The 57,671-nt window shown below is 46.2% G+C and carries 49 protein-coding genes (1 of these 49 running past the window's edge); 21 read left to right on the plus strand and 28 right to left on the minus strand.

What is annotated here, in order from left to right:
• Positions 1-2,807, minus strand: a 2,807-nt coding sequence (locus tag N2K84_RS04065) for a hypothetical protein (RefSeq protein ID WP_282590501.1), incomplete at its 3' end; no start/stop codon positions are given.
• A 92-nt stretch (positions 2,808-2,899) separates the two neighbouring features.
• Here N2K84_RS04065 and nhaC point away from each other — a divergent pair.
• The 3 genes from nhaC (at position 2,900) to N2K84_RS04080 (ending at position 7,225) form a co-directional block, all read left to right on the plus strand.
• Positions 2,900-4,336, plus strand: coding sequence for a Na+/H+ antiporter NhaC (nhaC, locus tag N2K84_RS04070; protein ID WP_282590502.1), 1,437 nt, complete (start codon positions 2,900-2,902; stop codon positions 4,334-4,336).
• 51 nt (positions 4,337-4,387) lie between these two features.
• The gene (locus N2K84_RS04075; RefSeq protein WP_282590503.1) at positions 4,388-5,659 is read left to right on the plus strand and encodes a DUF819 family protein; all 1,272 of its coding nucleotides are present in this window, start codon (positions 4,388-4,390) and stop codon (positions 5,657-5,659) included.
• 348 nt (positions 5,660-6,007) lie between these two features.
• Positions 6,008-7,225 carry an aminotransferase class I/II-fold pyridoxal phosphate-dependent enzyme gene (locus tag N2K84_RS04080; protein ID WP_282590504.1) on the plus strand — a complete coding sequence of 406 codons (1,218 nt, stop codon included), beginning with the start codon at positions 6,008-6,010 and terminating at the stop codon, positions 7,223-7,225.
• Here N2K84_RS04080 and omp85 read toward each other — a convergent pair.
• The 8 genes from omp85 to N2K84_RS04120 form a co-directional block, all read right to left on the minus strand.
• The gene (gene omp85 / locus N2K84_RS04085) at positions 7,213-8,556 is read right to left on the minus strand and encodes an Omp85 family outer membrane protein (RefSeq protein ID WP_282590505.1); all 1,344 of its coding nucleotides are present in this window, start codon (positions 8,554-8,556) and stop codon (positions 7,213-7,215) included. The genes N2K84_RS04080 and omp85 overlap by 13 nt on opposite strands.
• A 133-nt stretch (positions 8,557-8,689) precedes the next feature.
• Positions 8,690-9,058 (minus strand): heavy-metal-associated domain-containing protein, encoded by a 369-nt coding sequence (locus N2K84_RS04090; protein WP_282590506.1) that lies wholly within the window; start codon positions 9,056-9,058, stop codon positions 8,690-8,692.
• A 39-nt stretch (positions 9,059-9,097) separates the two neighbouring features.
• Positions 9,098-10,984, minus strand: a complete 1,887-nt coding sequence (locus N2K84_RS04095) for an efflux RND transporter periplasmic adaptor subunit (protein WP_282590507.1) — start codon at positions 10,982-10,984, stop codon at positions 9,098-9,100.
• A 13-nt stretch (positions 10,985-10,997) separates the two neighbouring features.
• Positions 10,998-12,233 carry a TolC family protein gene (locus N2K84_RS04100; protein WP_282590508.1) on the minus strand — a complete coding sequence of 412 codons (1,236 nt, stop codon included), beginning with the start codon at positions 12,231-12,233 and terminating at the stop codon, positions 10,998-11,000.
• Between the two features lie 12 nt (positions 12,234-12,245).
• Positions 12,246-16,073 (minus strand): efflux RND transporter permease subunit, encoded by a 3,828-nt coding sequence (locus N2K84_RS04105; protein ID WP_282590509.1) that lies wholly within the window; start codon positions 16,071-16,073, stop codon positions 12,246-12,248.
• Between the two features lie 122 nt (positions 16,074-16,195).
• Positions 16,196-16,588, minus strand: coding sequence for an HYC_CC_PP family protein (locus N2K84_RS04110; protein ID WP_282590510.1), 393 nt, complete (start codon positions 16,586-16,588; stop codon positions 16,196-16,198).
• A gap of 150 nt (positions 16,589-16,738) precedes the next feature.
• Positions 16,739-17,314, minus strand: a complete 576-nt coding sequence (locus N2K84_RS04115; RefSeq protein WP_282590511.1) for a helix-turn-helix domain-containing protein — start codon at positions 17,312-17,314, stop codon at positions 16,739-16,741.
• Positions 17,301-17,513, minus strand: a complete 213-nt coding sequence (locus N2K84_RS04120; RefSeq protein ID WP_282590512.1) for a hypothetical protein — start codon at positions 17,511-17,513, stop codon at positions 17,301-17,303. The genes N2K84_RS04115 and N2K84_RS04120 overlap by 14 nt, the downstream gene beginning before the upstream one ends.
• Before the next feature lie 71 nt (positions 17,514-17,584).
• Between N2K84_RS04120 and N2K84_RS04125 the strand changes: the two genes are divergently transcribed.
• The gene (locus N2K84_RS04125) at positions 17,585-18,718 is read left to right on the plus strand and encodes an aldose epimerase family protein (protein WP_282590513.1); all 1,134 of its coding nucleotides are present in this window, start codon (positions 17,585-17,587) and stop codon (positions 18,716-18,718) included.
• 69 nt (positions 18,719-18,787) lie between these two features.
• Here the strand turns inward: N2K84_RS04125 and N2K84_RS04130 are convergent, their stop codons facing one another.
• The 3 genes from N2K84_RS04130 to N2K84_RS04140 form a co-directional block, all read right to left on the minus strand.
• A complete protein-coding gene (locus N2K84_RS04130) occupies positions 18,788-19,072 on the minus strand; it encodes a cytoplasmic protein (protein WP_282590514.1) in 285 nt (94 codons plus the stop codon).
• A gap of 3 nt (positions 19,073-19,075) precedes the next feature.
• The gene (locus N2K84_RS04135; RefSeq protein WP_282590515.1) at positions 19,076-19,870 is read right to left on the minus strand and encodes a Mut7-C RNAse domain-containing protein; all 795 of its coding nucleotides are present in this window, start codon (positions 19,868-19,870) and stop codon (positions 19,076-19,078) included.
• A gap of 126 nt (positions 19,871-19,996) precedes the next feature.
• Positions 19,997-20,554, minus strand: coding sequence for a hypothetical protein (locus tag N2K84_RS04140; RefSeq protein WP_282590516.1), 558 nt, complete (start codon positions 20,552-20,554; stop codon positions 19,997-19,999).
• A 142-nt stretch (positions 20,555-20,696) separates the two neighbouring features.
• On the opposite strand from N2K84_RS04140, the gene N2K84_RS04145 reads away from it, so the two are divergent.
• Complete coding sequence (locus tag N2K84_RS04145) at positions 20,697-21,515, plus strand: hypothetical protein (protein ID WP_282590517.1); 819 nt, start codon at positions 20,697-20,699, stop codon at positions 21,513-21,515.
• Positions 21,516-21,595: 80 nt separating this feature from the next.
• Here N2K84_RS04145 and N2K84_RS04150 read toward each other — a convergent pair whose 3' ends face one another.
• Complete coding sequence (locus tag N2K84_RS04150) at positions 21,596-23,749, minus strand: AsmA family protein (RefSeq protein ID WP_282590518.1); 2,154 nt, start codon at positions 23,747-23,749, stop codon at positions 21,596-21,598.
• A 188-nt stretch (positions 23,750-23,937) separates the two neighbouring features.
• On the opposite strand from N2K84_RS04150, the gene rlmD reads away from it, so the two are divergent.
• From rlmD to N2K84_RS04175, 5 genes are all read left to right on the plus strand, one after another.
• Positions 23,938-25,353 (plus strand): 23S rRNA (uracil(1939)-C(5))-methyltransferase RlmD, encoded by a 1,416-nt coding sequence (rlmD, locus tag N2K84_RS04155; RefSeq protein ID WP_282590519.1) that lies wholly within the window; start codon positions 23,938-23,940, stop codon positions 25,351-25,353.
• A 43-nt stretch (positions 25,354-25,396) separates the two neighbouring features.
• Positions 25,397-26,164, plus strand: a complete 768-nt coding sequence (yaaA, locus tag N2K84_RS04160) for a peroxide stress protein YaaA (protein ID WP_282590520.1) — start codon at positions 25,397-25,399, stop codon at positions 26,162-26,164.
• Positions 26,165-26,415: 251 nt separating this feature from the next.
• Positions 26,416-27,033, plus strand: coding sequence for a GTP cyclohydrolase I FolE (gene folE, locus N2K84_RS04165; protein WP_282590521.1), 618 nt, complete (start codon positions 26,416-26,418; stop codon positions 27,031-27,033).
• A gap of 269 nt (positions 27,034-27,302) precedes the next feature.
• Complete coding sequence (locus N2K84_RS04170) at positions 27,303-28,127, plus strand: hypothetical protein (protein WP_282590522.1); 825 nt, start codon at positions 27,303-27,305, stop codon at positions 28,125-28,127.
• A 119-nt stretch (positions 28,128-28,246) separates the two neighbouring features.
• Positions 28,247-31,429 (plus strand): ATP-binding cassette domain-containing protein, encoded by a 3,183-nt coding sequence (locus N2K84_RS04175; RefSeq protein ID WP_282590523.1) that lies wholly within the window; start codon positions 28,247-28,249, stop codon positions 31,427-31,429.
• A gap of 87 nt (positions 31,430-31,516) precedes the next feature.
• Here N2K84_RS04175 and N2K84_RS04180 read toward each other — a convergent pair whose 3' ends face one another.
• Together N2K84_RS04180 and N2K84_RS04185 are read right to left on the minus strand one after the other, a co-directional pair.
• A complete protein-coding gene (locus tag N2K84_RS04180) occupies positions 31,517-32,929 on the minus strand; it encodes a PQQ-dependent sugar dehydrogenase (protein WP_282590524.1) in 1,413 nt (470 codons plus the stop codon).
• A gap of 89 nt (positions 32,930-33,018) precedes the next feature.
• Complete coding sequence (locus N2K84_RS04185) at positions 33,019-34,173, minus strand: lactonase family protein (RefSeq protein WP_282590525.1); 1,155 nt, start codon at positions 34,171-34,173, stop codon at positions 33,019-33,021.
• Between the two features lie 78 nt (positions 34,174-34,251).
• Here N2K84_RS04185 and N2K84_RS04190 point away from each other — a divergent pair, with 78 nt between their 5' ends.
• From N2K84_RS04190 to rlmB, 5 genes are all read left to right on the plus strand, one after another.
• Positions 34,252-35,082: an SMP-30/gluconolactonase/LRE family protein gene (locus N2K84_RS04190; RefSeq protein WP_282590526.1), complete on the plus strand. Its 831-nt coding sequence runs from the start codon at positions 34,252-34,254 to the stop codon at positions 35,080-35,082.
• Positions 35,083-35,180: 98 nt separating this feature from the next.
• Complete coding sequence (locus tag N2K84_RS04195; protein ID WP_282590527.1) at positions 35,181-35,417, plus strand: CDGSH iron-sulfur domain-containing protein; 237 nt, start codon at positions 35,181-35,183, stop codon at positions 35,415-35,417.
• A gap of 218 nt (positions 35,418-35,635) precedes the next feature.
• Positions 35,636-36,220 carry a hypothetical protein gene (locus N2K84_RS04200; protein WP_282590528.1) on the plus strand — a complete coding sequence of 195 codons (585 nt, stop codon included), beginning with the start codon at positions 35,636-35,638 and terminating at the stop codon, positions 36,218-36,220.
• Positions 36,221-36,298: 78 nt separating this feature from the next.
• Entirely contained in the window at positions 36,299-38,251 is a 1,953-nt protein-coding gene (locus N2K84_RS04205) for an ABC-F family ATP-binding cassette domain-containing protein (protein WP_282590529.1), read from the plus strand.
• Position 38,252: 1 nt separating this feature from the next.
• Positions 38,253-39,014 carry a 23S rRNA (guanosine(2251)-2'-O)-methyltransferase RlmB gene (gene rlmB, locus N2K84_RS04210; RefSeq protein ID WP_282590530.1) on the plus strand — a complete coding sequence of 254 codons (762 nt, stop codon included), beginning with the start codon at positions 38,253-38,255 and terminating at the stop codon, positions 39,012-39,014.
• Here the strand turns inward: rlmB and N2K84_RS04215 are convergent.
• The gene (locus tag N2K84_RS04215) at positions 39,004-39,471 is read right to left on the minus strand and encodes an Lrp/AsnC family transcriptional regulator (protein WP_282590531.1); all 468 of its coding nucleotides are present in this window, start codon (positions 39,469-39,471) and stop codon (positions 39,004-39,006) included. The two genes, rlmB and N2K84_RS04215, sit on opposite strands and share 11 nt — an antisense overlap.
• Positions 39,472-39,803: 332 nt before the next feature.
• Here N2K84_RS04215 and N2K84_RS04220 point away from each other — a divergent pair, with 332 nt between their 5' ends.
• Positions 39,804-41,138, plus strand: coding sequence for an ammonium transporter (locus N2K84_RS04220; protein WP_282590532.1), 1,335 nt, complete (start codon positions 39,804-39,806; stop codon positions 41,136-41,138).
• A 409-nt stretch (positions 41,139-41,547) separates the two neighbouring features.
• Here the strand turns inward: N2K84_RS04220 and mnmA are convergent, their stop codons facing one another.
• Complete coding sequence (gene mnmA / locus N2K84_RS04225; RefSeq protein ID WP_282590533.1) at positions 41,548-42,726, minus strand: tRNA 2-thiouridine(34) synthase MnmA; 1,179 nt, start codon at positions 42,724-42,726, stop codon at positions 41,548-41,550.
• Positions 42,727-42,891: 165 nt separating this feature from the next.
• Positions 42,892-43,227 (minus strand): DUF6249 domain-containing protein, encoded by a 336-nt coding sequence (locus tag N2K84_RS04230; protein ID WP_282590534.1) that lies wholly within the window; start codon positions 43,225-43,227, stop codon positions 42,892-42,894.
• A gap of 131 nt (positions 43,228-43,358) precedes the next feature.
• On the opposite strand from N2K84_RS04230, the gene N2K84_RS04235 reads away from it, so the two are divergent.
• Entirely contained in the window at positions 43,359-43,943 is a 585-nt protein-coding gene (locus N2K84_RS04235) for an RNA polymerase sigma factor (RefSeq protein WP_282590535.1), read from the plus strand.
• 45 nt (positions 43,944-43,988) lie between these two features.
• A complete protein-coding gene (locus N2K84_RS04240; protein WP_282590536.1) occupies positions 43,989-44,405 on the plus strand; it encodes a hypothetical protein in 417 nt (138 codons plus the stop codon).
• A 78-nt stretch (positions 44,406-44,483) separates the two neighbouring features.
• Here the strand turns inward: N2K84_RS04240 and N2K84_RS04245 are convergent, their stop codons facing one another.
• The 4 genes from N2K84_RS04245 to mnmC2 all read right to left on the minus strand — a co-directional run bounded on the left by N2K84_RS04245 (position 44,484) and on the right by mnmC2 (position 46,996).
• On the minus strand, positions 44,484-44,846 hold the full coding sequence (locus tag N2K84_RS04245) for a DUF3127 domain-containing protein (protein ID WP_282590537.1): 363 nt from the start codon (positions 44,844-44,846) through the stop codon (positions 44,484-44,486).
• 101 nt (positions 44,847-44,947) lie between these two features.
• On the minus strand, positions 44,948-45,646 hold the full coding sequence (bamJ, locus tag N2K84_RS04250; protein WP_282590538.1) for a BamJ family beta-barrel-assembly machinery protein: 699 nt from the start codon (positions 45,644-45,646) through the stop codon (positions 44,948-44,950).
• A 21-nt stretch (positions 45,647-45,667) separates the two neighbouring features.
• Positions 45,668-46,279 (minus strand): BamJ family beta-barrel-assembly machinery protein, encoded by a 612-nt coding sequence (bamJ, locus tag N2K84_RS04255; RefSeq protein WP_345894126.1) that lies wholly within the window; start codon positions 46,277-46,279, stop codon positions 45,668-45,670.
• An 18-nt stretch (positions 46,280-46,297) separates the two neighbouring features.
• Positions 46,298-46,996 carry a tRNA (5-methylaminomethyl-2-thiouridine)(34)-methyltransferase MnmC2 gene (mnmC2, locus tag N2K84_RS04260; protein WP_282590539.1) on the minus strand — a complete coding sequence of 233 codons (699 nt, stop codon included), beginning with the start codon at positions 46,994-46,996 and terminating at the stop codon, positions 46,298-46,300.
• A gap of 87 nt (positions 46,997-47,083) precedes the next feature.
• Between mnmC2 and N2K84_RS04265 the strand changes: the two genes are divergently transcribed.
• A complete protein-coding gene (locus tag N2K84_RS04265) occupies positions 47,084-47,698 on the plus strand; it encodes an L-threonylcarbamoyladenylate synthase (RefSeq protein ID WP_282590540.1) in 615 nt (204 codons plus the stop codon).
• 168 nt (positions 47,699-47,866) lie between these two features.
• On the opposite strand, the gene N2K84_RS04270 is transcribed toward N2K84_RS04265, so the two are convergent.
• The 5 genes from N2K84_RS04270 to ruvX form a co-directional block, all read right to left on the minus strand.
• Complete coding sequence (locus tag N2K84_RS04270; protein WP_282590541.1) at positions 47,867-49,315, minus strand: TrkH family potassium uptake protein; 1,449 nt, start codon at positions 49,313-49,315, stop codon at positions 47,867-47,869.
• An 11-nt stretch (positions 49,316-49,326) separates the two neighbouring features.
• Positions 49,327-50,661, minus strand: coding sequence for a Trk system potassium transporter TrkA (gene trkA, locus N2K84_RS04275; protein WP_282590542.1), 1,335 nt, complete (start codon positions 50,659-50,661; stop codon positions 49,327-49,329).
• A gap of 138 nt (positions 50,662-50,799) precedes the next feature.
• A complete protein-coding gene (locus tag N2K84_RS04280; RefSeq protein WP_282590543.1) occupies positions 50,800-52,782 on the minus strand; it encodes a ComEC/Rec2 family competence protein in 1,983 nt (660 codons plus the stop codon).
• 117 nt (positions 52,783-52,899) lie between these two features.
• Entirely contained in the window at positions 52,900-53,460 is a 561-nt protein-coding gene (def, locus tag N2K84_RS04285) for a peptide deformylase (RefSeq protein ID WP_282590544.1), read from the minus strand.
• Entirely contained in the window at positions 53,457-53,879 is a 423-nt protein-coding gene (ruvX, locus tag N2K84_RS04290; RefSeq protein ID WP_282590545.1) for a Holliday junction resolvase RuvX, read from the minus strand. The genes def and ruvX overlap by 4 nt, the downstream gene beginning before the upstream one ends.
• A 204-nt stretch (positions 53,880-54,083) precedes the next feature.
• Between ruvX and N2K84_RS04295 the strand changes: the two genes are divergently transcribed.
• Positions 54,084-54,641, plus strand: a complete 558-nt coding sequence (locus tag N2K84_RS04295) for a hypothetical protein (RefSeq protein WP_282590546.1) — start codon at positions 54,084-54,086, stop codon at positions 54,639-54,641.
• Positions 54,642-54,793: 152 nt separating this feature from the next.
• On the opposite strand, the gene N2K84_RS04300 is transcribed toward N2K84_RS04295, so the two are convergent.
• A complete protein-coding gene (locus N2K84_RS04300; RefSeq protein ID WP_282590547.1) occupies positions 54,794-57,280 on the minus strand; it encodes a hypothetical protein in 2,487 nt (828 codons plus the stop codon).
• Between the two features lie 320 nt (positions 57,281-57,600).
• Between N2K84_RS04300 and N2K84_RS04305 the strand changes: the two genes are divergently transcribed.
• On the plus strand, positions 57,601-57,671 hold the 5' portion of the coding sequence (locus N2K84_RS04305) for a hypothetical protein (RefSeq protein ID WP_282590548.1). Its footprint extends 133 nt past the window's final position; the window shows 71 of its 204 coding nt (coding positions 1-71); its start codon is at positions 57,601-57,603; the stop codon falls past the right edge of the window.

Below are 57,671 nucleotides of genomic sequence, written 5' to 3' on the forward strand. Positions count from 1 at the left end.
CGTCGTTGCAGTTCAGCCTGTGCCAGCAGGTCCAGCTGACGGTCGATTTCTTCGACGCGCTGTTTTGGGTAGGCTTCGTTCGGTTTCAGCCCGAGCGCAGTTTGGTAGGATGCTTTGGCGGGTTGCCATTCCTGCTGATTGAACTGCCTATCAGCCTGGTCGATAGCCTGCCGGTAGCTGGCTTCGAGCTGTGCCTGCGCCAGCGAATCGGCTTGTGCCTGCTGTTTTCGCTCCCGCTCGGCTTGTGCCAATAGGGCCAGTCGGCGGTCAATTTCTTCGATGCGCTGTTTTGGGTAAGCTTCATTTGATTTCAGCCCGAGCGCAGTTTGGTAGGATGTTTTGGCTGGTTGCCATTCCTGCTGATTGAACTGCCGATCAGCCTGGGCAATGGCCTGCCGGTAGCTGGCTTCGAGCTGTGCCCGTGCCAGGGAGTCGGCCTGCGCTTGTTGACGTCGTTGCAGTTCAACCTGTGCCAGCAGGGCCAGTTGGCGGTCAATTTCTTCGATGCGTTGTTTTGGGTAAGCTTCGTCTGGTTTAAAACCGATAGCTGATTGGTAGGATGCTTTGGCGGGTTGCCATTCCTGCTGGCCAAACTGCTGATCAGCCTGGGCGATAGCTTGCCGGTAGCTGGCTTCCAGTTTTGCTTGTGCGGCCTCTTCATTCGCCATTTGCTGTAGCTTCTCATCAATCTCCCGGATTTTATCTTTGGGATATTGCTCGGCCGGTTTTAATCCCGACGCAGTGGTATAGGCTGTTTTTGCCTGCCGGAAATTTGCTTGAGCAAAAAATTCATCAGCTTCCTTGATTTTAGCTTGATAGGCTTCGTTGAGCTTCTGGGCTGCTACTTGTTGGGCAAGTATCTCGTTGATGCGCAGAATTTGCATTTTCGGATACCTCTCATCGGGAAAATACAGCAGCGCTTCTTCGTATTTGGTCGCAGCTTCGGCGTAACCCTGTTGCTGAAAGAACTGGTCGGCAGCAGCAATAGCCGCGTTGTATGCCCCGGTTTGCCGGGTTATCTGAGCTAGTTTGCTGTCGATAGCCTGGATTTGTGCCGGAGGATAAGTTTCGGCGGGCTTTAATGAGTTGGCCGTTTGATAGGCTGTTTTTGCCTGTTGCCAGGATTCTGCTTGAAACAGCCGGTCGCCTTCGGCAATGGCGGCCAGGTATTTTTCATTCAATTCTTTTTGCTGTTGTTCACGGGCCAAGGCTTCGACCGCTGCCAGTTCTTTGGCCCGCTGAAGTGAATCAACCCGGGCAATCATCTCGTCGGGCAGCTGCTCTTCGGGTTTTATATCTTTTGCCTGAACGAAGGCTTGCCTGGCTGCATCGAAGGCTTCCCTCTCAAGTTCTGTTGTTCCCTGTTGCATGGCTTCCAGGTAGGCTTTCTCGATGGATTCGGCCTGTTCGCGGAGACGGTTCTGCTCGGCATCGATACGGGCCAGTTGGTTTTTGGGGTAGTTTTCTTCCGGTTTCAGTTCCAGCGCTTGCTGGTAGCCGGTTTTGGCTTGTCCGAACTGTTTTTGCGCATACGCCTGGTCGGCCAGGGTAATGGCCGAAGCATATTGCTGGTCGGTGGCTTGTTGCTTCAGGATTTGATCGATTTCGGCCAATCGGTTTTTTGCCCTGACGTGGTCAGCCCGAATTTGCAATACATCCTGATAGCGCAATTTCGCCTGCATGTATTGTTGGTTTTCGAACGCATTGTTGGCTTCGGTGAGCAGCCGCTCCAGTTCCTGGTTTTGCTTTAATTGCCGGTCGATCCTGTTGATCTGTTGGGTGGGATAGGCTTCGTCGGGAAGTACGGTTTTTGCCTGGATGTACAAGTCGCGGGCCGGTTGCAGGGCGTTTGCGTTAAATTGCTGGTCGGCCTGCGCAATCAGTTCATTATATCGAAGTTGGGTCTGCTGCTGGACCAGGAGTCGGTTGGATTCGTTCAGACGGTCGCGGGCGTATTTGTCGTTGGCTTTTATGTCTAAGGCGCGCTGATACGCAGCAACAGCTCCATCATAACGGGTTTCGGTAAAAAGGCGGTTGCCTTCGGCGATGGCTTCCCGGTAACTCTTTTCCACGTCCTCGGTCAATTCCAGGGCAGCCAGCACATCCTGGAGTTCAGCAATCCGGTCTCTTGGGTAAGGGCGGTCGGGAAACAGGTTCAATGCCTCGCGGAATTTGTCGATGGCCAGCTGAAATTCATTTTTGTGATAAAAGGCATCGGCATCGGCAATGGCTTCATCGTAAGCTTTTTCCAGAGCGGCATGTTCCAGTTCGTCAGCCTTGCTGATGGTTTTTCGTTCGGCTGCCAGCGCCAGGTTTTGCTGGATGGCTTCCTGGATTTGTTCGCGCAGTTGGGTGTCCGAAAAGTAAATTTCGGCATCAAAATTATCGATTCGGGCATTGTAAAATATACGGGCAACGGGCTTGATCGTGAATGTTTTATCAATTTCGTCCACTTCCTTGAACAGGTTCAGCACAAAAGGCAGGGGAGGGAACCGGTCGTTATTTTTAAGTACTTCATCGGGGACAAAAGTGGAAATGATAACAATTTTCTGGAAAAAACCTTCCCGGTTGAAGGTAATCCGGTATTCGTGGTTATAATCAAATTCGAAATCAAATTTGCCGCTTTTGGCCGGGACTACCGTTTTTTCTGTACCGCCGTCTTTCGATACCGAAATAGTGGCTCCGTCGGTTTTTCCATCGTCGGAGGTAAGCCGTCCGTTTACAATGAATTTATTCTTGTCCTGGGCAACCAGCAGCAGAACCACTGCAACAGCAAACAACGCTAAAAGTATTTTTCTTCCGGGCATGTCATTACGTGATTGAAAAACTAAAAGTAAAACTATCTTCGCTAAATCGCTATATCCGGCGAAATATTATAACGATTTTGTAAATTGATTTCATGAACAGAGAGCCTTATTTTGTTGAAGCCTTGTTGCCCATTTTGATTTTGGTATTGTTGCTGTCGCTGAATGTGTTGTTTTTTGATGATACGCTCGCCGGATCAAACCAAATGGCCCTGTTGCTGGCAGCAACGGTGGCTGGTATTATCGTTCGGAGAAACGGACAAAAGTGGGAACACACGATCAAAAAAGTGGTGGCCACCATTGGGTCGGCCATGCCATCGATGCTTATCCTGTTGTTGATTGGCTCGCTGGCCGGAACCTGGCTGATCAGTGGGGTGGTGCCAGCCCTTATTTACTATGGATTAGACATGATTAACCCGCGTTTGTTTTTGGTGACTGCGGTGATAGTAAGCGCTGTTGTTTCGATGGCTACCGGCAGTTCATGGTCAACCATTGCCACCATTGGGGTAGCTCTGCTTGGAATCGGTAAGGCAATTGGTATGAATGAAGCGGTTGTGGCCGGTGCCATCATTTCGGGGTCCTACTTTGGCGACAAAATATCGCCGCTGAGCGATACCACCAACCTGGCGCCAGCCATGGCAGGCACGGATCTGTTTACCCATATCCGTTACATGGTTTATACCACCACACCCAGCTTGATCCTGACCCTGGTGATTTTTGCGGTGATTGGCTTTCGATACGATTTTGGTCATGCCGTTATTGATGTGGATAATGTGAAATCGGCCGTTGACGGCGCTTTCAATACATCCCCCTGGTTATTTTTAGTGCCGGTTGTACTGTTGGGCATCATTATTTTGAAAGTGCCGGCCATCCCCTCGTTGATGATTGGGACTTTAATGGGCGGAGTTTTTGCTGTCGTTTTTCAACCTCATATCATACAGGAGCTTGCCGGGAATCTGCCCAATTATGCGAAGGCCTCCTACATCGGTTTTATGCAGGCCATGTTTGGCGATGTGGCCATTGTTACGCCCGATGAGGATGTGAATGAACTACTTTCGACCAGCGGTATGCGGGGGATGCTCGACACGGTTTGGCTGATTTTGTCGGCCATGGTTTTTGGCGGAATCATGGAAGCAGGGGGCTTGCTGGCGCGTCTGACAAGTCCCATTATCAAGTGGGCGAACTCAACTGGTTCATTGGTTAGTTCGACCGTGGTAACTTGTGTGTTTTTCAACGCCACAGCTTCCGACCAGTATATTTCGATTGTGGTGCCCGGGCGCATGTTCCGCAAAAGTTACGAGGACAAAGGCCTGAAACCCGAGTTGCTGAGCCGGACACTGGAGGATGCGGGGACCATGACTTCTGTGCTGATTCCGTGGAATACCTGCGGGGCCACCCAGTCACGCGTGCTGGGAGTGGCTACCTTCGATTATCTGCCCTATTGCTTTTTCAACCTGATCAGTCCGCTGATGTCCATATTTTTTGCGTATATGAATATTAAGATCCGGCGGATTTTGCCAAACGGGAATTGAGTTTCGTTTAAAGGCTGATATGTATTGTGTTAGGTGAGTAAAACGAATTGTATGCTGATTATTGTTCTGTTGGTGTTATTATATTTTCTTATTCCGGTAGTCATTATCTGGTTGACCCATCTGTCTAAAACAATTCAAAAGATTGGAGCTGTGGTGATAGCTTATGTAACCGGCCTGGTGTTTGGAAATGTGGGAATTCTGCCTAATGCTTCCGCTGCTTTTCGAGAAATTCTGGCCGGGAACACCTGCCTTCCTTCAGACGAATTGATGACGTATGCGGAGCAGGGTCTAATTCCTGGCTCCGATCTGCTTGTCAATCAGATTGCCGGCCTTCAGCATACTTTGTTGAATGTGGTCATCCCGCTGGCCATTCCGCTGCTGCTGTTTTCGCTCAACCTGAAACGCTGGCTGCGCTTGGCCAAAGGGGCCATGTTCTCGTTGCTGTTGGGATTGTCATCCTTATTGGTTGTGGTTGTGGCCGGCTATTTTTTGTTTGGGAAGCAGATTATGGAAGGCTGGAAGGTGGCCGGGATGCTGATCGGCATTTATACCGGCGGCGCGCCCAACCTCGCTGCCATCAGCACCGCGTTGAATGTGGAGCCCAACCAGTATATTCTGACCAATACGTACGATATGGTATTGGGCGCTTTTTGCCTGATTTTTCTGCTCACCTCGGCGCAGCGGCTGTTTAATTTGTTCCTGCCCCGCTTTTCCGATTCGCATCGCGAATTGGTCCATGAACAAATCCGTTTGGAGCAAGAAGATATTGACAATTACCGGGGTATGCTGACAGAAAAAGGAATCCCAAAATTAGTAATAGCCTTTGGTTTGTCGGTTTTGATTGCTGCTGCTGGTGGTGGTCTGGGGCTGCTGTTTCCTGAATCGGCGCAAACAACAGTTGCCATACTTTCCATCACTACATTCAGCCTGGCGGCAAGTATGGTGCGGGCAGTTAACCGGTTGGAAAAAACGTTTCAGTTCGGTATGTATTTTATCATTGTGTTTTCGCTGATCGTTGCCAGTATGGGCGATTTGCGGAGCATGTTCAGCATCGAATTCCTAAACTTGTTTTTTTATGTCATGCTGTCTGTGTTCGGCTCCATGCTGGTGCATGTGTTTTTGTCGTGGCTGTTCCGGGTAGATTCGGATACAACGATCATCACCATCACGGCGCTAACCTATTCGCCGCCTTTTGTGCCGGTAGTGGCCGGCGCCCTGAAAAATAAAGATGTTATCATTTCGGGGCTGACAGTGGGCATTTTAGGCTATGCTTTTGGCAACTACCTGGGCATAGCTTTGGCTTTTTTACTGAAGGGGTTTTGATGGGGGCACCTAGTGCCTAAATGAAAGTGAGGTAGAAGTGATTTGAAAGTTTAAACTCTTATTTAAAGTAAGGATGAATGAGATTGAAAACAGCTGGAAACAGAGACTAATTGACTTCCACCGTTTTCGATTGTCTTCTATCGTGGTTGTTTCCGCTAAGCGGTTTCAAACCGCTTAGCGGATCGGCAGATACTGCGTACTTATGCACTTATATACTCATGTACTATTTTCTTTCCAAAGAATGCTCTCAGGTTGAAGAACATAGTCAACTCATCTGGTTGCTGGGTGAAAATCATCATTTTTTCTTGGCGAAGCGTTTAACTTGAAGTCAAATTAAACCAAGACGTTATGAACCCTTTTGATCCGGCTTCCCGCATCCAGTTGTTGCGCCAGCAAGACGAATTTGGCGGTGTCAACCCATCCATCACCGATTCGTCAACATACACGTTTCAGCATGGAGAAGATATGGAAGAAACGTTTTTAGGGCACCTGGAAGGTTGCTTTTTGTACTCACGCCACTGGAATCCCAGCAATAAGTTTCTCTCTAATGCGTTGGCTGCCATGGAAGATACTGAGGCAGCCTGGGTGACCGCTTCGGGCATGGCTGCCATCACCTGTGCGCTGTTACAGCTTTGCAGCACCGGCGACCATATTGTGACCAGCGTGACTACTTACGGTGGCACCTTCGCCTTTTTGAAAAACTATCTGAAGAAGTTTCAGATTGAGGTCACCTTTGTCAATATTACTGATTTGAAAAGCGTTGAGGCGGCCATCCGCCCAACCACCAAGGTGATTTATACCGAAAGCGTGACCAATCCCTTGCTGCAGGTTTCTGATATTCCGGAGTTGGCCCGGATTGCCCGTAAGTTCGGCGTGAAGTTGATGGTGGACAATACGTTTACCCCGATGATTATGGCCCCGGCACGGCTGGGCGCCGACATTGTGGTGTACAGCATGACCAAATTTATCAACGGGAAAAACGATTGTGTGGCCGGGGCCATTTGCGGAAGCAATCAGTTTATCAACGAGCTGTCGAATGTGAACGATGGTACGGCCATGTTGCTTGGGCCTGTGCTTGATCCCCTGCGCTCATCGTCTGTCCTGAAAAACCTGCACACGCTGCATTTACGCATGAAGCAGCATAGCAAAAATGCCTTGTTTCTGGCCGAAAATCTGGACGAGCTGGGCGTCCCGGTCATTTATCCCGGACTGCCCAAACATCCGCAGCACGAGTTGCACAAGCGGCTGATGCACCCTGACTTTGGGTTTGGAGGCATGTTGGCCATCGATCTGGGGACGGTTTCTAAAGCTTATGCAGTGATGAATAAAATGCAGTCACAGCGGGTTGGTTACCTGGCGGTCAGCCTTGGGTACTTCAAAACCCTGTTTAGTTGTTCGGGGCATAGCACATCTTCGGAAGTACCTAAAGACGTGCAGCACAGAATGGGCCTTTCGGAAGGATTGGTGCGTTTTTCAGTTGGCCTGGATAGCGATATGGAAAGCACTTTTGAAAAGATCCGGTCAATTTTGGAGGAGGAGGGATTGATTTCGCATCAGAATAAATAATTCAGACCCATGTAAAAGCCAGAATTCCCGTCCCGTTTGTCAGCAGCCAAGCCGTAGTCAAAAGCGACGATGAAATTTTCGTTCATCACGACCCGTAAGCCGGCCCCGTAGGTGAGGTGCAATTTTTCGGCCCCGGCATCAAAATAGTTGGCCGGATTGTTGGCCAAACTGAATTCGGTGAAAAGATCGCTGTTGGGCTCCACCTTCACCTTTTTTGTTACCCGGCCAAAGTCGGCAAAACCATTCAGCCCCATGTAAAAGTTGTTGTTGCGGTATTGAAAGCGCTTGAATTTCCAGCGCAGTTCGGTGTTCCCCAGAAGCACACCGTCGCCTACTACCCGGTTGCGAAGTATCCCGCGCAGAGTTTTTGAGCCGCCCAGCCCTTCGGAAGTAGAGCCTTTCATGATGGAGGTGATGATCTGCGACCGGTAATAGAACGGCACATCACCGCCCAGCGTGGTTTGCCAGGCCAGTCGGCAGGCAAACGACAGGTCGTTGGGAATGAGCGTGAAATATTGCCGGTGGGTGAGGCTAAGCTGCGAAAAGGAGCTTCCGGCACCCAAAATTTCCGGCGAAGCCTCCATTACGGCCTCTGTCCAAACGCCTTGCATCGGGTTGGGCCGGAAGTCGCGCGTGTCGTAAACCAAACCGGCCTTGAAGGTGGGTACAAAACCGCCGTTGGCCTCTTCCGTCGAAATGATTCCCCAATCCACATACTTATCGTACAGGTTGTCAACTTCAGGCAAAAGGTCTTTTTCGTCTTTCCCTTTATTAAGCTTTTTCAGGTTGAGGTGGCCGGTTTGAAAATTCAGCAGGTTGATACCGGCAATCCAGCGGAAGTTTTCGTTGGTGAGCTTGCCTTGCAGATTCACTTTCCAGCGAAAAAGTTTACGGTCGTATTTGTAAAACAGGCGGGTAACGTAATCCGGGGCGTCCTCGTCGGTCCAGCTTTCGTTGTAAACCGCGTCGTAGCCGTTAAATCCGTAAAAGTCGTAGGCCATGTCGGTCAGGTAACTCAAGTCGAAGGAGGTTTGCAACCCACGGATCAGCCGGTCTGAGTCGTAATTGAAGCGGTACACGCTGCTGCCCTTAGTGTAGCGCGAAACCTCGAAGTATAACGAATGGTTGTAGGCCGGGTAGCGGCTGCCATCGCCGTAATGGAACAGGTTGACAAAGCCTCCGTACTGGATGCCCAGGTCTGTGTCGAACGTCACCGCGGGCAGGGCGCCGAAATTCCAGCCGGTTTTTACTACCGGATGTGGCGTTTCTGTTTGGGCGAAGGCCGGGAGGGTACCAGTCAGGAGAAGCAAAATGAGGACAACGGGTTTCATTACAGATGAATTTGGTTAGGTGCGAAGATACAGTTTTTGCCATGATTTGCATTTTGATCCCATCAGAGAAGGAGACTCCCACCTTCCGTAAAATGAAAGAGGGAAGCCTCTGTTTTAGTTTCTTATTTACAAATCAGTGTTTGTGCTCTTCTGCTGCTTTCGGGGCAGCCTTTGCCCGGTCGTACTTGCAGCATCCGGGAAGTTTATTGTAAACTTCGTCTTTTGCTTGGTGCAGGTCAGTGTCGTGTCCAGCGTTGGAAATGGCCATGTGCACTTTGTGCATGTCGGTTTTGCTGTCGTCCAGCGTTACCTCAATTAGCTTGGTTTCCTTGTTCCAGTCGGCTTTTGAAACGCCTTCAACCGACGATGCAGCCTTTTCGATGCGTTTTTCACACATACTGCAGTTTCCGTACACCTTGAATTTTTCGGTCTTTTCTTTTGCTGAAAGAACTCCTGTGCCCATCATGATCAGGGCTGCCAGTAGCATTACTTTTGTTTTCATCTTTTTGAATTTTAAGTGGTTAATAAACAATTGTTGTGATTAATGCCGGTGATCTTCACTTGTGTCCGGACCAGTTGTTTCGTCCACATCCGATACCGGTTTCCCGTCGCGGATCGTTTCGCGAACTTCCCCGCAGGTAAGCATATCCTCCCCAAAATAGGGGTTGCGTATTTCTTCAGAGTCGCTGAACCAATAGGCACCCTTGTCGCGGTTGGCCATCGGGCAGTATTGGTAATATGCGGTAGCATCATTTAACCCAAAAGCTTTTAAACTTTTGTAGAATGCCAAATTGAAGTTGGCGAATTCGGTCCGTTGTTTTTCAATATCGGAAAGTTTGCCAATGGAACTGATTGTGTTCTCCAAAGTCGTTAGTTGCTCCATCCAGACCATATGGGCATCGCCTTTTAACAATCCCATATCAACGATAGCTAAAGCACCTTCTAAATCCGCAGCGGCTTTCATAACTTTATGAGCATCGGAAGACACAAACGCATCTTTCATGATCAGGTATTTTTCGTACACCTTTGTTAGCTGCTTTTTAAAATCCTCTTTTACATTGAAGTGTTGCGGTTCTTTTTCCATTTTTTCGATCTCTTTTTGCGACATGGGTCGACCGCCATGATTATGCCCTGTTGAAACAACTCCGCCATCCGGATTCATCATACTTGGCAGGCCTTGCAACTGGGCTGCCGCATCAATTTTAAATACGCCGTTCACCGCTATTTCTTCTCCAGCCTGAAGGCCATCAGCCACGACATAAAAAGCTCCTGCTTCCGGTCCTAAATCAATCTCCCGATAAAGGAAAGTCGGGGTTTCCCGCTGGGTTACTTTCACGTAAACAACTGCCCGTTTTCCGGTCCAAAGAATGGAAGATTTAGGGATCAGGATTTCATTGCTTTTTTCAGCTGTATTGGGTTCAACAATACCGTTTGCAAACATCTCCGGTTTTAGTTGCTCTTTCTTATTTGAAAGTTCCACCCGCACCTTGGCAACCCGGCTGGCAGCATCGATGAAGGGATCGATATAGCTCACCTTTGCTTCGAAGTGTTGGCCTGGCAAGGCTGGCACCGAGATTTCCATCTTATCGCCCAATTTGACCCAAGGGAGATCGCTTTCATAGGCGTCAAACATCACCCATACTTTTGAAAGGTCAATGACTTTAAACAAGGGTATCCCTTCCTTGATATAATCACCTAAAGCGACGTGCCGCATCATTACCGTTCCCGAAATTGGCGATAGCACATCGAAATAAAGCTGTGGTTCCCCATGCTCTTCTATCGTTGCAATTTGTTCATCTGTCAGGTCCCAAAGTTTTAATTTACCACGGGCTGCGGCGTAAAGCGAGGGTCGAGTGTCCTTAAATGAAATGGCTTCCAGCAATTCACGCTGTGCAGTAACCAGGCCCGGAGAATAGATTGTTGCCAGCTTTTCACCTTTTTTTACCTGCTGTCCGGTAAAGTTGATAAACAACTTTTCGATTCGCCCGCCAAACCTGGCTGTCAGTTCTGCAATATTCCGCTCATCAGCATGGACTTTGCCCTGCAAAAAAATATCTTTTTGAGGTTTTCCTTTAGTAACAATCACCGTTTGTATCTCGGCCAGCTTAGCAGCTGATTCGCTCATGGCAATCTCATTGGGGTTTACATTGTCGCCATCGGATTTCAAGGATGACATCGGGATCAGGTCCATCCCGCAGATAGGGCAATCGCCGGGTTTGTCCTGTTTGATTTGCGGGTGCATGGAGCAGGTCCAAACAGTTGCTTCTTCCGATTTATGATTGTGCCCCTCGTGCCCTTCCAGCTCCACCCTTGTAGCATTAGATCCTCCTCCTGAATGGAAAAACAACCACCCAAGGAAAAGTCCTAATATTAACGTTCCAACTACCAACTTGTAGTTTTCTTTTATGTAATTGATCAAATTTTTCATTGTACTAGATATTTTATTTGCCCATTAGATAATTGATAAATGAAATAGATGCCTGTTTATCTGTCCTGGCTTTTTCCAGTTCAAGGTTATACTTCAGAACCTTCCGATCCATTCGTAAAATCTCTTCAAAGTTTTTATTTCCGGTAGAATAATCAGTTTCCAACAGCGTTAATGATTTTTGGGCCAGTTCAAGTTGTTTTTCATACAGGCTTAACCTCCGGACAGCATCCTGGTAATCTTTCCAATTTATTTCGAAAAGTGTTTCCAGCATGTTGGTTTTATCAGCTTTTTCGGAAGCTTTGGCAGTTTCCAGGTAGGCGACTTCCTGCACCATAGCTTTGTACTTGTTGCGATATAATGGAATGGTCACCCCAACCGAGGGAAACAAGAAAGCGTCGGTTCCGACCATGTTATTTTCCCCTTTTCCGACGATGGTATAATCCAGCCCGATTTTAAAACTTGGTTTTTCCATCAGCCGTGCCACCTCTTTTTTATATTGAAGCGCTTCCTGCTGCAGGTCGATTCCCAGCAACTGGTGGTTCTTTTGAACAATTGAATCGAGCGCTGCCTGCTTATTCAGCGGGAAATCGTCTGTCCACAATTGATCCGGAACATCCACCGGCGCTTGCCCGTCAATATTTAACAGGTTGTTGAATGCTATCGTGAGTACAAGCTGTTGATCTTTTAGTAAGGCCAACTGGTTCTCCAAATCGTTAATTTCCATTGAAATGCGATATTCGTCTACTGACGAAACCAGACCGGCCTCAACCTTGATGATGGCCAGCTTTCTGAAAACCTGAAGAATATCCAGGTTCTCCATTGTGATCGCTATGGCCTTCTGGTTAAAATACAGGTTGAAATAGTTGTTCCTGACCGTATTGAACAGCTTGGATTTGGATTCTTCAAACAACTCGTATTTTGCCTTGGCAGTTTGTATCGCCACATTTTCTTTGGCTTTGAGCGTTCCGAACCATGGGAACATTTGCGAAGCGGACAACTTAAATTGCTGCGGTCCCACACGCGTTTCAACTGGTTGGATAAAATAGCCAAAAGCAAGCTGCGGGTCAGGCAGGGCTTTTACCTGCGGGGCAACTTCAAGGGCTGCCATGTATTCATTAAACCGGGCCTTGAGCTCTGGATTATTCTCCGCAGTAATCCCAAGGTACCTGTTTAATTCATCTTGTGCTGAAATCACTGAAGAAATCAGTAACATCAGTAATGCAAAGATTATTTTATATTTATTCTTCATGATTCTATCCTTTTATAGTTTATCCTCTGGTTCCCCTCCGTTGGAGGGGTTAGGGGAGGCTTTAATTCTCCCTTCCTGCCACATACTATAAAGTACCGGTACAACCAACATGGTCAGCACTTCAATGGTCATGCCCCCAACCAGCGGTATGGCCATGGGGACCATAATATCTGAACCTTTGCCGGTTGAGGTAAGCACCGGGAGCAGGGCGATGATGGTGGTGGCCGTGGTCATAATAGCGGGGCGTACCCGTTTCGAACCGGCTTCAAGTACCATTGCCCGCAAATCTTTGATCGTCTGGGGCCGGTGTTTCTCCTGCAATTGTTGGATGTAGGTGCTAATGAGTACCCCGTCGTCGGTGGCAACTCCAAACAGGGCAATGAACCCGACCCAAACCGCCACACTGAGGTTGATGGTGTGCACCTGAAACAAATCCCGGAGATTTGTACCGGCCAGCGTGCCATTCATAAACCAGGGTTGTCCATACAGCCACAACATGATGAAACCTCCCGAAAGGGCAACAATGATGCCCGTAAAGATGAGCGAAGTTGAAGTTACCGAACGGAACTGGAAATAAAGGATCAGGAAAATGATGATCAACGAAACGGGCACAACGATCATCAGGCGTTTGGTTGCGCGGATCTGGTTTTCGTAGTTTCCGGTAAACACATAACTGACACCGGCAGGCAGTTCAAAGTCACCCTGATCCATTTTATCTTTCAGGAATGTCTGGGCATTTTCAACGACGTCCACTTCGGCATAACCGTCTTTTTTATCAAAAATGACGTAGCCAACCAGAAAGGTATTCTCGCTCTTGATTAATTGTGGACCCCGGGTATAATGGATGGTTACCAGTTCTCCCAACGGAATCTGGGCGCCTGTCGGGGTAGGGATCAGGATTTTTTTCAAGTCCTCAGGATTGTCCCGGTATTCTCGGGCATATCGCAACCGAACGGGAAAACGTTCACGTCCTTCAACGGTAGAAGTCAGTTTCATTCCGCCAACAGCGCTGCTCAGCACCATTTGCAGGCTTTGAACGGTCAATCCGTACCGGGCAATGGCATCCCGGTTTATTTCCATTTCCAGATACGGTTTCCCCACAACCCGGTCAGCAAATACGGACATTCCCTGAACGCCTTCCACTTCTTTTAACAATTTTTCGAGCTCAAAGCCTACCTTTTCAATGCTTTCCAAGTTGGGACCGAAGACTTTAATCCCCATGGGAGCCCGCATGCCGGTTTGCAACATTACCAACCGCGTTTGAATTGGTTGTAATTTTGGAGCTGACGTCAATCCCGGGATTGTAGCTTTTTGAATGATCTCGTTCCAAATATCATCGGGTGATTTGATTTGATCACGCCATTGTCGAAAATATTCTCCGTTTTTGTCTCCAATCAGATTTTCTTTCCCAATCAACCGGAATCCGTCTTCTTTCGGATTGTAAACGGAACCGTCTTGAAGAACAAATGCATCATCTTTATTCACCTTAAAGCGCATGCGATGACCATCCTCATCCAGAATATATTCTGATTTATAATTGATCACGTTCTCATACATTGATGTTGGCGCCGGGTCGAGTGCTGAATTCACCCGCCCCCATTTTCCGACAACACTTTCGACCTCCGGAATATCATTCAGCTTTTTATCCAGCAGGGCAATCATCTCCAGGTTTTCCTGAATACCGGAATGGGGCATGGTCGTGGGCATCAACAGGAAAGATCCTTCATCCAGGGAAGGCATAAATTCTTTGCCGATACCAGGGGCGTGCCGGTCTAAATTTTGATATACGCCTGTGTTTTTGATGAAGCCGGGCATAAAACCTAAAACGTTATCGAAGCCCTGCCAGGTTGTGATCCCAAATAGTACGATCAAAATCGGGGCCGATAAAAACGTCCATTTGTATTCGAGACACCAGCGCAATATGTCGGGGTAAAACAGGACAAACAATGACATGGCCCCAAGGATAACTGCGACAATGGCGATAACAAATAAGAAATTGGCAAACAATGAATTTTGGGCTCCAAGAGGCATCCATGCTTTAGTTAAAAAGAACACGACTACAATTACCGTAATTACAATGTTAATTACATTGGGCCAGTTAATCTTTGATTTCTGACATTTGTCCTCAAACAAACCATTAGCTCCGAAGGCCGACAAAGCCAGTGCAATATAATAACCGGTCGTAAACGATAGCATCAGTCCTGCCGCAATGAGCAAAATACTCCAGTATTTTTTATACTTGTTTTTATCGAAACGAATCGAAAAGATCAAGTTTGCCAATGTAGGTATGATGATCAGTCCGATAACTAAAGCCGATAGCATCGTAAAGGTTTTGGTGAAAGCCAGCGGTTTAAACAATTTCCCTTCCGCAGCCTCCATCGCAAACACCGGCAGGAAACTAACAATGGTTGTCGCCAGGGCAGTAATCACGGCTCCCGCTACTTCAATGGTCGCTTCATAGACTGTATTAAGCAGATGTCTCCCCTTGGCACCATTATTTTCCGGCAAATCCAAATGCCGGATGATATTTTCGGTGAACACCACCCCGACATCCACCATTACCCCAATGGCAATAGCAATACCTGACAAAGCAACAATATTCGCATCAACTCCAAACTGCCGCATGGTGATGAAGGTGATCAGAACCCCTATTGGCAGCAAACTGGAGATCAGAAATGAAGCCCGCAGGTTCAGCACCAGTACAATAACAACCAGGATACTGATCAGCAGCTCAAGTGTGATTGCTTCTTCAAGCGTTCCGAGTGTTTCTTTAATCAACCCTGTCCGGTCGTAAAACGGAACGATGGTCACTTTAGATACGGTTCCATCGTTTAATGTTTTTGAAGGTAATCCCGGAGATACTTCTGCTATTTTAGCTTTTACATTGTCAATCGCTTCCAGCGGATTTGCGCCGTATCTTGCAACTACAACACCTCCGACAGCTTCAGCGCCACCTTTATCCAAACCACCACGTCGGGTAGCTGGTCCAAAGTTTATTTTCGCCACGTCAGAAAGGCGTATGGGGACATTGTTCCGGACAGCAACGACACTTTTCTCCAGGTCTTCCAGGTTTTTAATATAGCCCAAAGCCCGGATCAGATACTCTACCCGGTTAAATTCAAGGGTGCGGGCTCCAATATCGAGATTGCTGTTTTTTACTGCTGCTATGATCTGTGCAACGTTTACCCCATGGGCTTTCATGGCATTGGGATCGATATCGATCTGGTACTCTTTAACAAATCCACCGATGGAGGCTACTTCTGCCACCCCTTTGGCAGAGGTCAATGAGTAGCGGACATAAAAATCCTGAATAGTCCTCAGCTCGTGGGGATCCCAGCCCCCGGCCGGATTGCCCTCCTTATCTCTTCCTTCCAGCGTATACCAATAAACTTGCCCCAGAGCGGTAGCGTCAGGGCCGAGCGCCGGAGTGACATCTTCAGGCAAGGTTCCGGCCGGCAGCGAATTGAGTTTTTCCAGAATTCGTGTCCGGCTCCAGTAAAATTCTACATCCTCATCAAAAATGATATAGATACTGGACAAGCCAAAGATCGAATTACTGCGAATGGTTTTTACGCCGGGAATCCCCAAAAGAGAGGTGGTGAGCGGGTAGGAGATTTGGTCCTCAATGTCCTGAGGACTACGTCCCGGCCACTCGGTATATACAATCTGCTGGTTCTCGCCAATGTCTGGTATGGCATCAACCGGCACCGGATCGGATGGGAGAATCCCCGTATCCCATCCAAACGGGGAATTAACGATCCCCCAGCTAATAAAAATGGTCAGTACTAAAAAAGTAACCAGTTTATTTTCGAGGAAAAAACGTATGGTTTTATTCAACATGATAACTGATTTATGATTTATGAATAAAGTTTGCGGTGAGTGCATATCACCATGCCGTTACATGCGGATGCAACGGTAACTGCCGGATTTAAAATAGTTTAAGCCCGTGATTTATTCAGAAATCATAAACGGTAAACCTGGATGTCGGAAAGCAGGTAGGTTACTTCGCGCGGGGGCGGCGGTTCGGCCGGGGTAAAAGCAGAATTTGCTTCCTGAATAAAATGGCTGCCGACGGCCGGGACCATGAATTCGGCAAAAATGACCGGGAAATAAGCAACATGTTTCTGTACCACAGGCGCAGCATAGTCTTCGTCCAATTGAACGACTTGATGCTTATCCTGGCAACAACCGTCGGCTTCGCAAGTCATTCCGCCTTCGGTACACGACGATACTTCGGCTGAAAAAAAAGATACATGTACCAAAGCGCCTCTGCAATAATGCCTGGATACGGTAAAGCCCAAAGTCAGGATCAGAAACAAGGCCGTGATGGTAATATGTTCTATTTTTCGGATCATTTTGAAGTAATCACTACAAAATAAACGGTTTTTTGGCTGAAATGGTTTAGGTGTTTTGTGAATGATTGTAAATCAGGGTTAGTTTTCCACGTCTAATGGTCGTTTAATCCAGGAAACTCAGCTACCATTCCTCAGTTCCCCAATTGTCCGTTATTTCAAAATCTTGCCGGATTTTTGCAACTGTTCCCTGAATTGATAAGGACCCAAGCCAGTTGTCTTTTTAAACTGGGCACTCAGGTGCTGTGTGTTGCTGAATCCCAGTTTTTCGGCAATTTCTTTCAATGGTAATTCGTTTTCGCAGAGCAGTTTTTTAGCCTTTTCAATTTTTTGCTGAAGGATATACTTTTCAATGGTAGTTTTTTCCATGCGCATGAACAGGCCATTCAGGTAGTTGTATTCTCGCCCCAGGACAAAAGGCAAATAGGTGGAGTAGGTTTGGTTGGCCGGCAGATTTTTGCCGTGGTGGATGATTTTGATGATCTCAATTTTAACCGACTCAATCAGGCGGATAAATTTGTCGGTGATGATTTCGAAACCGTGTTTTGTAAGACCTTCTGCAAGCAAGTTTAGTTGTTCTTCGGTAATTCTTTCTTCGAGAGTAAGTTTGCCCAACTTGACCGTTTTTACCCGCAGCCCGGCTTTTAGTGCTTGCTCATGCACCGTTTCGATGCACCCGGGGTAGGCCATGTTCTTGATGTGCAAACGCTTTTTCTTATACGGTTTCATGCCGAAATCCCATGGTTAAGCTGGTGGTTACTTGAAATACAGATTTTTGTGCTCCTTTTTGGCCGGGTGGCCGATCGAAAAGGAGGGTGGAAATTACCGATCTTTTTCCTCTTACTAAATTCCTTTTGATATTATATTTCTGTTGTACAGCAATTTTAAAAAATTGATGATTACCCGGGGATTGACTATTGGCAATCATAAAAGTATTTTTAACCTTTGTTTGGATGAAATTTAGAAATTCAAATTCAATTTAACTAATACATTCAACTTATGAAACGACTTGCAATGGTCTTTCTGGTGGCTGGTATTGCCTGCCAACAGCCTGTTAAAAAGGAAGAAGCGCTTTACACAAAAACCGATTTTGAAACCACGGTAGATGGTAAGCAAACGACACTATTCTCCCTGGAAAATGCCAGTGGAGTGAAAGTGACCCTGACGAATTACGGTGGAAAAATTGTATCGATCATGGTGCCGGACCGCGAAGGAAAGCTGGCCGATGTGAACCTGGGGTTCAAATCCATCCAGGAATATCTGGACCTGCACAACGAATACGGAGCTATTATCGGACCTTATGCCAACCGTATCGGTAATGCCACTTTCGAAATCGACGGTGAAGTTTACCAGCTTCCGGCTAACGACAACGGGAATTGCTTGCACAACGGCCCTGTTGGTTTCAAAAACCGGGTGTTTGATGCTGAAGAAACCATGACTGCCGACGGACCGGCTGTTGTGTTGAGCATCCACAGTCCGGATGGTGAATTTGGCTTTCCAGGAAATAAGGATGTGAAAGTAACTTATACGCTGACCGATCAAAACGAATTGAAAATTGATTACGAGGCCACTACCGATAAAGCGTGTCCGTTCAACTTAACCAACCACGCTTATTTTAACCTGAAAGGGGAAGGAAACGGCGACATTCTTAGCCATGTAATGGTTATTGATGCCGACTCAACTACCGTTATCGATGACGAATTGATCCCCACAGGCGAGATTGCATCGATCAAAGGAACGGATCTGGATTTTACCAGCCCTTATGCTATTGGTGATCGGATCAATTCGGACTATGCGCCGATGATTATTGGTAAAGGATACGACCATAATTATATTCTGAACAAAGACCAGCACAGTAACGAGCTGACCTTTGCCAGCAGTGTTTACGAACCCGAATCGGGCCGTTTTATGGAAGTGTTTACCACCGAGCCGGCCATTCAGTTTTATTCGGGTAACTTCCAGGACGGAACAATCACCGGGAAATACGGTAAAAAATTCGACTACCGGACCGGTATTTGCCTGGAAACCCAGCACTATCCCGATTCACCCAATCATCCTAATTTCCCGAATACAATTTTGCAGCCAGGCGATACCTTGCGTTCAACAACCATTTATAAGTTTTCGGTAAAATAAAACATTCATAGTGAAGCAGAAGAAGGGCGCTCCGACATGATTGGGGCGCCCTTTTCTGTATTGATAAAATCAGTTGTATGAAAATCGGATATACAGCGGCTCATCCGGAACAATCAGCAGCCAGCGATTGTGTTTCCATTCGTGTTTCAGCAGAAATTGCTGATTTTGGTTGGTTAGCACTTTAAAATAATCGGCTGCCGGAAAATCGGGATGTTGATCGCTTTGGTACCAGCGGTCAACAATTTGCCGGATGTCAATCCTTTTATCGTTCAGGTAGAAACACGTCGGGTATTCATCGGCCTTATGGCCCGAATGGCATTCCACTTTCACCGGTATGATCTTGATGCGTTTCATTTTTCATCCTGTTCCGTCGTTCATTTTCTTGTTTAAAACCTCTTGGCGTATAAAATTTATCATGCTCTCAAAGTGAGAGCCTTTCCAGAAAATTTGGTCGCAACTCCGGCAGATGAAAAACTCCTGATAATATGCTGCCGTTCGTGGCTCCAACCGGTGTAGGATGGCTTGTTTCTCAATGGTTTCAATCATCGAGTTACAAGTCAGGCAGCGGGACAGCGGGTTTAGTTGCCGGTACAAATCCAGTTTTTCAAAAAGGTCCTTCAGCTGTTCCTTCGGATCGGCCGAGCGGACCCAAAAGGAGCGTTTCACCTGCGGATGGGTAACCAGCGCATAACTTCGCGAGAGCAAAATTCGTTTTTCCTGTAGCGATGCCTCTCTAAGTGCATCCGGATCGAAGCGGGAGGAATACAGGGTATCGAATCCTAACATGCGAAGAAAACGGGCCAGTTTCCCCAGGTGGACGTCGCAGCAAAACGTGGTACTTCGCAGGGGACTTTCGTGCGCCGTGCCCACCGGCTCAATATCAAACCGCTCAAATACCGGGTACACCGATATCCGTTCGCCATCCTGTAACTGGTAATCCAGGTTACGCGATTGCTGATCCACTAAAACCAAATCTACTTCCTCTGCCGGTATGCCCATTATCTTAAGCATGTCGCTGATGGTTGTTCCCTCGGCAAACGGGAAGCAGAACCACACTTTTCGCATCTCCTCGGGCAAATGGATGTTCAGCTCTTCATAAAACCGAAACATGGCTTGTTTCATGGCGTTTGATGTTTTGTTGCAACCCTTCATGAAAAGCTTTTCGACCTTTCAATGGAACCTTCTTGCTCATTATTTTACGTCAGGAAGGGATAAACAGGTTCATCCAGAGCTCAGGAAGACAGAAGCGTTGATATTGGAGGGAGTGTGGAGGGCAACTCAATCAAATCTGCCAAAAAAGAGCGCGTAACATTTCAGTATTCCCTTACACGGTTCCAGTTTTTTTATGGGCGAGAGCCCGTTTTTTAACCGGATCTGGTTGACGAAATTCAGCGTCGGTTCGTTCATCTGTGTTTTTTGACTGGCCCTGATCAGGCAAGCCGTTTTCAGGGTCGAACCTTTAAAGCGGATGGAAAACTGCCCGGTCCGTGCCGGATGAATGTGGATGTAACGTTCCGGCTCGTCTCCTTGGCGGACAATCCACTGTGACTGGTCCGAAAGTTCAATTTGCTGATACCCGATTTTTAAGGCCAGCCATCTCGCAAATTCACTGGGCATAAAAGCTTGTCTGTTTTGCAGCTCCTTGATGATGGCCCTGGCAATCTCAGCAGGCGTTAGCATTCCGGTATAAAGGTCGATGTAGTTGTTGCAAATTGGGTCCCACAAGGCTGCAAACTCTTCGGGTGGCATGTTTTCCAATTGGGTGAACAGATAGCCCAAATGGTGTTTAAAAGGGTTAAATCGGATGGGCAACGGTATGTCGGTATATTTCTCCATCTGGTTATTTTCTTTTTAAAACCGTGTCGTTACTGTGTAAAGTTAAAACGAATTTGAAATCCTGACGACAGCAGCTGGTTTGCTGCCCAAAAATTTGTAGTTTGGTCTGTTCAAAACAAGTTCGTCGTTAATTTATATCAATATGAAAAAATATAGCTTCTTTCTTTTGTTTTTGTTGATGAGCACGATGTCTTTTGCTCAGCAATCCTATCAGTATGTGATTATTCCAACCGGTTTTTCGGATATTGGAAGTGGTTTTAATCCGCACGGAGTTAGTTCGGTCTTGCAGCAACTGTTTGATTCGAAATCAATCAAAACGGTTTTTGAAACGGCTGAGCGTCCCGCTGATTATTGCGAGGCGCTGACCGTTGATCTGGAAAAAGTGCCCAACATGTTTCAGAACCGGTTGCTGGTGAAGCTGAAAGATTGCCAAAACCGGACGGTATGGAGCCAGGAAGGCAAAGGCCGTTCGAAAGATTTTCAACAGGGTTATGCGGAGGCATTGGCTGATGCTCTGAGCGAACTAAAGTCGCTGCCTGAAAATGTAACGGTGCAGCCCGGCATTGTTGCTCCGGTACCCCAACCAAAAGAACGGGTGCAAATGCAGTCACAGTCTCAGGTACAATCGATGGCATCGACGCCGGTTGTAAATAGTGGTACTGATGACGAGTTATATCGTCCGCAAAATTTATACTACAACCTCACTTACTTTGTGGATGTGGTGACGGTTGAACAGGGAAAGAAGCGTTTGGTGCTGGTCAACGGCGAACTGCTGGGATACGAAAACCTTCAGTCGGTGGCGATACTGACCCCTTCCGGGTTGAGCGACGTTTACACCGTGGAGTGGACACAGGCTGATGGTACCACCGTTACCGGAGTGGCCAATCTGACGGACATCGAGTTAAAGATATCGCTACCTGCCGGTCAAGAGATGGAGGTGATTCGCTTGATTAAATATTAAGGGATTACAGCTATCGTTATCAGAACAGAGAGGCCGATTTTTTAATAGATCGGCCTCTCTTTGTTTCCTCCTTTTTCTGGCTATTGCAGCGAAACTTCAACCTTAAATTCGGGGCGTTTGATTTCTTCGGGCAGGTTGCGCAAATCAGCAGTTGACACCTGTACCGATGTTTCCGGGAGGCCCTTGCTGGTAAAGTAGTCACGAATTAGTTGGTTGCGTTTTTCCAATAGTTCCCTGAATTCGGCTTGGATGCGGCTTGCCGGAATTAATTCGGGCAAGGCTTTTTCAAGGCCAATGGAATCCAGCTCCGCGACTTTTTCCCGCACGAACGAGAGAAAGGCGGTATCTGTGTTTTCCGGAAGTTCGGTTATCCGGCGCAGTTGCATGAAATCTGTTTTGGCCAGTTTCATGGACAGATGGTCCATCTCAGCAGTTGCGTCTGTGCGTTGGGTCATAATCAGCACCAGTTCCGGTTTTTTGCTGAGTATCCTGGCTAGTGCATCCAACGTAGCATATTGCTCTTGCATCAGGCTGTCCTGCGTATATTCAAACCGGACCAGCTCCATTTTTTCAGGATTGGTACCAGCCAGGCCTGCCAGGGCGTTAAATGGCGAAAGTGCCGTTTTTTCAATTAGGTTGATAAAAGTTTTCCAGATCAGTTTGCCCACTTTAAACTGCGGGTCGGCCGTGGAACCGGAAACCGGCATGTCGATGGTAATATTGTCTTTGGCATCTTTCAGGATATACAAAGCCAGGCGGATGGGTACTTTTACGAAAGGTTTGTCTGCTGTCCGTTTCCCAAATTCCAATTCTTCTACCTTGATTTTATTTTGGTTGGTCAGATATTGATCCGCAATTTTTATCTGCAGGTTGTAGTTAAACCAGCCTTGGGTGAAAGGCGAAGCAATGTAAAACTCCGAGTAAGGTGAGAAACTGACCAGGTCGAGGCGTTTCAGGTGGCCTTCAAATTCAAAATTCATGGGGTCAACCATGTTTAATACCGCCGTTCCCTGAATATCCCCTCCATTGTTCAGGTTTGCCGAAAAAGTGACGGGAATAGCTGTTGAGTTTTCCGAAAGCTCCGATACTTTGACATCCAAGTTGCTGATGCGGGTAATGCCTTCGCGGTTGAGGGTTTTGTCGGCAAATAGAACCCGGCCATTCTGGATCTTTAGGCTGTCAATCGCATAAGTCGTTTCGGGTCCGGAATTGTCAACCATACTGATTTCAACCACTTGTATCGTGTCTGTCTGAAAAAGCGGCAGGAAAAAACGTTCGAGGTTGGTCATTTCCGGATTGCGTTCCACATACAGGCTAGGCTGATCGAGTTCAATACTTGAGAAACCGAAATGAAAATTTTTCAGGTTGATGTCTTTCAGGCTGATGCGGGTTTCCGGTGCGGACAGGATTTCTTGTGAAGCGCCGTCCACGATAGCCAGGTTATTTATTTTTGCCTGTCCCGAAATTCTGATGTCCATGATGTCATCCATGCTCCCGGCAATTTGCAGGTCCGAGTTCAGCAGCCCTTTCAGCGTGTCCACATCCATATATTCTTTCAGGTAGCCGGTTGCCGGATGCAAGGGCACTTCGGTAGTCTGCACGGTTATATCGTATGTGTTTTCTGCATTGTCAACAGTCGCATTAAGCACAACTTTTCCCAGTTCGCCAATATTGAATTCGGCACCGACATTGGATTGTTGGTTGTTCCAGGCAATCAGCGGAAGATTGAAATTCAGTTTGTTGAGTTCTATGTGATTTCCCATTTGAAGATCGGAAAAGTGAACTTCTCCGTTTGTCATGTTTAAATTATAGATGCTGAATTTAAGTTCGTTATTTTTCGGTTCAGCTTCGGCAACCAGGGAGCTGTCACTCTCGGGCAGCATATCGCTGAAATTGAAAAGGTCGCCGTTTTTTTCCAGGTTTACACGTGGGCGGTCTAAGCTGATTTCCGAAAATGAATACTCTTTTCCCAGTAATTTCCAAGGGGCAAAGTTGATATACAGTTCGCTGAACGAAATAAAGCTGTCCACTTGGTTGGCCTCGTACAATGTCACCTGCCTGGCGCGAACAGCCACTTCCCAATAGTTGAAATGAAGTTCGGCTATGGCAAGTTTTCTACCGGTTAATTCCTCACTGTTTTTTACCAACCAGTTTTTTGTCAGGGTAGAGAGGAAAAACAGGCCGGTTGCGATTACCAGGATTAATAGGATCAGGATCCAGTAGCGCTTTTTCATACCATTCATTTTGTTTCTTTCCACAAAGTTACTAACTATCTTTTTCGCACACTCAATGTTCGAAAAAATGACCGAAACTTTCTACCCGCTGCTGGTTCTTCCGGATATTTCCTAAAAATTGGTTCCCGTCAGTTTTTCTGAAAGAGGTTAGCAGGTTTTGTTTATTTTTGTTGAAATTTTAAGATTTCATGGGAAGAAGCCGAAAAAGTAAGCCTTTTTACGAAGGCGTGACGATAACAGATATTGGTGCCGAGGGAAAGGCCATTGCACGGGTTGAGGATCTGGTGGTGTTTACGACACATGTTGTTCCGGGTGATGTGGTTGACTTACAGGTTACCAAAAAACGAAAAAATTACGCGGAAGCAAGGGTGGTCCGCATCCTCGAAAAATCGACCGACCGGGTGGATGCGTTCTGTGAACATTTTGGTGTGTGCGGGGGCTGCAAATGGCAATATCTCCCTTACCAAAAACAGTTGTTTTACAAGCAGAAGCAAGTGGCCGATCAGCTTCTCCGCCTGGGACGGATTCATCTCCCTGAGATTAGTCCGATACTGGGTTCGGCCAAACAAACCTATTACCGGAACAAGTTGGAATTCAGTTTTTCCAATAAGCGATGGCTTACTCCCGAGGAAATCGGAGAGGGTACCGAACCTGTACAAATGAATGCGCTGGGGTTTCACATTCCCGGCCTGTTCGATAAAATTATTGATATTGATACGTGCTGGCTGCAGCCTGCGCCGTCAAACGAACTGCGCAACTTCATCCGAAGCTGGGCACTGGAACATCAGCTCGATTTTTTTGACATCCGTAATCAGCAGGGTTTTCTGCGGAACATGATTGTGCGCACGGCATCAACCGGCGAAAATATGCTGATTGTAGCCTTTTATTACGAAGACAAAAGCAAACGTGAGGCGCTGTTGCAAGCTGTGGCCAACGAATTTCCGGAGCTGACTTCCATCATGTACGTCATCAATTCAAAGGCAAACGATACGATTACCGACCAGGATATTCATGTTTTTCATGGGCGCGACCATATTTTTGAGGAAATGGAAGGCCTCCGTTTTAAAATTGGCCCGAAAAGCTTTTACCAAACCAATTCCGGCCAGGCTTATGAATTGTATAAAGTAGCGCGTGAATTTGCCGAATTGACGGGTAACGAGGTGGTTTACGACTTGTACACGGGTACCGGTACCATTGCCAATTTTGTGGCAAACCGCGCCAGCAAAGTTGTCGGCATTGAGTATGTCCCCGAGGCCATCGAAGATGCGAAAGTCAATTCAACCATCAACAACATCGAAAATACCACCTTTTTTGCGGGTGATATGAAAGAGGTGCTGAACGGGGATTTCATTCGGAAGCATGGCCACCCCGATGTCATTATAACCGATCCTCCGCGAGCCGGGATGCACGACGACGTGGTTAACATCATCCTGGATGCCGCTCCTCAACGGATTGTCTATGTAAGTTGCAACCCGGCCACCCAGGCCCGTGATTTGTCGTTGATGGATGCCGCTTATGAAGTCAAACGCGTTCAGCCGGTGGATATGTTTCCGCATACCCATCATGTTGAAAATGTGGTGCAACTGATTCGCCGGGAATCCTAGATTTCAGGCAAAGGAATTGTTTGTTAAACTAAAATCGACCAGAATGATTGCTGTTATTTCGCCTGCCAAATCGCTCGACTTTGAGTCGAAAGCCATTACCAACGTTTATTCGTTGCCCGAGTTTTTGCCCGAGTCAAAAAAGATCAACGAACTATTGCGTAAAATGAAGACATCAGACTTGATGTTGATGATGAGCATTTCGGCTAAATTGGCCGAGCTGAATGTTGAACGCAACCTGCGTTGGGAAACTCCCTTCACCCCCGAGAATGCGAAGCAGGCTATTCTGGCCTTCAATGGCGATGTGTACGAGGGCCTGAATGCGACGTCATTTTCGGAGGCTGAATTTGAAGTGGCCCAGCAAAAAATACGCATTTTGTCGGGATTGTACGGCGTGTTGAAACCGCTGGACCTGATTCAGCCCTACCGGCTCGAAATGGGTACCCGCCTTAGCGTGGATGGCAATAAGGATTTGTACTACTTTTGGCGCGATAAAATTACGCAAGCACTCAACCGGGAGGTGAACCAAACCGGTGGTGTGTTGATAAACCTGGCCAGCCAGGAGTATTTTAAGGCAATTGATACCGAAAAACTAAACGGACAGGTGATTACCCCGGAGTTTAAAGACAACAAAAACGGAGCATACAAGATTATTTCGTTTTACGCAAAAAAGGCCAGAGGATTGATGGGGCGTTTTATGGTTGAGAATAACCTGTCGGACCCCGAAGACCTGAAAGCTTTCGATCTGGAAGGTTACTATTTTAACAGCCGCCTCACGAAGGGCACAAACTGGGTATTTACTCGCGACAAATGATTGTTGCCAGTCAGTCTTCAATCGTTTCTTCATAGAGTCCAAGTAGGTATCGCGAGCTGCTTGTTTCGGTTTTTGATCTTTAATGTATTGATATTGAGGTTTTAAGTGATGGTTGTGGCTGGTTTCGTGTTCTTATCTTCCTCATCTTTTGCCGGAATAAATGTAACGGAACTTAAATTTGGAACGAGATAGTTTTACCTTTGTGGGTTCATACCGTTTACAATCGCGCAACAGCACTAATGCATTGAATTATGGAACATACCTTTAACGGAGACCAAAGTGGTTATCAGCGAATTGACCGTTTTGATAAAGATTCGACGGAGAAAATAGGTGAGCATTATGCCGGGATACTGGAATTGCTGGGGGAAGATATTCACCGGGAAGGCTTGGTGAAAACGCCGATGCGCGTTGCTAAAGCTATGCAGTTTCTGTTGCAGGGCTACGAGCAGGACCCCGAAGCCATGTTGCGGGCCGCCATGTTTAAAGAAGACTACCGGCAAATGGTGATCGTGAAAGACATCGAAATCTATTCCTTATGTGAACATCACATGCTGCCTTTTATCGGGAAAGCACATGTGGGCTATATTCCCAACGGATACATTACCGGACTCAGTAAAATAGCCCGGGTGGTGGATGCTTTTGCCCGTCGCCTGCAGGTTCAGGAGCGGCTAACCAGCCAAATCAAAGAGTGTATCCAGAAGACCTTGAACCCGCTGGGAGTGGCGGTGGTCATCGAGGCCCAGCACCTGTGCATGCAAATGCGGGGCGTCCAAAAGCAACATTCCATCACCACTACTTCCGACTTTACCGGTGCGTTTGAACGGGTTGCCACCCGCGAAGAGTTCATCAGGCTGATCAGTTCAAAATAGTAACTTTAATTTTTATTGTAACCAGATTTGATTGAACGACTGATGGCGTGTCCTTATCTTTTTGGTAAATCAGTCAAACTTGCCCTGTTCACTTCAAATTAACTTTGTGAAAAAATCAGTTTCATTTTCATAGGAGCCAACATTTTTATATTATTTTAGCTAAAAATTTACAACGGCCTGACAGAAACTCTTTTTTATTCCGAAAGGAAGGGAGTCAGGTGTTTGTGATGGTGGAAATTCAACTAAGATTAACAATAAAACAAAAACAAATGAGAACGAACAAAGCATACCAATTCATTTCTCTGGCTATTGTAGCAGGAATATTTTCAGCCGGATTTTCATCCTGCACCGGAAAAAGCTCCAAAAAAAGTTCACCGGTAGCAGAAGAAACCATCAAGCAGGAAATTGAAGAATATGCTTATCCCTTGCCCTCCGCGTTTGAGGTAACCAACATGCTGAATGAAATTGAAGCCAGTTATATTGTGGGCATTGCCAACGATCCTGAAAAAGCCTCCAGTTATTTGAGCGAAAAGAGCAAAGCCATCAATCTGGGAATTTATACCGCCGATTTGGCATATGCCACTACTTATAATCAAAAGAACGATATTCAGGCTTTTTTTAAAGCCAGCGAAACGCTGGTGCGCGAGTTGGATTTTACCTCCGCTTTTGATCAGGATTTGGCTGACCAGATTGAAGCCAGTATGGACAACAAAGACAAATTGGTTGAAATTGTTACTGATATGTTCCAGAATGCCTATTCGTACCTGAATAAACAAGGACGAACCGAGCTGTCGTACCTGGTATTATCAGGAACAGTGATCGAAGGCCTTTACCTGACCACGCACATTTCTGAAAATACCTTCCAAAATCCCAAAATTATTGAGGCTATTCTTTTTCAAAAAGAGCCGTTGGCCGAATTGGAGAAAATGTTGGCCTATTTTGAAGGTTCAGAATTGCTAAGCGATGTGCAGGAAGATATTAAACGGATCAACGCCATTTATGCTCAGGAGGAAGGAACAACGTCCATGACAGAAAAACAAGTTCTGGAATTGACTGAAACACTGACAAAAATCCGTGAGAACCTGGTAAAATAAATTATTGTGGCTTGGATTTGAATAGCGGGTTTTTGTAACCGGACGGACGGCTACAGAAACCCGTTTTTTTATCCGTTTAGGCTCGTCTCATCGTGGTCGCTCTTTAAAAACTCCGGTACATGTACGAAGGAATAATCGAAACATTGCTCAAGCTCTTTGCTATCGTCACCGACTTTCGCAGCAAATCGTCAACCGAAAGTTCAGTGTTGGTAGAGTCGTACCTGAAAGAAAATTTTAACCGGGAGTTGGTGGAGAAATATCTGGTTCTCTACCGCAATTACGTGAATTATTACCACCTTGAAAACCGTGAAATTTTTTATGAAGACGGAGGTGAGGGCAAGCGCTTCATCAACAAAAATTACCTGAACGACATTTGTAATGGAATTGTCGATCATTTCGACTTGAACACCCGCTTTATGATTGTGTCGCAGTTGTTGAATTTTATCAACCGCGAAGAAGGGGTGAACATCGAAGACCTGAAGATGGTGAACGTGGTGGCCCGTGGACTGAAAATAGACCCGCAGGAATACGATAATCTGTACCGTTTTTTTCTGTTTTCCATCGATAAGGTGAAGGATAAAAGTTGCCTGTTCGTGGTAAACGGCAACCTGGAATATCACGATAAACAAATCAATCACCTGTACCGTGAAAACCAGCAGGTTGAGCTGGAACTGATCCGCATTCAAAGCACCAATACCCTGTTTTTCAAATACTGGGGCCCCCGAAACCTCTACCTGAACGGTCACCGGCTCGAGCAGCAGCGACTGTATATTTTCCCTCCGGGTGGGATTTTGAAGACCTCGCGCATCATCCCGATTTATTACAGCAGTGTGATGACGCGCTTCATCCAGGAAAAAGGGAAAGCACGTATTGTGCTGAATGCCGAAAATATTGAATACCGATTCAGCAAGCGGGTGTACGGCCTGCACCCGCTGAGTTTTCAGGAACGCTCGGGCGATTTGGTCGGTATCCTGGGGGGCAGTGGTGTGGGCAAAACCACTTTGCTGAATGTGCTGAACGGAAAGCTAAAACCCAGCGCCGGAAAAATCACCCTCAACGGGTATGATTTACACGATCCGCAAAATGAAGACATCCTGAAAGGGGTGATTGGTTATGTGCCACAGGATGATTTGCTGCTGGAAGAGTTGACCGTTTACCAAAACCTGGAGTTCAACGCACGTTTTTGCTTCGGAAATATGACCGATGAACAGATCGGGGACATCATTCAGCAAACATTGGTAGATTTCGACCTGGTTGAAGCGCGTGATTTGGTCGTGGGAAACCCGCTGAAGAAAATCCTGAGCGGCGGGCAGCGTAAACGGCTCAACATTGCGCTGGAGCTGATGCGCGAACCTTCGATCCTGTTTGTGGATGAACCTACTTCCGGCCTTTCTTCTGCCGACTCGGAAAAGGTGATGTACCTGCTAAAACGGCAATGCCTGAAAGGGCGCTTGGTTTTTGCCAATATTCATCAGCCCTCCAGCGATATTTACAAGTTGTTCGACCGCATGATTGTGATGGACAAGGGCGGGCGCGTGGTTTTCTTTGGAAACCCGATGGAGGCCATCACGCATTTTAAGCACCTGGCCAATTATGTGAACCCCGATGAGAGCGAGTGTATGGCTTGTGGTAATGTGAAAACCGAACAGCCCTTGCGCATTATCGAAGCGCGCATGGTTGACCCCTTTGGTGAGAGCATTCGCCGACGGAAAATTGCACCGGAAGAATGGTATCAGCATTACAAAGAAAAAGTGGAGCCACGTGTGGTGGAATTTATGCGGGCCAATCCGGTGAAGGAAGAAAGATTTCCCGAGGTGATCTTTAAAACCCCGAGCTGGTTCCGGCAGCTCAAGTTGTTCGTCCAGCGCGATTTTGCCTCCAAACGTTCCAATAAACAATATTTGGCCATTGCCCTGCTAGAAGCGCCTATCCTGGCCATCATTCTGGGCTTTTTTTCCAAGTTTTCGGATGCCGGCCGCTACCTGGTTAGCGAAAACGACAACATTCCGGCTTTCCTGTTTATGAGCGTGGTGGTGGCCCTTTTTATCGGACTGAGCATCAGTGCCGAAGAAATATTTAAAGACCGAAAAATCCGTAAGCGGGAGGAATTTCTCGATTTGAGCCGGGGTGCTTATTTCGCCTCAAAAATACTGATGCTATTTATGCTTTCGGCCATTCAGGTGATTTCGTTCGTCCTCATCGGTCATTACATGCTCGAAATACGCGAACTTACTTTTTCAACCTGGGCTATCTTGTTCTCGACGGCTTGTTTCGCCAACCTGCTCGGCCTGAACCTTTCGGCGGGGCTCGATTCGGCGGTTGCGATCTATGTTCTCATTCCGCTGATGTTGGTACCCCAGCTTTTGTTGAGCGGCGTAATTGTTGATTTCAATAAAATGCACTATTCGCTTAGCAGTTACGATAAAACACCGCTTATTGGCGATGTCATGGTTTCGCGGTGGTCGTACGAAGCGCTTGCGGTCAACCAATTTAAAAACAATCCCTACCGCGAGTATATTTTTGATGAAGAACTGGCTAAAAACGACATGGGTTTTCGAGCTTATTACTGGCTACCCGAAGTGGACAAATATCTGAAAAACTACCAGCGATTATTGGAAAATAAGGAGCCGGAAGAGGCCCTGCTGCTGGAGCCGGTGTTGAAAAACTCGTTTGATGATCTGCGTGGGTTGGTAACACCAAACAACGATACGGTGGACCTGGCTATTGCTGCTATTGGCCAGCCACAACTTTCAAAGCAAGAGTTTAGCCTGCTGAAAGATTACCTGGAGCAGGCAAAAAAGAGCTACCAGAAAGATTATCAAACGGCTTCGGCAGCGCTGGATGACAAGTACGGCCAGTTGCTTGCCCGTTTTGAAGGCGATCAGGAGCAGTTGCTGAACTTTAAGAACAAATACGTCAATAAGAAATTGGAAGCCTTGCTGCGCGACAAATATTCCCTCCACAAACTATATGTTTCCGACAACCGGATTTACCAGGGTGACGAGCCCATATACAGGCAGCCTGTTTGCAGAAACGGGCGTGCCCATTTTTATAGTGCCTACAAGTTCCTGGGTTCGTTGAGGATAGAAACCTACCTGTTCAACATGTTGGTGATGTGGGTTTTTTCGGGTTTGCTGATGGTGGCGCTGTACTTTGATCTGCTGCGCAAAATTATAGCTTATGTCGAACGCTGGAGATTGACCCGTCAGGCCGAATTGCGCGACCGCATTTTCTATAATCCCATGGCATTTATGAAAGGCGACCGGAAGAGGAAACAGAACTCTTCCCGGAGCGACCGCTAACAGGTTTTGTTGGCAGTTGGTAGAATTTAACCAGCTGCCAACAAAACTTACAGTCATATTTTTCAGAAGGTAATTTCTTCCCGGAATCTATTTCACCGGAACCAACTTCAGTATCTTCCCCGGATTTTCAATAGCTACATATATAAACCCGTCCGGGCTCATTTCTACGTTTCGTACCCGGCCAATTCCTTCCATCAGTTTTTCGTGGTGCGTAACCTCGTAACCTTTCAGCACCACCCGTTCGAGGTACTGAAAACGTAGGGAACCTATCAGTATGTTGTTTTTCCAGTTTGGATAGCGGTCGCCTTTTACAAAGGTTGTTCCGCATGGCGCAATGGAGGGTACCCAATAGGTGATGGGTTGTTCCATTCCTTCCTTTTCAGTCAGGTCGGTAAATTTGGTCCCGTTGTAGTTAATTCCGTAAGAAATCACCGGCCAGCCGTAATTAATCGCCGGTTTAATCAGGTTCAGTTCGTCGCCACCCATGGGGCCGTGTTCGGTTTCCCAAATTTCGCCGGTTTCGGGGTGCTGGCAGGTACCTTGGGGGTTGCGGTGGCCAAAGGAGTAAATGCTCGGCATGGCGCCCGGTGTGTAGATAAAGGGATTATCGGACGGGATAGAACCGTCATCTTTGATGCGGTGGATTTTCCCGGCGTGGTTTTCCAAACTTTGCGGGTTTTCGTCGCGGTTGCCCCGGTCGCCAATGCCAAAAAACAGATAGCCTTCGCGGTCGAACTCCAACTTGCAGCCCCAGTGTTGGCCCCGGTCGGAGTCGGGTGTTCCGTTAAAAATCTCTTCCTGATCCACCAAGCGGTTGCCATCCAGACGGGCCCGCATGATGTTGGTGCAGCCTTCCCGTTTATTATCATCGGCAAAACCCGAATAGGACAGGTACAGCCAGCCGGTATTTTCATAATTGGGGTGAAGTTCCAGGTCCATCAATCCACCCTGTCCTTTCACCATAATCTCTGGCAGGCCTGAAATTTCCTGCAGTTGGTTGTTGATAAACCGATAGAGTTTGGCAGACCGTTCAGCAATTAGCAGATCGCCGTTGGGCAGGAACTCCAGTCCCCAGGGAACCTCCAGTCCGCTCACCACGGTATCGACAATGAAGTTTTGCACTTCGGATTCAACCCGGTTGTTGGCCGATAGTGCCGGTTGCAACGATTCCTTGTCTTCGGGCAACCCGGTTTTCACATAGCTGGCCAGGGCTATAATCTCCTCAGCTGAAAAAGTAACTTCAAAGGCGGGCATACCCATTTCTTCCTGTCCGTAAGTGATCGACTGGATGATATTATGGAGGTCGTCGCCATACATCCAGTCTTTCTTTTCGAATTTTTCGAGCTTGTCGCCGTGGCAACCGGCACAGTAGTTTTGGTAGTTTTTGGCAGCTAGCTGCATGGTTTTATCATCGTGGCGTCCATTGCCGGTGGAGCACCCTGCCAAAATAAGAAAAATGGCAATAAGGAGAGTTGATACGATGCGGATGTGTGAGTTCATAATTCAGGAGTTTTTAGATTTGTTCACACTAACAATGTTTTGTTGAAAAAGTTAAGGCCTTTTTGTTAATATACACAAATATTTCTGCCTCAATGTGATGATCCTCCGCCAAGCTTATTTTTCACCAAAAACTTCAGGCAAACCGGGCTGGGCAGTTCCGTGCTTTGTCCGGTGAAGCTAAGCTTGCCGTTTTCCTGATCAATGGCAAACGCCGTGATGTTGTTGCTGCGTTGGTTGGCAACCAGCAGGAACTTGCCATCGGGGTCGATTACAAAGTTGCGTGGCCAGTCGCCCCGGGTTGGTTCGGTTTGGATTAGTTTAAGCCTGCCATTGTCGGCTTGGCGGGTAAATACAGCAATAGAATTGTGCCCGCGGTTGGAAGCATACACAAAACGTCCGTCGGGGCTCAGATGGATATCGGCGCTGGCTTTGATGCCATCAAAACCAGTCGGCAAGCTCGATACCGTTTCAATGGTTTGGAAGCTATTTTCAACCTTTTGCAACACGGTAACGGCGGCACCCATTTCATTCATCACGTAAAGGAACTGTCCGTCGGGCGAAAAGTCGAAGTGGCGCGGCCCGAATCCGCCCGGCATTTCAACAAAAGGCTGGCTTGCCGGTTGGTACATGCCATTATCTGCGCGTTCGTAAAAATAGATTTTGTCGGTGCCCAGGTTGGCGGCAACCAACAGTTTTCCATCTTTTGTAAATTGGGAAGAATGGGCATGAGGACCCAGTTGCCGGGTACTGTCCGGGCCGCTGCCTTCGTGCTGGATGAGTTGTTGCATGGCACGCAGGCCGCCATTTTCGTCCACCTCGTAAATACTGAGGCTCCCGCTTGTGTAATTGGAGGCGACAACGGTTTGTCCGTCCGGCGAAACACATACATGGCAGGGATGGTTGCCCAGGGTAGCATCTTGGTTGATTTTTACGAGTTCGCCGCTTTCGCTGATTTTATATGCCGTTACCGAGCCGCTGTCCAGCCTGTTGAAGTCGCTCACTTCACTGACGGCGTACAGGTGGGTGCCTGCCGGATTTATTTCGAAGTAGGATGGGTTTTCCTGGTTGGGCGTGACAAATTTCTGTGTCAATATACCGGTTTCCGGGTTGTAGCTGAAGCCGTAAATACCTTCGCTACCTTCAACCGAGTAGGTGCCCACATACAGCAGATATTCATTTTTTGAAGGGGAACAGGCCAGAAAGAGGATGGATATCAAGGCGATAAAGAAAGAAGAAGTTTTCATAAAATGGAGGTTTAAGTCAAACTAAAAGGCTAAATTCTTGTTTAAATGACAAAATATTCAAACTTAAAATTAATCGAAATGAACCTTAAAAAATCACTTGTTGCGTTATTTATTTTACTTTTTGCCGGATTCAGTTACGGGCAAAAGTTAGTGGAGGTGTGGCGTACAGGCCCTACCCTGAAAACTCCCGAATCTGTTTTGTACGATGCTGCGAGCGGAATTATTTATGTGTCGAATATAAACGGAACTTCTGATGTAAAGGACGGAAACGGATTTATTTCGCAGCTCTTGCCGGATGGTTCGGTGAAGCAGATGGAGTGGGTGAGTGGCTTGAATGCGCCCAAAGGCATGGCCATTTTCAACGGGAAACTTTATGTGAGCGACATCGACGAACTGGTGGAAATTGATATCGCCGAAGCCAGGGTCGCGGCGCGTTATCCGGCCCCCGGATCTATTTTTTTGAATGATGTGGCCGTTTGCCAAAACGGGATGGTATTTGTGACCGACAGCCGTACCCATAAAATTCATGTCCTGAAAGACAACCAATTTTCGGTATGGATGGAAGATGAAAACCTGCAAGGCCTGAACGGACTTTACACCGAGCAAGGTAAATTGTACATCGGTTCGCAGAAAATACAGGTGGCCGATATAAAAACGAAAACCTTGAGCGATTTGCAGGACGGTTGTGGCGGGATTGACGGTTTGGAAAAGGACAATGCGGGCAACTTTGTATTCTCAAACTGGGCCGGGCGCATCTTTTACCTTGAAAACGGGAAGATGACGAAATTATGGGATTCGACCGAAGAAAAAATCAACACCGCCGACGTGTTCTTTGCAAAAGCATTGGACTTACTGTTGGTTCCTACCTTTAACGACAACCAAGTAGTTGCGTACAAAATTGAAAAATGATAACTTGGAATGATGAAGTACCAACCGGAAAATGGTCTTTAGCGTTTTGGCTGACCAACGGCTGATTTTTCGGTTAAAAAAATCAAAAACCAACAATCATGAAAAAAGGAAAAATAGCAGAGAAAAGTCCGGTAATGATGGAAATGGATCCCGGCACTTATTGGTGGTGTGCTTGCGGACAAAGTAAAAACCAGCCGTTTTGTGACGGATCGCACAAAGGAACAGAATTTTCACCCAAAGAAGTGAAAATTGAAGAGAAGCAAACCGTATTTTGGTGTCGCTGCAAGCAAACCGATAATCCGCCGTTTTGTGACGGTTCGCACCGCGATTTGTAAGATTTTGGTTGAATAATTTGATATCGCCTGGCTGGAAACGGTCAGGCTTTTTTATGTTTGATAGTCTGGGTTCCTAGTGTCCGGAACTGTTAAGCAAGCTCAAATTTCCTTAAAAAACATGATCGGGAAATCCGTTCCCGGGCATATTTGCTAACTTGCCGCATCTTTGCCAGAAGAGATTTTATTTCAACTTCGGTAAGAGAAAACTGATTAATATAATGAAACAGCTATTTTATATTCTCTACTTCTTCTTTGCGCTGGCTGGAAGCGCTTACGCGCAAGTGTCGGAGGGCACAGATTATTACGTGGAAGAGTTTAAATGGTACATCACCATTCCCGACCAGTTTGCGGTGGTTGACCCATTGGAATGGGATCGGTTGAAAAACGACAGTGAGGCTGCCGTTGAAGAAACGAACGGGGAAAAACTGGTCAACCTGGCGAAAACGGTTCTCGCTTTTAAAAGCAGCGATTATAACTACTTCGAATCCAACTGGCAGCCCTTTGACACACTTCGCGGCGATTACCGGCTATCGTGCCAAGCCGTAAATCAGGCGTTGTATGAAACGTTTCGCACACAGGCGCCTGAAGCGAAGATCGATACTTCTTCGACTACCCAGATGATTAGCGGGCTTCAGTTTCAAAAGTTTGTGGTTGATATGGAGTTGCCCAACGGGTATGCTCTTCGCGCGTATATGTTTAGCCGTTTGTTTGGCGACCGCGAATTTTCGGTCAATCTGTTTTACCTCGATGGGAAACAGGGAAACCTGATGATGAATGCATGGCTGAATTCAACCTTCGAATAGACTTGGTTTAGGTGGCCTTATTACTCCCCTCAAAGTCCCGATGATTCTGTTATCTTTGCACTTTCAATTTTTCAGATTATGGTTTCGGTTGATCAGTTAGTGGTTAGTTTTGGAGGTTTCGACCTGTTTAAGGGGATTTCATTTTTAATTACGCCCAAGGATCGCATTGGTCTGGTGGGCAAAAATGGGGCAGGAAAATCAACCTTGCTGAAGATTCTGGCTGGACAGCAATTGCCCTCCGAAGGTTCAGTCGCGCTTCCCAAAGATGTGCGGATTGGTTACTTGCCTCAGCATATGGTGCTTTCGAATACCAAAACGGTTTTTGAAGAAACGCGCAAAGCTTTTGATGAAATCCTCGACCTGAAAAAGGAAATCGACCGGCTCAACCACGAAATTGCCACCCGTGAAGATTATGAATCGGACGGATACATGCAGCTGATCAACCGGGTGACGGAGCTGAATGACCGCTACCACCTGATTGGCGGCAGTAATTTTGAAGCTGAAATTGAACAGACCCTCAAAGGCCTTGGTTTCGAACGGAAGGATTTCACCCGGCAAACTTCCGAGTTTAGCGGTGGCTGGCGCATGCGCATCGAGCTGGCCAAAATCCTGCTGAAGAAGCCGGACATCTTTTTGCTGGATGAACCAACAAACCACCTGGACATTGAATCGATCCAGTGGCTGGAAGATTTCCTGAGTTCGTACAGCGGATCGGTTGTGCTGGTGTCGCACGACAAGGCCTTCCTCGATAATGTCACAAACCGCACGGTGGAAATTTCCTTGGGCCGAATTTATGACTACAAAGCCAATTATTCGCGTTATCTCGAACTTCGGAAAGAGCAAAAGGAAACCCAGCTGGCGGCCTTCCGCAATCAGCAAAAACTAATCGAAGAAACCGAGCAGTTTATTGAGCGGTTTCGCTATAAAGCCACTAAGGCCGTGCAGGTGCAGTCACGCGCCAAAATGCTGGACCGACTGGATCGCATTGAGGTGGACGAAGACGACAATTCGAGACTAAACATCAAATTTCCGCCAGCCATCCGGTCGGGCACGGTGGTCGTGGATTGCAAGCACCTGTCGAAAAGCTACGGCAATTTGCTGGTGCTCGATGACATTCACCTGATTATTGAACGCGGCGATAAAGTGGCTTTTGTCGGTAAAAACGGCGAAGGAAAAACAACGCTTGCCCGGGTGATTTTGAATGAATTGGAGTATTCGGGCGAAATGAAAATCGGCCATAATGTGAAGGTGGGCTACTTTGCCCAGAACCAGGCTCAGTTGCTCGACGAAAATCTCAGTGTGCTCGAAACCATCGATCAAATTGCCGTGGGAGATGTGCGCACAAAAATCCGCGATATTTTGGGTGCTTTCATGTTTTCGGGCGAGGATGTGGACAAAAAAGTGAAGGTGCTGTCGGGCGGCGAACGTACACGCCTGGCCATGATCCGGCTGATGTTGGAGCCGGTGAACTTTCTGGTGCTTGACGAACCCACCAATCACCTCGACATGCGTTCGAAAGAAATGTTGAAACAGGCGCTGGCCGAATATGACGGAACGGTGCTGGTGGTGTCGCACGACCGCGAATTCCTGGATGGCTTGGTGAAATGTGTGTACGAATTCAAAAATAAAAAGGTGAAACAGCATCTGGGCGGCATTTACGATTTTCTGCGAAAAAAGAAAATGGAATCGCTGAAAGAATTGGAGCAGAAAAATAAACCGGCGGGCGGTGCATTCAAAGAAGAGAAGAAGGCCGTTGCCGACGAAAATAAGCTGAGCTACGAAGAGCGAAAGGAAATCAACAAGAACATTTCTCGGCTCGAAAAAAGTATTGAGCAATCGGAAACGGAGATTTCGCGGCTGGAAGATGAGATTGCCCGGATGGACGAACTGCTGGCCGACCCGGCTTTACTCGGGGACCATTCGGTATTTGAGAAATACGAAACCCTGAAGGCCAACCTCGAAGAGGTGATGGCGCAATGGGAAAAACAAAACGAAGAGCACGAAGCACTCCTTCAACAAAAAACATGGTAAAATGAATCAAGGACAGAAAAAAAACGATGATCTTATTTTTGGTATTCGTGCTGTAATCGAAGCCATCAACTCCGGTAAAGAAATAGACAAAGTCCTGCTGAAAAGAGGGGAGGGCGGAGATTTATACAAGGAATTGTTTGATTTGATCCGCGAGCGCCAGGTGCCTTTTCAGTTTGTGCCCATTGAAAAAATTAACCGCATCACGCGCAAAAACCACCAGGGGGTGATTGCTTTCGTGTCGCCGGTGACCTTCTACGATATTGAAAATTACTTGCCCACGCTTTTTGAGGAAGGCAAAAATCCGCTGATTCTGGTGCTCGACCAGGTGACCGATGTGCGTAACTTTGGTGCGATTGTGCGTACGGCTGAGTGTGCCGGGGTGGATGCTGTGCTGATTCCCGAAAAAGGGGCTGCCCGCATCAATGCCGATGCCGTGAAAACATCGGCAGGAGCGTTGCACTTGGTGCCGGTTTGCCGTGCCCGGGACTTGCGAAAAGCAGTACTTTATTTGCAGCAATCGGGTTTGAAATTGGTCGCCGCTACCGAGAAATCGTCTGAAAATTACATCCTGAAAGATTATACCGGCCCGGTAGCTATTATGATGGGTTCGGAAGAATTCGGGATTGACCGCCAGCTACTGGATATGGCCGACGAACGGGTGCAAATTCCAATCCTGGGCAAAATTCAATCCCTGAATGTTTCCGTGGCAGCCGGCTTGCTGGTGTACGAAGTGGTCCGGCAGCGGGCAGCTGTTACAGATTGATAGGCACCTGCCGTTTAAATGTTTCTTCCAGCGAAATAAAGGTTTCGGTGGAAGAAATGCCTGAAATTTTCTGAACTTTATCGCTCAGGATTTCTTTCAGGTGTTCGTTGTCGCGGGCATATACCTTCACAAAAATGGCATATTGCCCGGTGGTATAGTGGCATTCCACAATTTCGGGGATCTCCTGAAGCATTGCCGCAACATCCTCGTAAAAACCACCTTTTTCGAGAAAAATTCCGACATACGTACAGGTTTTGTAATCCACTTTCTTCGGATCAATGTGATAGCCTGACCCAGTGATTACGTTCATTTCAATCATCCGGTTTACCCGCTGGTGCACGGCAGCGCGCGAAACGCCAACCTCGGCCGCCACATCTTTGAATGGGATGCGCGCGTTATGGGTGATGATGTTGAGAATGTGTAAGTCAGTTTGGTCCAGATTGTTTCGTAGTGTCATTTTTATTTCAGCCTTTAAAATAATATGATCTAAAAGTAGATAAAATTTAGCAGATAGCGATAGAACGCTATTATAAATGAAACAATTGTGTTGCTGAAATCCGATTCTGCTTGTAATCTGCATGTTTTGAGGAGGATGATTTCCTGAAATAATCTGTCATTGTTAATGGATTGTTTTCTGAATGAATAAAAAAGTGACAAAATGAGGTTTATATTTTTATTTGTATTAAAAAAAGCTATTTTTGTGGATGTAATAGTGTCAAATTGATATTGGCTGAAGATATTTTTTTGACGTTCTCTTGTAATTGTAGGTAAATTAAATATTTTGACATTATGAAAAATGCTAATCTGAGTTGGCTTTTAATGCTATTACTCTTGATTGTCGTGAGCCTGGTCGGGGTATTAATGCCCAGCGATTTTGGTGGCTTGGACGATCCGAACATTAATCCGGGTGATGTAGCCTGGATGTTAACGGCAACTGCTCTTGTGCTGTTGATGACTCCCGGACTTGCTTTTTTCTACGGGGGGATGATTCATCCTAAAAACATTTTGTCCACCATGCTGCAAAGTTTTATTGCTATGGGCTTGGTGAGCGTTCTCTGGGTGGTGGTGGCCTTTAGCCTGGCTTTTGGCGATAGCGTTGGCCCGGAAGGCTTTGGCCTGTTTGGTAACCCGGCTACCTTCTTTCTGTTTAACGGCGTCAACGGTGCTACCAATCCCGATTTAAGTCCGACGATCCCACTGGCGCTTTTCGCCATGTTTCAGCTGAAATTTGCCATTATTACGCCTGCGCTGATTACCGGTTCGTTTGCCGGGCGGGTACGCTTCCGCTCGTACATGCTCTTTATGGTTTTGTTTACCTTATTTATTTACGCGCCATTGTGTCACTGGACCTGGCACCCGAACGGCTTTTTGCGTAACTGGGGCGTGCTCGATTTTGCAGGAGGTACCGTCGTACACATGTCGGCTGGTTTTGCAGCCTTGGCAGGCGCTATTTTCCTGGGAAAACGAAAAGATTTTGGAAAGGAGTTTAAACCGGCGAATATTCCATTTGTGCTGTTGGGGGCCGGAATGCTTTGGTTTGGCTGGTTTGGCTTTAACGCGGGTTCGGCCCTGGGCGCCAATTCGGTGGCCGCGCTGGCCCTGATGAACACCAATACGGCATCGGCCGCGGCCATGCTGGCCTACTTGTTCTTCGATATGGCCAAAGGGAAAAAGCCTTCCGGCATGGGAGCAGCAATTGGCTTGGTGGTTGGCTTGGTAGCCATTACTCCGGCTGCCGGTTTTGTAAATGTTGGCTCCAGTATTTTCATTGGGGTGGTAGCTGCCCTGATAAGTAATTATGCTATTGAGCTGCGTTCCAAAACCCGGCTCGACGACACGCTGGATGTATTTCCGGCGCATGGTATGGGCGGTATCGTGGGTATGTTGCTCACCGCTGTTTTTGCCCAGGAAGTAGGCCTTGTTTATGGCGAATTTACCACCTTCCTGTACCATTTACTGGCACTGGTATTGGTCAGTATCTTTGCCTTTGGAGGCTCGATGCTGATGTATAAGATTACCGACATGATTGTGCCCCTGCGGGTTTCTGCCCAGGCTGAAAAAATCGGTTTGGACATTAGCCAGCACAACGAATCGTATGATTTTGAATATAAAAGCGACGAATAGCTTTAACGTGGTCGCTCTTTTATATGCTCGAAACTCCCCTTGTCTCCGGGGAGTTTTTTTATGCCTTCTATTCACGGGGTGATTCTAAGTTGCCTTGTGAATTAGCGGCGTCAGAAAGTGTAAAAAGAATACCTGTTCGAAACCGCCCTTGCACCAATCGAAAGCTCCGCTGCACATGTAGCTGGTAGGTTTACATTGTTCGAAAGGAATTTTGCACGGATAGAAAACAACACTGCGCCGGTGGCTTGTAGAATTCAATATATCGGAAGCCTTTCTGTGTCGATCGATCGTAAACTTGAATGGATCAACTGCTTCATTGCACCGATGGACAGTGATTTTGCACCAGTCGAAAGATTCTTTGCATTGGTAGGCTGATCGATGTTTCCTTTGAAGAAGTTTTGGATAACCGTTAGGATATGGCCCCCGAACCGATCAGCTCATTGCCATTGTACCAGGCGGCAAACTGTCCGGCGGTAATGCCGCGCTGTTCGTTTTCAAACAGGAGGTACATTCCTTCCTCATATTGGTACAAGGTAGCTTTCTCCAAGGGTTGTCGGTACCGGATACGGACATCATAGTCGCGCATTTCGCCAATGTTCATGGCCAGGTCGGGCCGGATCCAGTGAATCTCTTCCTTTGCAATAAAAAGTCCGGGGCGGTATAATCCGGGATGCTCGGAACCCTCGCCCACATAAATGATGTTGCGGCTCACATCGGTGCCAATTACAAAAAGCGGTTCGGTATATCCGCCGATGTTTAGTCCTTTTCGCTGGCCAACCGTATAGAAATGGGCGCCGCGGTGCTCGCCGATTACTGTGCCGTTCCAAGGTTTGTAAGGGAAAGGGAAGCACAGTTTGCGAAAGTTTTCGGGCTTTTTTTCCACCTGCTTTTTCTTTTCCATGAAGGAGGCCGGTACTTCGATTACATTACCGGTTTTGGGTTCGAGCTGTTGTTGCAGAAAAGTGGGCAAATCGACTTTTCCCACAAAGCAAATGCCTTGCGAGTCTTTCCGGGTGGCCGTTGGCAGTTGCTGTTCGGTTGCAATTCGCCGGACTTCAGGCTTTTCCAAATGGCCAATGGGGAACAGAGCTTTGCTGAGTTGTTGCTGACTTAACTGGCACAGGAAATAGCTTTGGTCCTTGTTATTGTCGGCCCCCGCCAGGAGTTGAAATATTTTTTGCCCGTCTTTTTCAATTTCACTTTTTTGACAATAGTGTCCGGTGGCCACAAAGTCGGCGCCGTGTTTCAGGCATTCGTCCATGAAAATGTCGAACTTGATTTCGCGGTTGCAGAGCACATCGGGATTGGGGGTGCGTCCTTTACTGTATTCGTCGAACATGTAATCGACTACCCGTTTTTTATAATGTTTGCTCAGGTCAACAATGTGGAACGGCATGTCCAGCTTTTTAGCAACCATTTCCGCAATCAGGGCGTCATCTTCCCAGGTACACTGGCCGGTAAGCGTACCGGTGCGGTCGTGCCAATTAATCATGAACAATGCAATTACATCGTACCCTTGCTGTTTCAGCAGGTAAGCTGCCACGCTTGAATCTACTCCACCTGATAATCCGATAACTACCCTTTTCATCTGTCGATTTTATTGAGCGACAAAAGTAGGATGAAAATTGGAATCTGGCAATTTCTTCGGACGTCGGTTCCCGAGAATACGAACGAAGTGAAATATTGTCAATGATATCGAAAAAAACAAGGCCATCCCTGTCGGTGGAATGGCCCTCCTGTTTATTCTTAAAAATCAGGGTTTTTCTCTGTTCGATTGTACCCAGTATCCGGCAATCAGCCCTAAACCGCCAAAGAGGAAGATCATCGACACATAGGCCGTCCCCTCCTCAAGGCCTGTGTACAAATCGAGCACGTTGCCAAACAAAACGCCAAGCGCAATACCCATAAAAAACAGTCCCATTTTCAGGGTGAAGAAACTGCCTACCTGAGGTTTTGCTTTAAAAAGCGAGGGATCGGCCCCTTTCTCAATCAAGGCCATCCGTTCTTTGTTACGGGTGGTGAGGTACACATACAACATCGCAAAAACAAATGCGAAAAAACTTACCGGGATAATAATGTCTTCGTTCATGACTTTTATTTTTTAGTTTGTTATTGATTTCGAATTCGATCTTATGACGCTGGCTTGGCTGAACGGTTACAAATTCTACGTGAAAATTTTTTTCGGTAAAGGGTGTAACCCGGACAGGCAATTCTCGTCCTATGGTTAGCATGGAGCAAAAGGATGACCATTATTATATTGATCAGGTGCTGAATGGAAATGCGGCAGCCTACTCGTATCTGGTTGAAAAATATCAGGATATGGTATATGGCCTTGCTCTGAAAATGCTCCGAAATGCAGAAGACGCTGAAGAATTGGCCCAGGATAGTTTTGTGAAGGCCTATCGTTCGTTGAGTTCGTATAAGCAAAAATCGAAGTTTTCGACCTGGCTGTACAGTATTACTTACAACGGATGTATAACCATGCTCCGGAAGCGGAAAATGGAAATCCGGTCGCTGGACGAGCAGCACTTGACCGAGCAGGATGAAATTCGGATCTATGATCAGCTGCAGGAAATAAACAAAGCCGAACTGGAAAAATATTTGCAGGAAGCGCTTTCGAAATTGCCCGAATTAGACCAGGTATTGGTTACTTTGTATTATTATGAAGACCAAAAGGTGGAGGAAATTTGCCAGATTACCGGTTTGTCGGAGAGTAATGTGAAGGTGAAAATACACCGGGCCCGAAAGAAGATGTACGAACTGCTGAGCAGTTATTTTAAAGAAGAGATTTACAGTTTATTTTAAGGTCACGGACCTATTTGTTATTTATATAGAATAATACCAGCGGAGATGGAAACACGTGATAAGCAATTCAGGGAGATTATGAAATCGTACCGGCCAGAAAAGGCCCCGGTTGATTTTACAAAAATGGTGATGGAAGAAGTGCACCGCCATCCGGTGCTGGGTGCTGCCTACGAACCGGTTTTTGGCAAGTGGTTTTTACGCTTGCTGGGTGCTTTGTTTGCAGCATTCATTGCTTATGCGTCTTTTTCAACGGCTCCCGGAAGTGCTGACGCAGAACCAAGCAGGATAAACTCCCTGTTTTCCGGTGTTCCTAAGCCCGATCTTACCGGGTTAAGTGCTGCTGGCGAAAATGTGGCCGGTTGGTTTGGCCAAGTTCCATCGGTTGTCTTTTTTGCACTTATTGCGGCAACTCTGTTGCTGGGCTTCGATTGGCTATTGCAGCGTCGCCATCAACGCAGTTAGCCATAAAAGAAAAGAGCGGGAGTTAAAAACCCGCTCTTTTCTTTTAGATCGCCACTTTGGCTAATATGTCTTCTACTTTTAGAAAGGAAGGTCGTTGCCATTGTCCATTGGTTCCGGCGGAATGTCATCAGCTGTAAATTCCGGGCGGTAACCTCCCTGTGCTTCCGGGCTCTGGCTGTCCACTTTCCACGCGTTGATATTGTGGTACCATCTGCCGTTAAACTCGCGTGATTCAACATTGAAAGAAACATTCACTTCCATTCCTGGTTTCAGGCCATCAATCAGGTTTACCTTATCATTAAACAGCGTAAAGCAAACTTGTTTGGGAAATTGTTCATCGATGGTATCGATCACGAATTCTTGTTTTTTCCACTCGTTTCCGGCTTTGCTGACACCGGAACTGACGGGTAAAATCTGGTTAATTTTTCCTTTAATTTCCATATTATTTTTTCAAAAACTTTCCTGGGATCAAAAATACAGATAAAAAAATCCCTCCGGCAAAAAATCGCGGAGGGATTATAAAAAGTTATCAAGAACCGGGATTATTGTACGATCTCCAACAATTCAACTTCGAAAATCAAAGTAGTGTTCGGGCCGATATCCTGACCTGCGCCACGTTCGCCGTAAGCAAGTTCGCTGGGCAGGTAAAGTTTCCATTTCGAACCTACAGGCATCAGTTTCAATGCTTCTGTCCATCCGGGAATTACCTGGTTCACATTGAAGGTTGCGGGTTCGCCACGCTCAACAGAACTGTCGAAAACAGTACCGTCGATCAACGTACCGTGGTAGTGGCATTTTACTGATTGTCCGTCCACCGGCATAGCTCCGTTACCTTCGCTCAGGATTTCGTACTGCAAGCCGCTTTCGGTTGTTGTAATACCAGCTTTATCCTTGTTGGCAGCCAGGAAAGCAGTGCCTTCTTCCGCATTTTTAGTGGCTTCTTTTGCCGATACCGCTTCAAAGAATTTTTGGATCACCGTACGGGCCTCTTCAGCATCCATTTGAGATTCTTCGCCTTTTACTTGTTTTTCAAAAGCGTTGATCAGGATGTTCATGTCAAGATTCTCGGCGCCGGGAGAAGCGTCCAGGTTTTGTTTATTGTTTTGGCCGATAAGCACACCAAGGGCATAACTGGCCGAATCGTTTTCTGTGTTCAGAGTAACAGTTTTTGAGCCTTTAGGCTGACAGGCTGCTAAAACGACTAAAGCAGCAATTGCGAAAAATACAGGTTTAAAATTCATGTTTAAGATTTATTGAATGGATTAGACAATTTCTAAAAGTTCTACATCGAAAATCAGGGTTGTGTTTGGTCCGATGGAGCCGCCGGCGCCACGTTCGCCGTAAGCCAGGTCGGATGGTACGAATAGCCGCCATTTAGAACCGACCGACATCATCTGAAGGGCTTCAACCCAACCCTGAATGACGCCGTTTACCGGGAAAACAGCCGGGGTACCGCGCTGCACAGAGCTGTCGAAAACAGTGCCGTCAATCAGCGTACCATGATAGTGGCATTTTACTTCGTCGGCAAGTGTAGGGCTTTCGCCGTCGCCATGCACCAGGATTTTATATTGAAGGCCGCTTGCTGTTTCTACTACTTTATCGTCTTTCAGGTTTTCGGAAAGGAATTTCAATCCGGATTCCAGGTTATTGCCGGCTTCGCCGCTTTGCTGTTCTTCCATAAATTCCTGAAGAATGCGGTTGGCCTCATCAGCCGACATGTTGGGTTCTTTCCCGGTAAACAAATCTTCCAGGGCATGGATAAAGCTTGAAGGATCAATAGTTTTTACGCCTGACTGGATCAAATTACTGGCAATGCTCAATCCGAGAGCATAGCTGAATTTTTCGAGCCGGTCGTTCATTTTTTGTTCTGACATATGATAATTTTTTAAGCGCTACGAAGATAGGGGATTTTTTGAAACAGAATTAGCCGACGTAGTTTTCTGCCCGAATAACATTTCCTTTTTTCCTGGCGGGCCTGGCAGGCGGGACATAGTAAACCCGCAACGGGCCAGCGAGCGACGAACTTCGCCTTTGGCACAATAAGTTACAAAAAGCCCTTGGGTAGCTGTATGTAAAGCGATTTTTTCAAAAATATTTTCCTGCCACATTTCCGGTTGCTTGTTTGGAGCAAAAGCATCAAAATAGATTAGGTTAAATGCGGGAAATTGGTCGAAACTGATCTCCAGCAAGTCGGCGTTTAACTTGGTCAGGAAAAAGCCGGGTGCGATTTCAATCGGTTGTTCCCAGGCGCACTGGTGCATGTTTTCAAAGGCTTCATGCAGGTTATTATTTATAAGCCGGGGATAATTCAGCTGAAGGTATTCCTCTTTCTCCAACGGAAATTTTTCAATGCTGATGTAGTGGATGGTTTTATCGTCTTTGTTTGCCAGGGTAAGCAGGGCATTCAGCCCCGTGCCAAATCCAACTTCCAGGATGGTTATTGTTTGAAGCGGGCATTTCAGCAAACCTTGTTGAATGAAGACATGTTCCGACTCGCGGATTGCTCCGTGCGTGGAATGAAAATGCTCCTCCAATTCGGGGACATATAAGGTGTGTGAACCGTCTTCGGTTGTCGTGATTCTTCGCTCCATAGGCCGTGTTGAACAGGCGAATTTCGCTATTTTATTTCAGGCATCCATAAAATTGTCCTACTTTTAACAGAATTTAAAGGTATTGCCATGCTGGTGAAAATTTACGAAGAAAACCCAAATGAGCGCGAAATCCGCAAAGTGGTTGACGTGCTGAAAAATGGAGGGGTAATTATTTATCCTACCGATACGGTTTACGGCATTGGTTGCGATATTACGCAGGCGAAGGCCGTGGAACGTGTGGCCCGCATCAAGCAGGTTCAGGTCGAAAAATCGAACTTTTCCTTTATTTGCAGCGATTTGAGCCAGCTGTCGGATTATACCCGGCCGATTTCGAATCCTGTGTTTAAGTTGATCAGGCGTTGTTTGCCAGGCCCCTATACTTTCATCCTGAATGCCAATAATAATGTGCCCAAATATTTCAAGGGAAAAAAGAAAACGGTGGGGATACGTGTTTCGGACAATCGTATTATTACAAGTATTGTTCGTGAATTGGGTAATCCGATCATGTCCACCTCGGTGCACGATGAGGATGAAATTATTGAATATACAACTGACCCTGAATTGATCCATGAAAAGTTCAGTGATTTGGTCGATTTGGTTATTGATGGAGGCTACGGTGGAAACCTGGCGTCAACCGTAATTGATTGTACCAACGAAATACCTGTTATCGTTCGTCAGGGTAAGGGTGAACTGGAACTCTGATCGTCATTTCAACGCAAAAAATGTGTCAATAAATTGTTATCCCTGATCATTGGGTGGGAAAAACGAAGAATGGCGGTAAAAAATCCGGGGTACGGGGCAGAAAATTATTCGTATTGTCCAGATCCTGATATTATTTCAAAAGCTTACAGACCATCGTTTATTGTGACGTTATTTCTTCCAGAAAGCAGGGGAGAACAAAACCAATACTGTAAATAACTCCAGGCGGCCCAGCAGCATCAAAAATGCCAGAAACCATTTGCCAACCGGTTGTACCGAATAGAAGTTTTCTGCCGGCCCAAATTTTCCAAGTCCGGGGCCAATATTACCCAGTGAGGTGGCTACGGCTCCCATCGCCGAATCCATATCGGGTTCAATCAGTGTGAAAATGATGGTACTGATGAAGAAGATGATCAGATAAATCATGAAGAAGGCCAGCACGTTGGTTATTATGTGCTCGGATACAGCACGTTTGTTGAACCTTACCGGGATAACGGCGTTTGGGTGCAGCAGTCGACGAAGCTCGTAGTAGCTGTTCTTTAATAATAAAACGATGCGCATGATTTTTATACCCCCGCCTGTTGACCCGGCGCTGCCTCCAAAAAAGAAGAGGGCAAAAATCAGAATGATCAAAAAGGGAGTCCAGGTGAGAAAGTCAACTGTGGCAAAACCTGTAGTGGTGATGATGGAAACAACCTGGAACAACGTGTCGCGAAAGGCTTGTTCAAAACCCAATCGGGTGGAAAGCAACAAGCCGCTGAAAATGATCGCTGTGAATGTGATGATGAACAACACATAATATTTGAATTCCTCATTCTTGTAAACTTTGTCAAATTTTCCGGTCAGCGCGCTGTATGACAAGGTAAAATTGGTTCCGGCAATAAACATGAAAAAAGTAATCACATATTGAATGTAGGCCGAGTCCCAGTGGGCGATAGAGGCTTGCTTGGTTGAATATCCCCCGGTTGCCATGGTGGTAAACGAGTGGTTTATTGCATCGAACAGGGTCATACCGCCTACCCACAGAAGTACGGTTTCGACAAGGGTAAACAGTACATAGATGGCCCATAGGTTTTTAGCAGTTTGCTGGATCTTGGGATTCAGTTTGTCGGGTACCGGGCCGGGTACTTCGGCAGCAAACAGCTGCATCCCGCCAATGCCAAACACCGGCAAGATTGCCAGCGACAGGACGATAATTCCCATCCCTCCCAACCATTGGGTCATGCTTCGCCAGAACAGGATTCCGTGAGGCAACGATTCGATATCATTGAGAATAGAGGAGCCAGTGGTTGTGAAACCCGACATGGTTTCGAAAAAGGCATCCGTCAGATTGGGAATAGATCCGCTTATCAGGTAGGGTAAACTCCCAAAAAATGAAAAAATGACCCACACCAGGCTGACAATGATAAATCCGTCGTTTTTGCTGATATTTTTTTGTGCATTGCGGGTGGCAAATACGGTTATGCCACCAATGAAAATACTGAGCAAGGCTGATTTCAGGAGAGGAATCATATCGTGTTCCTGGTAAATCAGGCTGACACTAAAAGCCAAAAGCATGAACGCGCCTTCGACAATCAATAAAAAACCAAGAATCTTTATGATGGCTTTTATGTTGAACATAGTCAGTAGTCCTATTTAAAGTATTTATCCAGTTTGCGGATTGCTGAAGGTAGTACAAAAACCACCACTTTATCGCCTGGCTGGATCACCGTGTCTCCCTTGGCAACAAAGGACATGGAGCCTCGGATAATCCCTCCGATGGTTGCATCTTCGGGGAATGACAATTCTTTTAAAGGTTGCTGGGTTATTTTCGAATCTTCTTTGGCGATGAATTCAAATACTTCGGCTTCTGATGCGGTCAGACATTTGGCTTGGGCAACTTCGGCCCCCAGCGTGTATTTGTAAATGTAGCTGGCGGCGATCAGTTTTTTATTGATCAGGCTCCCAATGTCCATGCTTTCGGCAATGCCCATAAAGTCAATATTTTCAACCTCGGCAACGGTTCGTTTTACGCCCATCTTTTTTGCCATGTGACACGACAGGATGTTGGTTTCCGAATTGCCGGTTACGGCGATAAAGGCATCCATCCGTTCAATACGTTCTTCCTTCAGCAAATCCAGGTTGCGGCCATCGCCCTGAATGACCAGTACATTTTCGAAGCGGTCGGCTATTTGCTGGCAGCGGTTTTTGTCCCATTCTATGATCTTGATATTGTAGTGGTCGCCCAGCCTGTCAATGGTTTTTTGTGCAATACGGCTTCCGCCCAAAATCATGATGTTGCGTACCGGGAAAATTTCTTTGCCGGTCAGTTCAAATACTTTGTTCTGATAGGCGCGGGTGGTGATAAAGAAAATGATGTCGCCGCTTTTGATATAATCGCGTCCGTGGGGGATAAGGGTTTCGCTGGCCCGGTTGATGGCAACAGCCCGAATTTCAGATTCGATATAGGATAATTCTTCGAAGGTTTTGTTCAGGATGGGGGCATTCTCCCGGATCTTGATGCCCATCAGGATTAATTTCCCTCCTGAAAACTCAATCAATTGCCTCGTGCCAACTTGTTTAACTGAGGAGGCGATTTCTTTTCCGGCCAAACTTTCAGGGAAGATCAACTCATCAACCCCCAAGCTTTTGAGTTTTTCCTTATTTTTTTCAAGAAGATATTCGCCATTGTTTATTCGCGCTACGGTTCGCTGTGCCCCCATGTCTTTGGCCAGGATGCAGGCAACAATATTTCGTTCTTCGTAAGGGGTAACCGCAATGAATAGGTCGGCTTTGGCTATGCCGGTTTCTTTCAGATCATTAAACGAATTGGCATATCCTGTAATAGTCAGCAGATCGACCTGGTTTGAAAGTTTGTTCAGTCTCTCAGTATCATCATCCATCAAAACAATGTCGTGATCTTCCTTACTCAACATTTTTGCCAGGTGTGTACCAACTTCTCCGGCTCCAACAATAACAACCTTCATGGTAATTCTTGTTTCTAACAGTTAAAAAATAAGCAAGGCAAAGTAAGGTATAAAATCAACAATTTCAATACGTACAGATTCTTTTTTGGTTTGGCTGTGATTCGTGATTGGTGTAATTGAGGCAGATGTTACTGTTAATCAGAAAGCATGGGCTGATTTGTCGTTTTTGTTCTTCGTTTGATTTCGTGTGCTTTGCCTTCCAAAAGTCAGGTGCAAATCCTTTTGCTGAATATTTTTCAGGTTTATGACCTGTCCCGTATTCAGTATTTTGTGATTTTCAGCGTTGGAATTTGTTGTCAATGGTTGAAGGATAAGGGAATACTCTGTAAACTGAAGATGTGTCTTGGTGACGATCAGATCAGAAGTTTGCTCGGTTGGCAGGTTTTCCAGATCGATAAACTGTGGCGGATTTAACCGAAGTTCGCGGATAACATTCTCATAAAGGTATGGACTTGGTTCATGGTAGTTTGGGCTGAACAGGTAATTTTGACGTCCGTTGATCAGGTGGATAAGTGGCGTTTTCGATTGATAAACAATTAGTTTCTGCTGGTTCATCAGACTTAGCTTTTGAGTGAATCCGCTAAGTTGAAAAATGACGACCAACATCAAGCCCACAAATAAATAAATGCGAAGTCTGTACCGGATAAAAAACAGCAGGCTGCCCAGCAGGCAAATCAAACAAAGCAGTTGGATGGTTGAGATGGAAATGCCTTCGATGAGGGCAAAAGGTAATCGGACAATTAGTTTTAATAAGCACAAAGTCAGTTTGGTAACTCCGGTCAGTAACCAAGCGGCGACAGTGGAAAGCTGACCAGCCGGTGTAAGTATGAAAAAAGCGAAAGTTAAACCCAGAATGAGATAAGCAGCAGGAACGACAATAAAATTGCTTAGCCAGAAAAATACCGGAAACTGGTGAAAGTAAAAAAGTGCGAGCGGAGCTGTTCCGATTTGAGCGGCTACCGAAACGCATATCAATTGCCACATCGATTTGATAACCTTGTTCTCCGGGTCCACTATTTTTTCGAACCTCGGATAGAAAAAAACGATGCTGATAACAGCCATGTAGGAGAGTTGGAATCCAACTTCGAAAAACAAACCGGGATTTACCAGTAGCAGGAAGAACGCGGAAGCTGCAATGGAGTTGTAAATAGGGGTGGGACGGGAAAGGCTGTTTCCAATAAGAATGAACGAAAACATGACCGTTGCCCGTTGAACCGATGGTGAAAAGCCGGTGAGCAAAGCATATCCCCATAAACAGGAAGCAATCAGCGACACAAAGAGAAATTGTCCCGCACGTGATCGTTTCAAGAAACTAAACAGCCGGGTCAAAAACAGGAAAATCATGCCAACATGCAGGCCGGAAACTGCCAAAACGTGCATGGCCCCGGTAGCTGTAAAATACGATCGCGTTTCGGGGCTGAGTTCTTTGCGATAACCTAAGGTTAATGCGCTCACTACCTGGAAAACTTCGTGGTCGTGCAGTTTTTCCTTTAGCAGGGAAAGTAGTTTTTCGCGAAAGCGTTCGGCTACAGTAAATAGCGACCAATCATACTGCTGTGTTGATTTTAGGTTTTTTGCAGTGATGTAGGTGCTGAAAAAAATATCTTGCCTCTCCAAATAGCCCTGATAGTCAAACTCAAATGGGTTTCCTGAATTTTGGATGGCATTGATTCTGCCCAAGGCAATTAGATTGTCACCGGGCAATAATGTTTCGGCTTGTTCGCTTTTTGCAAAATAGGCGATGAGTTTTTTGCGGTCGAACTGGCTTGAATCTGCCTGATTAATACGGATCAGCGCCTGGTACGAATTTGTTTTTTCACTCGGTTTTTCAAGCAATGTAGCCGTGAAATGGATCGGCTGTTCGGGTGCCGCCGGTATTTCTTCGCGGTTCAGCCCAACGTTTATCATGGTCAGCAGCACGATAACGGTGCCCTGGATAGTTGAATGTACTAAATCAACTGAATATCTGCTTTTCGCGCTTTGCCAGCCTGCCCAGCCAATCAACAATAATAAAAGAAGCAAAATAAACCAGATGGAACACGGACAGTAACTGGCGGTCAGAATGCCCAAAAGGACCAGGCTGGTAATCTTTATAAACGGATTGCTGGAAAAGAAACTCACGGTCAGGGATTTGGTTTTTCCGAAATACGGTAAACCAACTGACAGGGTTTCTTTATTTAATTAAATTTTCAAACTTGATCGTATTTATTGATGCGTTGAGCGTATCAGCCACCAAGTTTATTTTTTCCCGGGGATCACAATGCGATAGGCAGGGTGCACTTTCCCCTTAGAGATGGCCGTCAGCTTACCTTTCAGCATTCTTTTCCGCAGTGGGCTCAGGTAGTCGATAAATAAAACACCTTCCAGGTGATCGTATTCGTGTTGAATGACGCGAGCCGCAAACCCACCATATTCTTCCACATGTTCCACAAAGTTCTCGTCCATGTATTTGATCTTTACGAACTCCGGTCGGGACACATCTTCCCGGATTTCGGGCAGACTCAGACAGCCTTCGTTCATCACCCATTCGTCGCCACGCCGCTCTAAAATTTCGGGATTGATAAAGGCTTTTTTGAAACCTTCCAGCTCGGGCTCATCATCAGCGGCAGAGGAGGCATCAATGACAAAAATACGCAGGGATTTACCAATCTGTGGCGCAGCCAGGCCAACCCCGTCCGAATGGTACATGGTTTCAAACATGTCGTCAATCAGTTGTTGTAGTCCATCCATGTTTTTTGCAATGGGTTCGGCCACTTTGCGCAGCAATGGCTCACCGTAAACGGTTATCGGGTAAATCATGATTTAAATTTTTGTTGTTCCATGTATGATTGCAGAATAATGGTGGCACTGACTGTATCAATCATACCTTTATTCTGCCTGTCTTTTTTCTTTAGCCCGGCATCGATCATGGTTTGAAAAGCCATTTTCGATGTAAAACGTTCATCCACCTGCTCAATGGGCACTTCCGGAAAAAGTTTTTGAAACCGCTTTAAAAACGGATTGATGTATAAAACGGCTTCCGAGGCTTCATTGTTCATTTGTAGCGGATAGCCAATGATTACTTTTTCCACTTCTTCTTTCTGAAAATAATCTTTCAGGAAATCGAAGATCTGATGACTGGGCACTGTGGTCAGTTTATTGGCGATAATTTTCAGCGGATCAGTAACGGCCAGTCCAACCCGTTTTTTCCCGTAATCAATGGCTAATATTCGTCCCACAGTTTTAAAATTTTGTGCAAAAATAATATTCTCTTTTCGTAAAATGATGAATATCTGATTTTATTGTTGGTGTATTGGGTTTAATTCGCTGTTAATTAGTTTGGTACGTTTTTGGCATGGCCTTTGTTTAATCTGGTATAACTGATTACCGGTAAGTGCAGGCACCAGACAGATTGATTCATAAACTTATTAAAACTGGAAGCCATGAAAACAAAATTTAACTTCAGACTGATTGCCGCAGCAATAGTATTTGCCGCAGTAATGATAAGCTTCAACGCCGAAGCTCAAAAGCGGGAATACCGTAAAAATGATTATAAAAAGCATGAAAAGTACGGTCGCATGGAAGATCGAAGGACCTACAATGATTCACGCGACCGTGACCGCGACCGTCATGTTTATGATGTGAAGAAGCACAAAAAAGATTATACCTATCGTTACGACCGGACGAACCGTTACGAGTACCATCACCCCAAATACGGACATGTTTACCGGAAATTTCATTCCACTCCTGTTCGAATGCGGCACGCTCACGGCGATTTCTATTTTTACGGAGGCAATTATTACCGCCACTATCACGGAATTGGCTATGTGCGGGTGGAACTTCCCCGAAATGTCATTTTCGTTGACCTGCCTTTCCGGGTTGAACGGGTCCGTCACGGGAACCTTGTGTATTACCGGCACGGAGACATGTACTTCGAGCGTTGTGAACATGGCTACCGCCCGGCGCCGCGGATCGGAATCCAACTATCAGCCCACTTTTAAGAGACTTCATTGATATATAACTAGGAAAAAAATAAATCGGCATAGCCTTTAAGTTACCCTGTTCCTTTCCTGTGGGCAGGGTAACTGCTTTTAAAACAGTTTGTCGTGTGATTGTTGTTGCAAGTGGAGGTGTCTGGAAATTATTCGTCGTTTTAATCCTGATGCCGAAGATCCGGCGCTGCTGAAATCTTTTGTTCGATCAGTTCGGCTCGTTTGTAGAAGTAATCAAATTTTAGAATAGTTGAAAGGCTTTTCATCTCTTCAACAAGTTTTCGCAGCTTTTTCGTCTTTTTGCGATAGAATAGAAAGTCTGCCCGGATAAGGTCAGCATTCAGTTGAAGGTAATTTTTCATGTGAAAGGGAAACCGGATCGGGTCCATGTTCTTGTAAATATGCAAGGCCTTTTCTTCCTCTCCGGTGTGCAGCAAGGCCCTGGCGTGGCAAAGTTGGTACAATTGGGTGAAGCAATTGGAATTTGCCGGGTTCAGATCATAATGGTCTTCAATAAACCGCACCAGTTGCAGCACTTCGTCAAATTTGTCGCACAGGTCGTAGCGGTAAACTACCGAAATTTCAAACTGAGGAAACGATGATAAGCTGGAAACTTCCTGGTTGAGCAGTCGGTTGGAATAGGAGAGTACCTCGTCCAAAATAGCCGGATCTGTCTTATCTTCAAAAATGGATTGATACAGAACTCTGACGGCAAAATAATAACCGGCGAACAGCGGAACTTCAAAATCGGAACAATCCAGTTGTTGGGTGTTTTTGTATTCTGTAAGGCATTTGTTCTCATCCAGGGCGAATAGTCCCTGCATAAACCTGAGATAATAAACAAATGCCCTGGCCGAACTGGTGCCGGTGTGTTTCAAGTACACCTCCAGATTTTCATCGGAATACTCCATCAGATCATCCATGTCGAATGTTTCCTGAAAATAGAGTAATTGTCCAAGTTTTGATTGGGCGAACCAGGGGATGAGCGTTTTTTGTGCCTGTTTGTCGTTGCGCACCAGTCTTCTGATTTCGGCCGCCATCGATGTGATGCAGGCAGGCAATTGTCTCGATGATTGGTAGGGGAAATCAATTGAAGTTTCCATGCGCGTGTGCAGTTGTTTGATTAACTCGTAATTTTTTTCATGAAAAAGAAATTTAACGAAAAGTTGCATCAAACGACATTGCAACTGCGTGTTGCTGCTGTAAAATTCATTTATTTCCTGAAGTAAAGTCAAGTCTGGCTTGCGGTTCTTCATCCATTTGTTTATCAGGATAAATTCGAGGACCATGTTTTGGCTGAACCGCACATAGATGTGTTGGTCCCAAAATCCTTCCGGAATTATATATTCGTAAATAATTCCTTGTGAGATCAATTCGCGGTATGCTCCCATCAGCTCTTTGTTGTCGAGCAAATCGTCCTTTCGTACCGAAACACTATTTAAGCCAGAGTTGCACAGGTTGATGAAGTTTTCAACGAGCTGCAGCTTCTCTTCGCGGAGTGGGTATGTAAACAATTTTTTCGAGACAAATCTATTCAGCAATTCTATTTCAGACAGGTTTCCTGAATCATTGAACTTGCCAATAAATGAGGTTAATAGTGTGGGGTAATGCATCATGTCCATCAGCCCGTTGTTATGAAAGTTCAGGAAATCATAGGAAGGCTGAATATGGCTGCTTTTTAGCAGGCTCTTAATTTCTTTTTTCCGGTAAAGAGGGATGTTGATGGATTCAATCATCTTATCGCCACCAAAGTTAACCCCGAACCAGCATGATTTAAATAACGGGTGTTTTTGAATTAAGTGATTGAAGATGTCCAGATTCTCCGGGCGACAGGTTAAGATCAGTTTATACCAGTTATTTTCTCGATTGTAAAGTATCAATCGCATCAGGTTTTCAGCTAATTGGTAATACTTCTCTTTCTCGAAGAAAATCTCATCCACGTCATCAATAATTATCCAAATGCGTCCTTGGAGTTGTTGTGGATTCTGCGAAAAGTAATGTCCCAGACTTTTTTGAACATCAAACTCCACGAATTGATGGAGTAGTTCAATTAGAGAATTGCTTGAATAAAGGCTGAAAAATATGCCACCGTCGATGAGGCAAACAATATCATTTTTGTAAGGGGAGTCGGGGGCACAGAAATAGTTCTCAACTAATTTTATCAGGCAACTGCTTTTCCCATAGCCGTCCGGCGCCACCAGCATCGTTGCTGTTTCCGGAGCTTCTACAAATGAATCAATCCGTTTTTTCAAGAAATCGCGGAACAAGAAATTGTCCGGATGATGGTACCCTGTTTTAAGTTTTAATGATCGAAGACTATTATCTGTAACCAACTGGACCCTTTTCTTTAGTAATTCCCAGGTAGTTGGTTGGTGTGAGTGATGTTTCGTTTCGTCAAAACAGTTCAAGTACGCATGCCAATCATTAAAGCCAAGAAAAATAGCCAACGTGTCCAATGTGTATCTCGATGGTTTAAACGGCGAATCAATAATTCCAAAAAATCGTTTAAGAGTTGAAGTACTAACCTGTCGTTTAGTGTTAACTAAAATTACTTCGGATAATTCATTGCAGTCTTTCCCATACCTGATTTCCTTCCCAAATTTGTTCTGAATGTCCTCTTTCAGAATCTCAATAATCTCTTCTCCCATTATCGCTATGGTAAAATAAAAGTGCCTAGTACATTTAAAATTGTGCGAAAGGCAAAGATAGTATTTGCCTGCTAAAAAGGAAAATTATCCAAATAAAATGCATGACGGTTGTTACATGGCTAATTGGCGTATTGACAATATGTAAAAGTTTTAAATGCATAACTTTATGTGCGTAATACAGTATGTCTGATTTGACTGCTATTTGCACGTATGCTAAAAAAATGAACGAAATGAACAGCATAATGGTGCCTGAAAATGAGAGGTGAAATGGATGAATATACATAAATTGCAAGAACTAAAAAACCAAAAATGCGTGTAGTATGACGAATTCGGGAAACAAAAAAATGGAACAGGCAAGAGCGCCACACTCCAAAGGACACACTTCACAAAT

This window comes from Gaoshiqia sediminis, assembly GCF_025907915.1.
GTDB classification, from domain to species: domain Bacteria; phylum Bacteroidota; class Bacteroidia; order Bacteroidales; family Prolixibacteraceae; genus Gaoshiqia; species Gaoshiqia sediminis.

Coding starts and splice junctions, on each gene's coding strand:
- N2K84_RS04135 (WP_282590515.1), bottom strand. CDS start 19,870: ATGAAGGGTTGCAACAAAACATCAAACGCCATGAAACAAGCCATGTTT.
- N2K84_RS04075 (WP_282590503.1), top strand. CDS start 4,388: ATGCTGATTATTGTTCTGTTGGTGTTATTATATTTTCTTATTCCGGTA.
- N2K84_RS04175 (WP_282590523.1), top strand. CDS start 28,247: ATGTACGAAGGAATAATCGAAACATTGCTCAAGCTCTTTGCTATCGTC.
- omp85 (WP_282590505.1), bottom strand. CDS start 8,556: ATGAAACCCGTTGTCCTCATTTTGCTTCTCCTGACTGGTACCCTCCCG.
- N2K84_RS04090 (WP_282590506.1), bottom strand. CDS start 9,058: ATGAAAACAAAAGTAATGCTACTGGCAGCCCTGATCATGATGGGCACA.
- N2K84_RS04105 (WP_282590509.1), bottom strand. CDS start 16,073: ATGTTGAATAAAACCATACGTTTTTTCCTCGAAAATAAACTGGTTACT.
- N2K84_RS04235 (WP_282590535.1), top strand. CDS start 43,359: ATGGTTAGCATGGAGCAAAAGGATGACCATTATTATATTGATCAGGTG.
- N2K84_RS04205 (WP_282590529.1), top strand. CDS start 36,299: ATGGTTTCGGTTGATCAGTTAGTGGTTAGTTTTGGAGGTTTCGACCTG.
- N2K84_RS04110 (WP_282590510.1), bottom strand. CDS start 16,588: ATGATCCGAAAAATAGAACATATTACCATCACGGCCTTGTTTCTGATC.
- folE (WP_282590521.1), top strand. CDS start 26,416: ATGGAACATACCTTTAACGGAGACCAAAGTGGTTATCAGCGAATTGAC.
- N2K84_RS04180 (WP_282590524.1), bottom strand. CDS start 32,929: ATGAACTCACACATCCGCATCGTATCAACTCTCCTTATTGCCATTTTT.
- N2K84_RS04190 (WP_282590526.1), top strand. CDS start 34,252: ATGAACCTTAAAAAATCACTTGTTGCGTTATTTATTTTACTTTTTGCC.
- N2K84_RS04245 (WP_282590537.1), bottom strand. CDS start 44,846: ATGGAAATTAAAGGAAAAATTAACCAGATTTTACCCGTCAGTTCCGGT.
- bamJ (WP_282590538.1), bottom strand. CDS start 45,646: ATGAATTTTAAACCTGTATTTTTCGCAATTGCTGCTTTAGTCGTTTTA.
- N2K84_RS04100 (WP_282590508.1), bottom strand. CDS start 12,233: ATGAAGAATAAATATAAAATAATCTTTGCATTACTGATGTTACTGATT.
- yaaA (WP_282590520.1), top strand. CDS start 25,397: ATGATTGCTGTTATTTCGCCTGCCAAATCGCTCGACTTTGAGTCGAAA.
- N2K84_RS04200 (WP_282590528.1), top strand. CDS start 35,636: ATGAAACAGCTATTTTATATTCTCTACTTCTTCTTTGCGCTGGCTGGA.
- N2K84_RS04240 (WP_282590536.1), top strand. CDS start 43,989: ATGGAAACACGTGATAAGCAATTCAGGGAGATTATGAAATCGTACCGG.
- N2K84_RS04185 (WP_282590525.1), bottom strand. CDS start 34,173: ATGAAAACTTCTTCTTTCTTTATCGCCTTGATATCCATCCTCTTTCTG.
- rlmD (WP_282590519.1), top strand. CDS start 23,938: ATGGGAAGAAGCCGAAAAAGTAAGCCTTTTTACGAAGGCGTGACGATA.
- N2K84_RS04265 (WP_282590540.1), top strand. CDS start 47,084: ATGCTGGTGAAAATTTACGAAGAAAACCCAAATGAGCGCGAAATCCGC.
- nhaC (WP_282590502.1), top strand. CDS start 2,900: ATGAACAGAGAGCCTTATTTTGTTGAAGCCTTGTTGCCCATTTTGATT.
- N2K84_RS04125 (WP_282590513.1), top strand. CDS start 17,585: ATGAAACGACTTGCAATGGTCTTTCTGGTGGCTGGTATTGCCTGCCAA.
- N2K84_RS04230 (WP_282590534.1), bottom strand. CDS start 43,227: ATGAACGAAGACATTATTATCCCGGTAAGTTTTTTCGCATTTGTTTTT.
- def (WP_282590544.1), bottom strand. CDS start 53,460: ATGATTTACCCGATAACCGTTTACGGTGAGCCATTGCTGCGCAAAGTG.
- N2K84_RS04215 (WP_282590531.1), bottom strand. CDS start 39,471: ATGACACTACGAAACAATCTGGACCAAACTGACTTACACATTCTCAAC.
- N2K84_RS04120 (WP_282590512.1), bottom strand. CDS start 17,513: ATGATTGCCAATAGTCAATCCCCGGGTAATCATCAATTTTTTAAAATT.
- N2K84_RS04220 (WP_282590532.1), top strand. CDS start 39,804: ATGAAAAATGCTAATCTGAGTTGGCTTTTAATGCTATTACTCTTGATT.
- rlmB (WP_282590530.1), top strand. CDS start 38,253: ATGAATCAAGGACAGAAAAAAAACGATGATCTTATTTTTGGTATTCGT.
- mnmA (WP_282590533.1), bottom strand. CDS start 42,726: ATGAAAAGGGTAGTTATCGGATTATCAGGTGGAGTAGATTCAAGCGTG.
- N2K84_RS04095 (WP_282590507.1), bottom strand. CDS start 10,984: ATGAAAAATTTGATCAATTACATAAAAGAAAACTACAAGTTGGTAGTT.
- trkA (WP_282590542.1), bottom strand. CDS start 50,661: ATGAAGGTTGTTATTGTTGGAGCCGGAGAAGTTGGTACACACCTGGCA.
- N2K84_RS04130 (WP_282590514.1), bottom strand. CDS start 19,072: ATGAAACGCATCAAGATCATACCGGTGAAAGTGGAATGCCATTCGGGC.
- N2K84_RS04170 (WP_282590522.1), top strand. CDS start 27,303: ATGAGAACGAACAAAGCATACCAATTCATTTCTCTGGCTATTGTAGCA.
- N2K84_RS04295 (WP_282590546.1), top strand. CDS start 54,084: ATGAAAACAAAATTTAACTTCAGACTGATTGCCGCAGCAATAGTATTT.
- N2K84_RS04115 (WP_282590511.1), bottom strand. CDS start 17,314: ATGAAACCGTATAAGAAAAAGCGTTTGCACATCAAGAACATGGCCTAC.
- N2K84_RS04195 (WP_282590527.1), top strand. CDS start 35,181: ATGAAAAAAGGAAAAATAGCAGAGAAAAGTCCGGTAATGATGGAAATG.
- mnmC2 (WP_282590539.1), bottom strand. CDS start 46,996: ATGGAGCGAAGAATCACGACAACCGAAGACGGTTCACACACCTTATAT.
- N2K84_RS04080 (WP_282590504.1), top strand. CDS start 6,008: ATGAACCCTTTTGATCCGGCTTCCCGCATCCAGTTGTTGCGCCAGCAA.
- N2K84_RS04150 (WP_282590518.1), bottom strand. CDS start 23,749: ATGAAAAAGCGCTACTGGATCCTGATCCTATTAATCCTGGTAATCGCA.
- N2K84_RS04300 (WP_282590547.1), bottom strand. CDS start 57,280: ATGGGAGAAGAGATTATTGAGATTCTGAAAGAGGACATTCAGAACAAA.
- bamJ (WP_345894126.1), bottom strand. CDS start 46,279: ATGTCAGAACAAAAAATGAACGACCGGCTCGAAAAATTCAGCTATGCT.
- N2K84_RS04270 (WP_282590541.1), bottom strand. CDS start 49,315: ATGTTCAACATAAAAGCCATCATAAAGATTCTTGGTTTTTTATTGATT.
- N2K84_RS04140 (WP_282590516.1), bottom strand. CDS start 20,554: ATGGAGAAATATACCGACATACCGTTGCCCATCCGATTTAACCCTTTT.
- N2K84_RS04145 (WP_282590517.1), top strand. CDS start 20,697: ATGAAAAAATATAGCTTCTTTCTTTTGTTTTTGTTGATGAGCACGATG.